Genomic DNA, 57,008 nt, shown 5'->3' on the forward strand with positions numbered 1-57,008 from the left:
CCCCCCACTTCAAGGCATATTCCTACGCGTTACTCACCCGTTCGCCACTCGCCACCAGCCTAGCAAGCTAGACCGTGCTGCCGTTCGACTTGCATGTGTTAAGCATGCCGCCAGCGTTCAATCTGAGCCAGGATCAAACTCTTCAGTTCAATTCCTGTGCTAGCTCAAATACTAGCTTCTTCTACTTCTATACGTCTCAAGCACTCATTCTCATCAAAGTGCCCACACAGTTTGTCTTCTCTCTTCTTAATGAACTCTTGCCCTGCCGGCGTGTTGCGTATTCTACTGATTTCATTCTCCCTGTCAAATGATTTTTACGTTTTTTTTCATTGTTTTTTATTTCCTATTCAAATCAAAATCATGTGGAACTTTGTTAGTCCATATTGATTATTTTTTATAAGGGACTTATCCTTTCATTTGGTTTTTTTTAAGGACGTATTATGTTTAGAATCGCTTTATCGTTTATTCTGATTTTATTATTCAGCCCATTATTTGCTACAACTCACTATCATCAATCCAGTTCTCCTTTTCTCTATGCCTTGCGAACAGGCACTGATACCAATGGTCGACCATTGTATTTATGTCGAGCTAAATTATTTAATAGTATTCAACCCGGTAAAACTTGGCCAGGTTATGGTCGTTGTAATGTGCCTTATGGTGGGAAGGAATACATAGTTAGTGAATTTACTCTACCTACTCAGCAAGAGATCGGACATATCAATTGGGAACCTGCTAATGCTCAACCTTTAGTTATAGGTAGGGACACAAATGGAAATCCCTTGTTTGTTTGTCAAGCTAATTTCAATGGAAGTATCCAACCTGGTAAGACTTGGCCTGGTTACTATCATTGCAATATTTCTTATGGTGGCAGGGAAGTCATTACAGATAATTACAGAGTTCTTAGTGCTCAATCTGAGATAATTGTTCGCTCACCTACAACGGGGCGTCGTAACTCTGGTAATACTCATTATCACGACTAGATACTGTTCTTATCCGAGTGTTCATACAACATGAAAGTAAGATCGTATTTATTTTTCTCATCGTGCTGCCTGAACTCACTTCTCAGGCAGTGCCATTCATCTTCTCTTATCTTAGGAAAAAATGCATCTGCATTGAACAGATGATGTATCTTAGTGATGTACAAACGATTTGCGAAGGTTATTGCCTGTTTATAGATTTTCTCCCCGCCAATGATCATAATTTCAGGCGCATCTTGGAGACAAACTAGGGCTTTATCCAGTGAGTCAATAACCAGAGCTCCTGAAATCTTATTCAGTGTCGTGGATAGAATTATATTTTCTCGGCCAGGTAAAGGCTTTCCTATTGATTCAAAGGTTTTCCTTCCCATAATAATAGGCTTGCCCATAGTCGTGCTTTTAAAATATTGAAGATCCGCAGGTAAATGGCATAACAATTGATTATTAAGCCCAATTCCACCAGCTTCATCCAGTGCAGCAATTAAACTAATTATTGGCATTTAGGGTATTCCTATTTAAAGCCATCATTTGCGCAAGCTTAACAGCTGCAATCATACTTCCACAATTTACAATGCCTTTACCAGCTAGCTCTAATGCAGTTCCATGATCTACGGATGTCCGTATAATGGGTAAACCGAGGGTAACATTGACCGCATCATTAAATCCTGCATATTTAATAACAGGTAAACCTTGATCATGGTACATGGCCACATAGGCATCACAAGTAGTATTTTTTTCATTGATAAACAAGGTATCTGCCGGTAAAGGTCCTTTAACATCGATACCCGATTCTTGTAACTGCCTAAGTGCAGGAGAAATAACTTCAATTTCTTCGCGTCCCAAATAACCTGACTCTCCTGCATGCGGATTCAAGCCTGCTACCAATATATGTGGTTTTTTAATGGCAAATTGCTCCTTAAGAGACTGATGTACTTGTTCAATGACTTTCACTATTAAGGGTTTAGTTATTGCTTTGGGTACAGAACTTAGTGGTAAATGGGTAGTTACTAATGCAACCCTCATCTGCTGGCAAGTTAACATCATGACTACCGTTTCAACACCAAAATACTCAGCGAAGAATTCTGTGTGTCCAGTAAATGGAAAACCGCCCTCATTGATGTTTGCTTTATGTACTGGAGCAGTAACCAAGGCGGAAAACTCTTTTGATGCACACAAGGATGCCCCCTTTTTTAAAAGATCCATAACGTATGGTGCATTTTCACTGTTTAGAATGCCTGCTTTAACGGGTTTAGGGCATGGGATTTGATAAACGTTTAAACAACCAGGTTTAATCTTCTGATGACTTCCATTGAGATAATTGTTGAGCGAAATTGTTTGTTTAAGTGTAGCAGCACGTTCACGCAAAACATCAATATCACCTAGAACTACTATGGGGATAGGTAAGTCTGCTAACGCTAAACAAAGATCTGGACCAACTCCTGCTGGTTCACCACTGCTTACAAGCAGTGGCTTCATGCTAAACTCTTATCTAAAATATTCACATAGGCTTGTGAACGTAGATGCTGTTGCCAGTTTTGAACGGCTTCAACAAATTTGCGTTGCTGTAGAAACTGTCTAACTTGCTGTTTTTTGAATGCCTCAGAATCATCCATTTTCTTTCTTGCGATTACTTCAATTAAATGCCACCCATATTGAGTTTTAACTGGCTTACTCACTTGGTGTAAAGGCAAACCATTCATAACTGTCTCAAATTGTGGAACCAATTCTCCAGGTTTAACCCAGCCTAAATCGCCTCCTTTAATTGCACTAGCACCATCTACTGAATACTGTTTAGCCATAAGCGCAAAATCCTTGCCTGACTTTATTTGCTGACTAATATTTTTCAGCTGTTTCAATGTTTCAGATGAAACCATACTCACGTCTGGTTTGAGAAGAATATGTCGTACGTGAGTTAAAGTAACAACATGATTTTGATTACCACCACTCGTGGCAATTAATTTTATGAGTTGAAATCCATTGCCTGTACGAATTGGGCCGACAACTTGCCCCTCCTTCATGTTCACGACTTCTTTAGCAAAAATTTCAGGTAATTCAGCAAGATGGCGATCGCCTAAATCTCCACCCTCTAATGCAAACTCCCCACTTGACTCCTCAATTGCAAGTCGACTGAAATCATCCCCTTGTTTTATTTTCTTTAATAAAGCTTCCGCTTTGAGCTTTGCTTTCTTAAGTTGTTCAGTAGTAGGTTCTTCATTAAGTGGAATAACAATATTTTGTAGGCGATAAGTTAAATTTTCACCACCAATTCGACCTGAAGTTTTTAAATACTGTTCTACTTGTTCATTGGTAACAACAACGTCTTTACCAACCGCTTTTTGTTGCACTTGCCCAATAATCATTTCTTTCCGGATGTTATTTCTATATTCATCCCAGCTCATTCCTTGCGTGCTAATCGCTTCACGTAGTTGCGTCATGTTTAAATGGTTTGTCTCAGCTATTTTCTCTATTGCCTTATTAATCTCTGAGCTCTCAATATTAATCCCATTTTGCTTAGCTAATTGTAATTGCAAATCCACATCAATTAGATGTTGGAGTACCTGTTTACGTAAAACGGTCTCCTCGGGCATCTGAACATTTTGAGCCATAATCTGCTTCTTCGACAGCTCAACTTGTGCATTCAACTCGCTTGAAGTAATAACGCTTTCATTGACGATAGCAACTACTTTATCTAATAATTGCTTGCCTTCAGCAAAACAAGCTCCTGAAAACAATATTAATGTTAATGCTATTCTCTTCAACATGCCTTAATCCTCATTTACGCGTTGTTGGGCAAATTTAGGCCATTATTTATAAAAATACAAGCAACTTTACTAAAGAAGCAGGTGATTTAGCTTTTAATTAGTGTTAATACCGACGGAATGGATCACGGTATCCTGGCAAATAAGTACCTAGTATACCACTAGGATCACTACTAGCTACAGATCCTAAGCCCTTTAATAATAATTGCAAATAGATATTGGTATTGTATTTGGGTTCAAACTCAGCATTTAAACTTTTAAATGTACGTCCCCCAATTACCCTAACTGCCCAGCAACAATTATCATATTGAACGCCAAGCAAAGACATCATACTGTATTTCTTACTTAGATTGTAACTATATGCTCCGACACTGCTCCATTTTTCAGTGAATGGCCAAGTAGCAGCAACAATTGCTTGATGTAAGGAGTTATTTACATTATTTCCATTTCTTACTTGGGTCATATCTCCATTAACAAGGTAACTGTAGCCTCCATTAATAATGGCATTAGGTTTCACTTGATAATGCAGATTTAAATCAGCATTATTTGTGGCTTTTGTTGCAGGATCCCAAACATAATCACCAGTTGCCCCCCAAACTTGATTAAAGTTATAGACCAACCGAGAAGCAACTGGGGAATAACCATAAACAGAGGATAAATTGGCAAATGTATTTGGCGCATCAAGACAAAAGCCAGTTAAGCTTTGACAAAGTTGCACTCGCCTATTTGAAAAATAGTTAATTTGCCCGATAGAAAAATTCGCTCTTTCCGCACCACTTTCATCATCTAACCATCGAGTTGTTAATGCATAACTTAATTGATTTGCATCACCAATGCGGTCAAATCCTGAAAATCGATTCGTTCGAAATAACTGATCCACATTGAAAATCATAAAACCGGAGTCATAGACAGGAATTGCTGTTTGATTTGTGTATGGAACATTCAAATAAAAGAGTCTCGGTTCTAACGTTTGTACATATTTCGTTCCGTATATGGACAAATCTCTCTCAAATATAACGCCTCCATCAACGCTAAATCGCGGAAGCGTTAAATTGTAATCTTGGTTAAAATTCCAACCACTTAGAGACCTATTCACATTATAATAATTCTCTACAAGTTGAACTGAAGGAGTTAGATAGCCCCATGGCGCTATAAATGGAATAGAGAAAATAGGATTAAAGTGAAATCTTGGCCCCTCAGGAGTGGTATTATCATAGAAACTCCAGTTAGCAGGCCAATGAAATTGATCATATTGTCCTAGAATATTTAATGTGGCATTCATGGGTAACTCGTAATAGTAACCACGCGCCATAATTTGGGGTAAGCGTTCATAAACGGGTGAAATTGGAGTTTCATTGATAGGCTCTAGGGTTTGATAGCTTTGTCCCATTCCTCTAAATGTCCAATTTTCGGTTGTGTAAACCAAATCCGCTTGCCTTAGAAGTTGTCTTTGAGTAATTAGAGCCAGATTTGTTCTAAAGTCTTGTAAGTAGTAATCATCTGATACTTGCTGCACATTCACATTAAATCGAAGGTTAGAGCTAAATCGAGTTGACTCTATAACATCGAATTCCCAACGATTTGCTGATGTACCTTGCAAGCTGGGGTATTGCAACTGGTTCGTTTGGACAAATTTCTTAAAAGCCCTATCATCTGGCAAAAAGCTACCATTAACTACTCCATTGCTGTTTGGAGTTAAAAAGCGATACTGGCCTCCCATCATAAATCCGCGTTTTGAATAATAATGCGGAATCAAAGTCATGTCATGATTGGGTGCCAAATTCCAATAGTATGGGAGTCCTAAATCCATCCCACCCACGTTTGAGTACCCGATAAGAGGCATTAAAAAACCAGATTTTCGTTCACGACTTGTCGGGAAACTCAAATAGGGTGAGTAAAATACCGGCCACTCATGAATTCTCAGAGTCGCATTTCTCGCTACGCCCTTAGCTTTCGCTTGATCTAGACTAATCGTATCGGCTTGTATATCCCAAGCTTTATCGCTTGGAGCACAGGTTGTATAAGTAGCACGACTTAAAAAATAATCTTGATTAGCAAAGCGTTTAATTACTCCAGCTCTACCCCATGCTGGAAGTACTGCATTGCTTTTATTGGTGTTAAAGCGATAGATCACATCCTCTACTTCACCCGACTGATTCTGGGGATTCACGATCGCCTTTCTGGCTATCATCATACGATCAGGCTCCAGAAAACGAACATCACCAAGTAGCTCAATTTTAGTGACTTCATTAGTTTTTGGATCTCTATAAACATAGGCCGTTTGCGCATTAACAATACGTTGTCCTTGTTGAACCATTACATGACCTGACAAGGTAGAACGCTGATCTTTATAAAAGGACACTTGATCAGCCAAAATTTTTACTTCGTCGGGATTTGATAATGGAGTAACAACAATCGGTTGATACTCACCCAAACAAAGAGGGGAATTTTGATCAGAAATCCAACCCAAGCATTGTGCAAATTTGGCCCTTATCGCATCGGTTAACTCAACGTCTCTTGCAATAACGCAAGCTTGTATTGGCTCATTGATAATTGAGACTGATTGGGCAAGCGCATTGTAATTTTCAAATTGAAATACCCATACAATCGTGCCAATAATCAATAAAAGCCATTTTTGGGACAGTAGACGATAAATGAACTTAATGATTTTTTGAGGCATAGAGAAATAGAAAATCCTGCGCAGTAAGGCGCTTCTTAACAAAAAACTAATTAGCTTTTTATAAAACGTCATGTTCACAGCGAATAAAATGCCTTATTATTCGGACAATCTATTTTACTCATAGAATTGCACTCTTGAAATAAAAACAGGAATTATATCATGCATGAACGAGAAAGCGCACTGAAAGAGTGGTTAGCCAATACCATTCAAAGCAAAGACTTTGCTATTTCTCCACTTGCAGGCGATGCAAGTTTTAGACGGTATTATCGTATTCAATACAATGGCTTAACCCAAGTTGTCATGGACGCACCGCCTGAGAAGGAAAACATTGAACCATTTATCCATGTTGCGTCAATGTTATCCAAAAATCACATTGAGATACCTGATGTCCTTGCTATCAATAAAGAAAAGGGATTTTTATTGCTTAGAGATTTGGGGGATCAACTGTTATTGCAAAATTTAACACCTGAGACGGTAAATCAATACTACCACCAAGCTATAAATCTACTGCTCAACATGCAACAAATCTCAACTCAGGATAAGCCTTTGCCTGCCTTTGATAAGGCATTTATGGTAAAAGAAATGAATTTATGCATTGAATGGTTTTTAAAAGCTTACCTTAAACTAGAATTATCCCAGAATGAGCTTAGTTTAGTTAACAAGTCAATCGACTGGATTGCTGATGAAGTTGCAAAACAACCTGTTGTTTTTATTCATAGAGATTATCATTCGCGTAACATTATGCTTGTCAATAATCCTAAAGAGGTGTTAGCAATCATTGATTTTCAAGATGCTATGCAGGGTCCCTTAACCTATGATTTAGTTTCATTACTTAAGGATTGTTATATTTCATGGCCCAGAGAAGAAGTGTTAGAGTGGGTTAATTATTTTTATACTTGTTCTTCTCTTGCAACAACATACCCTCAGAATGAATTCATTAAGACATTTGACCTAAGTGGCATTCAACGTCATTTAAAAGTTTTAGGTGTTTTCAGTCGATTACATTTGCGCGACAAGAAACCTGGTTATCTGAAGGATTTACCCTTAACGTTGAACTATTTGTTAGAGTGCGCTGAAACCTACGAAGAGCTACATCCTCTATTTCAGTTCTTCCAAACAAGAGTGTTTTTACCATGAAAACAGCCATGATCTTAGCCGCAGGTAGAGGAGAACGACTGTTACCACTCACTGAAACTGTTCCTAAATGCTTATGTCTAGTCAAAGGCAAGCCATTAATTGAGCACCACATCATCAATTTAGCTCGTGCTGGATTTGAGCGGTTGATAATTAATCACGCCTACCTTGGTGGAAAAATTCGACAATTTGCAGGAAATGGCGAACAATGGGGCGTAGACATTGTCTATTCCCCAGAACCCCCCGGAGGTCTTGAAACAGGAGGAGGGATAGTCAATGCTTTACCATTATTTGCAAATAGGCCATTTATAACAGTCAATGCTGATATCTATACTGACTACGACTTCCTGCAAATTCCATTTGAAACCGTGAATACAGTCCATTTAGTCTTAATACCTAGAAATCCCAAGTTGCTTCATCACGGTGATTTTGGCCTAGAAAGCAATGGTATAGTCTCCAACTGCAGCAATGAATATACCTTTAGCGGAATCGCGGCATATCATCCGAACATTTTCTCACAATGTATGCAAGGTCGTTATTCAGTTGCCCCATTAATAAGATCATATGTAGATCAACACCTGGCAACTGGTAGTCGACATTATGGATTTTGGTTCGACATAGGCTCTATGGATAGATTAGCGGCTGCCAATGCATACTCCTAGCGCCCCCCCCCTGACTGCTGACTTGATGAAACTGTAGCAGCCTCCTCTTGAGTTGGTTGAGCTTCTGTAGGACCGGCTGCGGACTTCTGCTCTTTCAAAGCTGATTTAATTGTTCGTTCTTGTGTTTCCATTGCAACCAATTTTTCACCACGTTGTTCATATAGGGTAAAATCAACAGGAACTCCAGAGCTTTGACAGAAACTTTTCATTCCGGTCGCTTCATCGTTAATTTTTGCCATTAGCTCGCCCAGCTTATCTGGGTCTATAGGTTTGATTTCATTACGTTGCAAGCTTTTCAAATCAACTATCTGACCGTTATGGAACCCATAGTTATTTTTTGCAAACCAATCTTGCATCATTCCATCCATGCTTGCAGTATCCTCATCACTCATTTTTTTACCATTAGAGGTGAAAGCCCTGGAGATCTTACCTTCTTCGTTAATCGCAATAGACATTTTTACATCATTATCACCAAGTGATTCCTTAAGATTCTGAGCGAAAGAAGCCCCTTTATTAGCGATCATATTTTTAACTGGGTCAGTTTCTCTAGGAGTGCCTAAAGCCCATTTTTGATCTTTAACTTGATGCATAAATTCAACTGAGGCAAGATACTCATTAGCAACTTTTATAAGGGAAGCATTTCCTGATATTTCTTTATCTTTATGATTAACTATTTGATCTCTAACATATCTGGCTGCTTCAACCGAGGTTTCCCCCATCTTCATTGCATTAGTTATTTGGTCAGCCTTTACTCGCATATCATTCACTCACTTAACGGGTTTGTATTGCTCATATAATGATTCTAGTATAACAAACCAACATTCAATAGATGAATGCCAGTTTGTCAATATATGTTAAGACTTTGAAAAAATTAGAACAGTGGTGTACTCATCTTGTTAATCACAGAGTCGAAGTTTTTCTTCTTCATTGACTCATAGGTAAATTCATCGACCAAGATAGCATCCCATCGTGCTTCCTCTGTTGTAAGAAGCTGCTGCATTGCCTCTGCTGACAACTCCCCTTTTTCAACTTTTTCTTGTAATTTATCTTTAAATTTACCAAATTTATATCGTTTCAAATCGGATACTTTCTTTGATAATGGCGCTGTACCAATAATAAGCTGCAAAGCATGCTCCATTCTATCGATAGGTTGACTTGGATCCCCGCTTAAAAAAACCATGTTCTTTAAACGCTCACGGTAATGATTGTTTTCCGTCATTAATCGAGCTAGCTTTTGATCCATTTTATCCGATGGGTAATGCATGGTTTGCCCAAAAGGAAAAGCGAGAACTCTTGCCAAGAATCCAATCAATTTAGAAGGAAAATTGCGACATAAGGCAATCATGGATTTTTGTGCATGATACAAGCAATAAGTAACCGCCCAAATTGCATGCGCTTTCTCATCCGGATGCTCTCCATTTAACTGGGCATTTCTTAATGCAGCCATTGCCATGTAAAGATAAGACATACCGTCCGCTAAGCGTGCAGACAAGCGTTCTCTCCTTTTTAAATCCCCTCCCAAATAGATTAATGACAAATCAGATAGCCAAGAATAAGCATGGCTCAGACGTGCAATTTTTCTATACTCTTTTTTCATAGAGCTGTCTGGGGTAGAAATAAATAAACCACCTGTCCAAGCAGAACAGATAGTCTTAGCAAAATTTTGCATGAAATACTGAATATGCTTCCAAATAATTTCTCTGAATGCCTCTTTATTTTCACCAGCTATCGCATAAAACTCATCTCGAATATAAGGATGGCAGGCCATGGAACCCTGTCCAAATATGAGCAAATTGCGGGACATGATGTTTGCTCCCTCAACAGTAATGGATATTGGAAGACTTTGATAGGCATTGTTTAAATAATTACGGGGTCCAACCACTACTGCCCGTCCAGCATGGACATCCATCGCTGCAGTAACCACTACACGGGCTAATTCTGTATTAAAATACTTCGTTATTGCTGAGGCTACTGAGGGCTTTTTATGCTCATTTACGGCAGCAACGGTTAATAACCTTGTGGAATTTATTAGATAATTTAAACCGGCAATCTCAGCTAATTTTTCAGCTATTCCCTCAAATTGTGCAATCTCAACATTAAACTGTCTACGAATTCGTGCGAAAGCGCCTGTTGTAAGATATGAAATAGTGGATGAGCCCGCGCCTAATGCAGGTAATGAAATTGATCGGCCAATCGATAAGCACTCCACGAGCATTTGCCAACCAGAACCCGCTCGCTTTTGACCTCCAATAATGGTATCAATTGGAACAAATATATCCTTTCCACGTAAAGTACCATTCATAAAAGGCTGATCAACGGGAAGATGTCGGTTTCCTATCTCTAGATTCTCACTGTCCCTTGGGATTAATAAGCAAGTAATTCCTTCCTCGCCCACTCCATTTAGCAACCCATCTGGATCTTTTAAATTAACAGCCAAACCAATTAATGTGGCAACTGGAGCTAGAGTAATCCAACGCTTATCTAAAGTGATGCTCAAGCCCAATACTGATTTTCCTTCAATTTTCCTTTTTACAACGATGGCATCCGATTGAATTGAAGTTGCATCACTGCCAGCACCTGGCTCAGTCAGAGCAAAGCAGGGGATCTCAACTCCCTTAGCTAACCTTGGAAGGTAATACGCTTTTTGTTCATCAGTTCCGTAGTAATTGATAAGCTCACCAGGCCCAAGGGAATTAGGCACCATCACGGTGACAGCGGCTACTCCTGACCGACTTGCTATTTTCATCACCACATCAGAATGCGCGCGAGCGGAAAAACCTTTGCCACCAAATTCCTTTGGAATAACTAAGCCAAAAAAACCATTTTCTTTAATGTAATTCCAAACCTTCGGGGGTAAATCACGCTCTTGAGCGATTTCCCATTCGTCTAACATACTACAAAGTGTATGCGTTTCATTGTCTAAAAAATCTTGCTCTTCCTGAGTTAACTCAGTGGCTACGGAAGCTAATCTATGCCAGTCTGGCTTACCAATGAAGATGTCTTGCTCAAGCCAAGTATCTCCTGCGTTGAGAGCTTCCTCTTCCGTCTTTGATAATTTTGGGATGGATTTACCCGATATTTTATACAAAAAATCACTTATAAAGTTTCGCAAAGGCTCAACTCGAAGCACGGCTATAGCGAAAAGGATAGCAACCCACAGGACAATACCCAAAACCCAGGGAAATCCAAAATAAAAAGTAGCTGGGAACAAATAAACAACGCTACCTACTTCCCAAATCACTGAACTAGCGGCGGTGTATAACACAATTAATGTAAACACCAAATAAACTAAAAAGAACAGGATAGCCATATAAGTATCTTCCTTTGCTATTTTAAAGATCTCTTGCTTGTCCAGTTTATTTTGCTTTAAAAGAAGGTGCAAGGGTTTATAAAAAATGTTAGGTTTGCTCAATGGACCAAAGCAAAAGGTATTTTGAAAGATCATGGCAGAACGCTTGATTTGGAATTTTGAGTTTCTTCAACATAAACAAACTCCTCTAATACCACCAGTAACAGATGAGCTCAATGATCTGAAATGGGAAAACCGTTATTTTTGGTCCGCAGACGAAATCATTCATCTAAACACGATAGATCCTGCCCTACTTGACATAACCCACTATCAACAAAAACATAAAGAGGATCATTATTATTTGTTACCTAACAAAAATTTCAACATTAAGCGCAGAAGAGGTGAACTTCTTTATAAACCCATCATTAAACGCTCCGGGCCTATGTTGGGCTTTGGCCCCAAAATAAACCTTGATGGTATCGAAACTTTACCAAACAATAATGATTCAACTATTGATGCATTAAAAAAGATAGTTAGTGCAGTAAAAGCACAAGGAGTAATGATTTTTGTAAAAAAGGATGCTTTTATTTTTAAATTTCCAACAACGCCAACGATTAAACTTGAACTTGCTCGCCTTGAGGTCAATAATAAAGTCTATTTTAGTGTGTGTGTAGAAGGCAGATCCATGCAGTTGGTTAAAACCATCAGTGCTCTTTTGCTTACAAAGCAAAAATCCTGTGGGTATGTTAGCTTTCTAAAATCAATTATAACATGATGATAAAAACGCTGATCGAACTGATCATTAGCTTTGGGAAAATTGGGATTATTTCTCTCGGTGGCGGAAATTCCATGCTTAAACTATTGGAATATGAGGCCATTAACTATCGCCATTGGATTGGCAAAGAAGAGTTTGTGAGCATGTTAGGCACAAGTTTTCTATTCCCCGGCTTAACTGCTGTTAAATTATCCGCCCTGATAGGATATAAGGCAGGTGGACTCGTAGGGATGGTGCTCGCTGTTCTCTGTCTTAACTTACCTGGCCTCATCATGGCATTATTTGGTTATGTATGGCTAGCTTCACATAATGGCCCAATCACTCGCAAGATTATGATTTCTGTTCAATATGGAGCATTAGCCTTATTAGCTGCAGCAACGTATTCTGTTGCACAAGGTGTAGTTGAGTCTTATTACGCATTGCCTTTAGCTATTTGCAGCGCCTTATTTTTTATTGCTTTAGCTTTTTGGAATTTGTCCCCTTTTTATGGGTTTTTAGGCTTTATTGCTGTGTGCTATTTTCTTATCAAATAAGCAGGGGTTGTTAACAATTCGCGAGCTCAGGCCTTTTGGGGCAAAACAGTAGAAATGTTAACAACCCCAAGTGAAGATGGAGTTACCGATGGATACCAGGTTGGATAATCCAGAATATTATATCAATAGAGAGTTTTCTGCGATTGCATTCAATGAACGCGTGCTTATGTTGGCAAATGATGAGCGTGTTCCTTTGCTTGAACGAATGCGTTTTCTGAGTATTTGTAGTAGTAATCTGGATGAGTTTTTTGAAATACGTGTTGCTGGCCTCAAAGAAAAAATCGCTATGTCCTCTGGGAAACTGACTATCGATGGTTTGCGTCCAGAGGAAGTATTCACTCAGATTAGCCATAAGGCTCATGAACTGACTGATGAACTTTATAGTATTTTTAATAAACAGCTGTTGCCCGCTTTACGAAAAGAAAAGATCTTTTTCCTGGATACTCAACAATGGACAGATGATATTCATTTATGGGCAAAACACTATTTCAAACATGAGATATCTCCTGTCATTAGTCCTATTGCTTTAGACCTTGCCCATCCATTACCCAGACTCATCAATAAAAGCTTGAACTTTATTATTACCCTCAGTGGGAAAGATGCCTTTGATCGGAATATTGATTATGCAGTAGTGCATGCTCCAAGATCCATTCCTCGCATGATTCATTTACCCTCTGAGCTCTGTGGAGATGCCCATTATTTTGTTTATTTGTCATCGATCATCAAAACGCATGTTGAAAGTTTATTTCCTGGAATGGAAATCAGTGGTTGTTACTCTTTTAGGCTTACACGCAATAGCGATCTCTTTTTAAGAGAAGAGGAAATTGATGACTTGGCCAAAGCGGTACAAAGAGAAATTTTTTCACGACATTATGGTCACGTTGTAAGACTAGAAATAGAACACAAATGTCCAGAACACATTGTGGATTTTTTATTGCAAAAATACCATCTACGCCATGAAGATACTTATTATTGCGAAGGTCCCGTCAATATAAAAAGATACATGCAGGCAATAGACAGCATTGACAGACCAGATTTAAACTATCCAGCGTTTATACCTCAGTATCCTCACATACTTAAGACACAGCGAAACCTATTTAACGTTCTTGATGAACAAGACGTATTGTTACACCACCCCTACCAAAGTTTTGATTTGGTCATTGATTTTGTAAGACAAGCAGCCGCTGACCCTAATGTATTAGCTATTAGCCAGACTTTGTATAGAACCCATTCAGAATCGGTCATGGTAGATGCTCTGGTTAATGCGGCGCATTCCGGCAAAGAAGTTACAGCGGTCATCGAGTTACGTGCACGTTTTGATGAAGAGTCTAATTTAAAATTAGCCAACCGCTTACATGCTGCAGGTATCTTGGTTCTTTATGGTGTTGTAGGCTACAAAACTCACGCTAAAATGACCTTAGTCATTAGAAGAACTCACGGCAAACTAAAGCGATATGCTCATCTAAGTACAGGAAATTACCATGAGCAAACCGCTAAACGTTACACAGACATAGGATTACTAACTTGTGAACCTACAATCACCTCTGACGCCCAACTGATTTTTCAACAATTAACTGGCTTAGGGAAAGTGGTCAAACTCAAGGCATTAAGCCATTCTCCTTTTACGTTACAGAAAACCATTCTGGAGCTCATAGAACAATGCTCGGATGCTGCCAAAAAAGGATTAGACTCTGAAATTACACTAAAAGTAAATGGATTAACCGATAAAGTGACCATTCAAGCATTGTATAAAGCATCACAAGCTGGAGTAAAAATCACACTGATGGTAAGAGGTGTCTGCTGCTTAAAACCTGGACTACCTGGGGTTTCAGAAAACATACGTGTCCTATCCTTCGTAGGTCGGTTTCTTGAGCATCACCGCGTATTTTATTTCAAAATCAAAGAGGATGAATTCATTTTCTGTTCCAGCGCTGATTTGATGGAAAGAAATTTATACAATCGAATTGAAATTATGTTTCCCATTTATGATGAAGAATGTAAAAAACGCATTAAAAATGAAATCATAAAAAACTTCCTTAAAGACAATTGTAATGCTTGGGAAATGCAAAGCGATGGTTCCTATAAGCCAAGTAGTCATGGTAATTACTCTGCGCAAGAAAAACTTATTGAACAATTCTCGGCCGAAGACAAGACCATATAGAGCGCAAAATGAGTTTAGATAATAAGCGTTTTACTATGCTTTCCAGATTCTTCACGAACTAGCTTTGGTAATAAATAACCAGGAACAAGCTCTTGCAGTTCTTTATAGATGGCTTTTGCTCGCTCAACAGGCAAATCAAAATGTGCTGCACCTTTTACTTTGTCCAGGAGGTGTAAGTAATAAGGTAGGATCCCATAATTAAATAATTTATAACTCAAGGCCATTAATGCATTGGCATCATCATTGATATCAGCCAATAAAACAGTTTGGTTCAGCAAATAACAACCAACAGCTTTTAGATCCTCACAAGCAGTTAGGACAGTTTCATCAAGCTCTTGTTCGTGATTGCAGTGCAAAACAATTACTTTTTTTAGTTTTGTAGCCGCGAGTAATGATAGAAAATCAGCATCAATCCGCTCAGGAAGAACAATAGGAACGCGAGTATGAACTCTTAGAATTTCAACATGGGGTATTTGCTGCAATTGCTCTATGAGCTCTCTCAGGACAATATCAGCAGCAAGCAATGGATCACCCCCACTTAATATCACTTCCTTAATCGTCTGATCTTTCGCAATATAATCACAAATATCCTGCCAACCTTTGCGTCCAGGATTATTTTCTTGATAAGGGAAATGCCTTCGAAAGCAAAACCTACAATTAACCGCGCAAGTACCGGTCAAAGTTAACAATACTCGTCCATAGTATTTATGCAATAAACCACTTAACGCCGTTGGAACCTCTTTTAAAGGGTCATCAACATAGCCTGTTGTGTCATCCATTTCAGCTTTTGTGGCAAGTACCTGCAGTAATAAAGGATCACAGGGGTTCTTCTTTTGCATGCGCCTTGCAAATCCCAATGGAACACGACTTGGAAACTGTTTTTCAGCCAGTGACTCATCGCATGTTTGAGGCAATTCTAAGAAACTCAGCAAATCACTTGCTGTATTGAAGCCTTGCGCTAATATTTTCTGCCAACTCAATAGGGTATCTCGCAATAATCAGTCAGAATTGATAAACTGTGCGAACTTTAACTAAAATACAGCAAAATCTCAACTGTGGAGCAATAATGGCAAACTATGGCAGTAATGAATTAAAAAATGGCTTAAAAATAATGGTTGATGATGCCCCTTGTAATATTCTCGAGTGTGAATTTGTAAAACCTGGAAAGGGCCAAGCCTTTACACGTATTAAAATACGTAATTTGAAAACAGGTCGCGTTGTAGAAAGAACCCTAAAATCGAACGAAACCCTCCCTTCCGCAGATGTTGCTGATGTGGAAATGCAATATTTATACAGTGATGGAGAGCAGTGGCATTTCATGGTTCCAGAAACTTTTGAGCAATATGCTGTGTCTAAAGCTGTTCTTGCAGACGCGGAGCAATGGCTTAAGGAACAAGACATTTGCATCCTAACCTTATGGAATAATGAACCCATTCAAGTCACACCGCCTACTTTTGTTGTATTAAGTATTACTGAAACTGATCCAGGATTAAAAGGCGACACCTCAGGTGGTGGCGGTAAACCAGCTACTTTAGAGACAGGGGCGGTAGTGCGTGTTCCTTTGTTTGTTCAAACAGGCGAGCTTATCAAAGTAGATACCCGTAAGGGAGAATACGTTTCACGTGCAAAAGAATAATTGATTATACAATAGGTGTTGAGTCTTGATTGGACTCAACACCGCAATAGAAGTAATTTCAATAAGTATCCGTGTCACCGCCCCAATATCCGTAAGGACCAACGTAGGAGGTGCTGTAGTAGTAATTGTTTCCCCAGTATGGCCTATTACCGTAATAGCCTACTGAGTAGACATAGTCATTGCTGTAACCTGAATCATAAACTGTGTCGAACCCAACTACATCAACTCCACATCCAGATAAGAAAAGCGATAGACCGACAAAAAATCCCGCCCCAATTAAACGTCTCACAATAGCTTCCTTGTCAAGTTATTGTAATTAAAGTATATGATATGATTATTGAATACTCAAATTGACAGCATAGAAATCAACAAGTACAGGTAACGACATCCTGTCTCCTGAGCCGCAACTGATTTTCACTACGGAGACTTATGTAGAGCTTTAGGTTTCCTACTCTCTGTAGGCTTACACACCACCCTCCAACACGATCCCCCAAACTGAGATTACTTACTGGTTCAGTCAGGATTAATCGTTACCTATATGTAATAATAATAGACCACCATAACGCATGTTGGCAAATTTTTGCACAAATCGACTTGGCCTATTTGCCCCCCCTGGCCAGATGATTTGCAGAGGCCTGTACAGTTGGCATTACTATCATTTGTTCTATAGTTACATGTTGAGGTCTTGTTAGGCAAAAGAGCACTGCATCTGCAATATCATTAGCCAATAGCGGTTGAAAATCTTTGTAAAAATCCTTTGCTCTTTGCTTATCTTTCCAACGAACTTCGCTAAACTCTGTTTCTACAGCTCCAGGTGCAATTTCGGTCACTCTAACTAAGCTCCCTAACATATCCAATCGCATGGATTTTGAAATTGCATGTACTGCGTGCTTCGTCGCTGAATACACATTTCCATTGGGGTAGCACTCAAGTCCTGCAATAGAACCTATATTTACCACATGCCCCTCGTTTCTTTGGACCATCATTGGAAGGACATAACGACTTACATACAATAATCCCTTTATGTTTGTATCAATCATGGTATCCCAATGTTCTTCGATTCCATTAAACAGCGGTAAAGTATCTAATGCTAATCCTGCATTATTGATTAAGACATCAATTTGTTTTAGTTCATCGGGCAAGGAATCAAGCTGTTGCTTTACTTCAGTTTTGGAGCGAACATCTAGCGGTAAAACATAATGTTGAGAGTTGTGCTCTTTTAATAAGTCCTCTGCTAAGTGGTTTAATTTTTCTTCACGTCGACCAGATATTATCAGTCTGGCCCCATGTTCAGAAAGTAGTTTTGCACAGGCCCAACCAATTCCACTTGAAGCCCCAGTGATTAAAATGATTTTGTTTTTTAATGAATTATTTTGCATTTTTAGCCCATTATTCGAATCTGGAAATATCATACATTAAGGACATCATTAAAGTAAGTGACTACTCCCCATCTACCGTCAACCCATCACGCACAGCTTGACCTTTCTGCAGTTTGCATTTAAAGTTTGCGACTGCTATCAAATGCCCATATCTACAAATGAAAGCTAAAGATCGAGATACTCAAACTACTCCACAGAAAAATCCTACTCCAGATACCAACTCTTTCTTTGCAACTCTACTTGATGACTTTGAGAAGCTGAAAAGACATGCTAATGGAAATGCCGATGAGAATAATAGCAAAAGAACTCCATCTAAGCGAAAAAGCCCTATGGTGTCTGAGCCAACAAATAAATTTGCCGCTTTAGAGGAACAAGAGGCTATCAATGTAAAAACAAAGGCAAAATCAGTCACTGAAAGGTTTGAATTAAATACAGAGCAACAAACTGTTTGGGAATTAATCATAGATGGAATCAAACTGACTGATACAATTCAGTCCTGCGATCTTCCCTCTGATGATCCTCTAAGCAGCACAATGGTAAAAATGGTGCAGGTTCGCGCAGATGAAATACTTTCCGATACTAAAAAGTCTTGGCTCTTCAAAATTCTTGAAATTGCAATACATGCTAAACAAATGTCTTTTGGAAACTGTCAAGAGAAGGCATTTTTCGCCTTTGCTTACATGTTCAATCAACTTACAAAACAAAATGATTTAATCCATACACTTCGGCTAGCAACGTTCAATAACCATTTTATTTTAATTGTGAATGAAGAGTTCGTAATGGATCCATGGCTAAGCTCGGCTTTCCCTTTTGATCCACAAAATTCGATGCTCACTATCAACTTTGTGTTTGAAGGATTTGGTAACCTTATTAATTATTTTTCTGTTGACATGGCGGGTAATTGTATAGCTTTTCGTGTAAGACAAGGCCACGATAAAAGCATTGATTTTCAGTCCAGGAAAGAGTTTGGAGAATGTATATCTTGGCTTAATCGACAGAGTAAGCATTTCGCTGTTGACGAGTTAATTGAGTCTAGCGACAATCCTATGGTTCTTAAAATGCAAAAAGTGGCCCCTGGACAAACAATGATGCGACTGTTCTCTGCTTCAGAGCGTTTTTGGAGACCTGCTTTGCCAGATGAACGCTCTGAGTCGCCTATTGAGGATACAAATAGAACGAATTTACGACCCCCTACAACTAACTGAATTGTATAGATGCTCCTGTTTGTTGTGCATCAGTGTATTTACATTTGTCCATCTCACTCATCCCCCCACATCGATCGAAAGGATTTTTAAAGATACTTTGAGATGGAAGTAAATGACCACGTTTCAACGATATTTTTCTTACAATCTGCACCTTCGGAGTAAGCACTGTAGTGTCTGATTGATTTACTACAGGTTGTTCCTTCGCGGCGGATTCAACCCTTGGAGCAATAATGTGTATGCTCTTAAAGCCACTATCTGGTCCAAAGTAGGCCTCTCTATTTGAGTCTGTCATCGATCCTGTATAAATTTCCATGCATTGCTTTTGTTCGATTGACAACTCATCTAGACTAGATAAACAAGGAAGAAACTCAAATGATGAGGGTTCCGGAAGAAATAATTGAATATCAACCAATGGATAATCGGTGTCATTCTCTTTGTTGAATGCTGGTAAAAATACATTATTGTATTCAATGACTGCATCACAAAGACCATTCACAGACAATCCTTGAGTTAAAATGAGTTGGGTGTAGGGAACATGTTTTATAGCGGCGTTACACAATCTTTTTATGATCTTTTCTTTGACTAGCTTGGAATACTTTTCTTCTGTATCGCCCCGATACGTTAGTATGGTATGTATATCCTCAGAGCTCGAGTGCTTTTGTGTGGCATTATAGAAAGCAGAGAATTCGGAACCAGAGGGGTACACATCGAGAAGAATATCCACATAAGGTCGCCATTTTTGTTGTTCTTTCTGTTCAAGTATTGCCATTTCATCCCAGAACCCTTTGTATACAGGAAAAGTAGGGTATCCACAGGCTCGCATAAATCCGTTAATTAACCCATTAAAAAAATGAAAGGAAGTGAGCCATACTCCGATTCGTATAGCAATTGCATTGACAGAATAGGACTTTATATGTTCTCCTCTTGTAGGGTAATGGGTAATAATCGCTTTTCCTTTAATCTCTTCGGTTATTTTTTTTACTTTATTTATCGACTGTAGCTCCGTACTGCTTGCTACGATTAATGGTCTTTCTATTTGGTAAAGTAAGCCCATCTGAGAAAGCGCCTGTGATGGAGTCTCATCGGTTGTTCTGTTGCCTAAACCAAATGCAAATTTCTCTTTAAGTCTATCTAAAAAATAATCGTGATTTGTATATTCTGGTCTGTGGCCCAGTTCCGCTACTAAATCTTGGCGTGAAATAAAATGAGAGCATATAAAATTAGGATTACCTAGAGCGGCACTACTTGGCTTAAAATTAGGTGAGTTTTGTGAATCTTTTAGTATTTCTAGCTCTTCACCAGTTAGCGACTCCCCTTTTGACAACTTTTCTTTGATTACTCTGATTTTTGCATCAACTACTGCGGCCAATGAACTGACTCTATCATTGACCATTCCATCGTAAAGATGGTTCTGGTCATCTCGAACAAGAGAATAAATTTTATCTTGCGTCGGAATACTATCCCAAGCCTTTTCAACATCAACGCCCCAAGCAGCAAGCCATACTATTGGAGCTAAAATTGCATATACAAGTCCTGCTACAAGAATTCGAGCATACGTTAATGGACTCCACCAGTTAGCAGTTTGTAATTCAGGCACAATAAAACCAAACACGAGAAGAGGTAGCGAGCGAAATGACCGCTCGTTGTTTAGCTTAACTCGCATGGCCATTTTATGGAGTTTTGCTGCTGCTAGAGTTGCAACTGCACCTCCCAAGCACATTCCATCCAAGCAGATGTTTTCAGGTTTTGCTCCCAGAAAAATCAGGCGCTGCACCTGTGCCATGACATCATCAACCATGTTGTTTTCGGTCCAAACCATTCCTCGACTTAAATCAACGCCCCTGTAATTAAAGCTTATGGCTGTTGCACCTAATTTTGTCGCGGTGTAATTCAGATCCTTAATCCAAGAAATAAAATTTTGGTCTCGGGCAATACAGGTGAGAACAAATTTACGCTCAGACATTGGTTTATTGCATTCATCAGGACCATTTACTTGTGCCGAATCCAGCTCTGATCCATCCGCTGTTTTTAAAGTAAAAAACTCAATATTTGTTCTGCGTGGTGTTTGATAGGCTTCAGGGCCATATTTTTCATGCAACTGTTCAAACAGATAACCCCGCATCTTAGTATCTAAAAACTCTAAGCCTTTAAAATGGATGCGAGACCAGTCAAAGGTTTTATTCTTACAATGCTTTTGGGTTGAGTTACCCTTCAAAAGCTCATCGACTTCGTTGAGTAGCCAATCGATGTGTTTTTTATCTCGAGTTTTATCAAACTGCAGTCGACTTCGTAGGTCTGGTGTAATAAAAGGAAGTGCGGTTAAGGTATTGGTCAATTTGATTAAAACATCGTTAAACCATTTGTAGGGTGTCCTTGGTTTAAAATTAATAACAACGATATCTTGTTCTGGATTTGTACTTGTTTTAGTTAAATGGATATCGCGTTGTTGAGGTGCATTGCTTGGATTAAGAGCAATATGGGTGATGTTTCTTGCAAACAAAAACGAAATAATCCACCCTGGAATTTTAATAGGGATGGTGATTGTGTCCCACAAGTGTTCCCAAAATGACTTTTTATCTTTCTCAAGACTGTAGTAATTGTGTTTTATTTTCATTATCAGATCGTCAAAGTAAAAATATAGAAATTAAATCAAATGGATACAAACCAAGATATGAACAAATTTAGCGCATTGTAACATGGCTTAGATCATTTTTCTTCCAGTTTTTATTCGCTAGCAAAAACGAATTGATTCGTGGAAATGAATGCGTGAACTCTCAAATCGTCTGAGAATTTATAACTTTTATACCCTTGCTGTAAAATTCATCTTTAATTGTATTGAGCCTTTCTGAATCTAGTGCACAAGTTGCATTTTCAAGTAAGGTGCAGTTAAAACCTTCAGCAAAAGCATCTATAACCGTGAAATAGACACAAATGTCTGCACAAAGACCACAAAAATAAAGATCTTTTGCTCCCTTTTCATGCAAATACCCTGATAAACCGGTGCTTTTTAGATGAAAATTATCATAAAACCCGCTGTAACTGTCTATGTTAGGATTTGTTCCTTTTCTAAAAATAGCTTCAATTTTATTGGTATTCAATTGCTTATGGAACTCTGCTCCTTGGCTCCCTTGAACACAATGATCAGGCCAAAGTGTTTGCTCGTAGGCACCAACTTGAATAATCTCAAAGGGCTTCTTTCCCGGATGATTCGAGGCAAAACTCACATGATTGTCTGGATGCCAATCCTGCGTCGCCACAACCAAGTCAAAATGCTCTAATGATTCATTCACCACAGGAATAATAGTATCGCCATTCAAAACAGGGAGTGCTCCGTTTGGCATAAAATCATTTTGTAAATCTAAAATAATTAAAGTCTTCATACTTGCGATCTTTTATATTGAATTATCAGTTGGTCTCTTAACTGTTTAAGGTTAGTGCTGATGCCCACTTTATAAAGATGAGGATTCACAAAGCGCTTATATTCCCCAGGTAAATTATCAAAACAACGTTGGCTGAACTCCTTGAGCTCAACTAGAGATTGTCTAGGAAAAAGACGCTTTCCATTGGCCATCACTTTCTGTAATAACGGCTCGGCCTCAAATGATTTGATTGCAAAAGATTTCTCCTCTTCAAATGGATGGTGCATGACGTTAGAGTTCTTTTCAGAAACAAGCGTAATCATATCTGCTCCTTGGTAGGATCCATCCTTCTCCAGGATTCGCAGCACCTGTTTTTGTGATGGGAGTGTGATTTTCGCATACGTATCTGATAACTTAATACGTGGTTTCCCATCCAACAGGGCTAATTTATACACGCCATCCAGTGCACCATCAGGGGAGCCTATCGCTAAATTTGTGCCAACGCCAAATGCGTCAATAGGCGCCTCTTGCTCGATTAAATTTTTGATAACAAATTCATCCAACTGATTCGAGGCAATGATAGATACGTAAGGTAACCCTGCATCATCTAACATTTGTCGAGCTCTCTTGGCTAGCCATGCTAAATCTCCACTATCCAAGCGAATCCCTTTTAATTGGTGACCTCTTTTTTCCATTTGCTTTGCTACTTTTATTGCATTTGGAACCCCGCTAGTTAAAGTGCTGTAAGTATCAACCAACAACACGCAATGCTCAGGCCAACATTCGGCATAATCTTGAAATGCTTGCAGCTCAGACTCATAACTTTGAATGAATGAATGAGCCATAGTTCCTGAAACAGGGATTGCAAAATCTCTACCTGCCCTAACATTACTCGTGGCATTAAATCCTCCAACAATAGAGGCTCTACTTGCATAGTAGCCTCCAGGACCTTGTGCTCTTCGTAGTCCAAAATCGATTAAAGTACGATTTCCTGCAGCATCACGGATCCTTCTGGCTTTTGTTGCAATAAGCGTTTGAAAATTTAAAACGTTTAAGAGAATAGTTTCAATGATTTGTGCTTCAATAAGGTTGGCTTCAACACGAAGAACCGGACAAGTTGGAAATACTACGTTTCCCTCGAGTGTTGAGTAAATAGTTCCTTTAAATTGAAAGTGTTGTAAATAATTTAAAAACTCAGGATGAATCTCTTGTGATTGCAAAAACTCGATATCCTCGGGGTTAAATCGTAGGTTTTCTAAAATATCCAATACATCATCCAAACCAGAAAATACAGCATACCCTCCCTGGTAAGGAAGGGCTCGGAAAAAATAATCAAAAACAGCTGGCTTACGTTGAAACCCCTTCAAAAAGTACACCTGAGCCATAGACAATTGGTATTGATCGGTATACGTTCCAGTGAATTCAATCATGTAGTTCCTTTAAGGATAGCCTTAGCAACCCAATTAGTTTGGTTCACGTTTTTGTGAAACCAAGCACGATTCAAAATATAGGTTGCATAGTAACATAGAAGATTAATTTTGACTGTTGTGTATTTAAATTCAAACAAACTTGTAGTATTCTTATACACTTGTTTCTAAATATAAACCATCGCTCACAACCATTGGGAGATAAAATGCTTGAATTCTTAACTCTGATAACAGCAAGTATTTCTTTTGCTCAACAATCTCTGTTACCAAGCTTCCAATCGGTTAAAACACCCGTTTCAATAGAGAAACAAATTGCACCCACTCCCTCCAAAACAAACTCAGACGGTTTTGCAATTTCTCATAAAAGCATCGTTAATGAGACACTAAACACTATTGTTGCTGACAACATATGGCAAACCCTAAACCATCTAACGTCCTATCCTAATCGATCTGCTACCGAGCAGTCAGGACTTGACGCAGCGAAATGGTTAAAAACGACTTTTGAATCCATGGCTATCGACTATGATCGCAAAGACACTAAAGCATTTTTTGTGAATACTGGCTGGTACAAACAACCATCACTTGTCACTGTGATAGGAAAAGACCTCAAATCCTCTGCAATTATTATTGGCGCGCACATGGACACCCCCGATGGGAAAATGCCTGGTGCAGATGAGGGGAGTGGAGCTGCGATTATCATGGAAGCAGCGAGAGTACTTTTAGAGTCTAAAACGCAATTTAAGCACCCGATTTACATTGTGTGGTACGGAGCGGGAAACAGAGATTTTGCTGGGTCTCAATACGTTGTTCAGTATTTTGAAGACCATCTAATTCCAGTCAAAGCGGTCATTAACCTTGATAAAACAGGTTATCGCACCCACGCTGAAGATGCGACTATGTGGGTATATAATGATTTTACTGATATTAAACTAACAGAGTATATCCGCCAATTAATTAAGACTTATGTTCATGCCCCAGTAGATAGTTCCACTTGCAATTACAAATGCAGTGACCACGCTATTTGGAATGAACAAAAAATTTCTGTGGGATTTTCTAGCGAATCCAGTCTAAAAGAAATAAACCCCTATATCGGGACTTCTTCAGACACAATGGATTATCTGAATCTGGAACATATGACTAATTTTTGTAAATTAGCTTTGGCTTTTGCTATAGAATTAGCTTCCGATTAATTTTTTTACTCGACGGACAAAATTTGGGCCCGGATCCGTTTTGTCAGTTTGATAGTTTGGATCTTTCTCAAGCCATAACTTTGTGTTTTTAAAACGTAAATATTCGTTATGGCCAATCACGTATTTAATGCTGGGGTATTTTTTCTTAAGATAGCAAACAAGAAAAGCATTGGCCCTTGTTTGTTCTTTGGTTAGATCATCTTTACCCTCTACTCCCCCAACATTCTCGATTCCAATAGCATAATGATTTAACCCAATCACATGCCTAGCCATCCAATTATCTGGCATCAGTTGATATATTTTGCCGTCACGATCCACTAAATAATGACTTGAAACATTTAAATCTCCTGGCAGCTCTGTTCTCCTCGGAGAGTTTTTCGGCAAGGCTGCTGGGTAGAAAATTTTAAACGTCAATTTGAAGGACGAAATCATAGTCCAATGCAAAACTATCATTTTAGGTTCGATTTCGATTGAATCTGAGTCAATACCATAATGGGTACTTTGATACTGCTTGGAGAGTTCGATTCGTTTTTTATTGAATTGGATGGGTTTTTGATGAATAACTTGTGAGTCATTGCAAGAAAATGCATGCCCCAAAGTACTCAGGAATAGTAAAATAGCCAGTAGGATCGAATTCATGTTTTGGAGTATATCATAGACAGCAATTATTTCAGAAAAAGTTACATGACTATTTTTCAAAAAAATCAAACACTAAGACAATGGTTCTAAGGATATTCCTTTTTAGCAATAAATCTAACCTTGCCTTCCACTGGAAAAAATGACAGCATAGCGCCTCGTTTTATCTTTAGGAGATTTGTATGAAAAAGATCATGCTCGCAATTGGATTATGCTTCAGTATTATCACTAGTGCTTATGCTAACGATAATTCTCTTGACCAACTAAACTTAGAAGTTAAGAAAATTCTCGCCCAATTTGAAAATAACTTAACCGAAGCCAAATTAACATTCAGCAATATTGAAGTGGATAAGGAGCGGGCTAATAGCGTCGCTTTAAATGCATACTATAAAAAAATCGGTTCACAAAATATATTTGAATTAAAACTAGATAATTTAAGCTATAACTATGGTGATGGAACAGCCCCAACGACCATCATTAAAGCTGGAATTGGCTTTGATTTAACAAAAGTGCTTAGCCAAAGTGAATTGAATCAACTTATCCCTAATGCCTCTGAGTTTATAGAGAACATAGCAAAAGAATACACGGACTTATATGGTGATGCAGCATCCGTTAAGAGCGTTGTAACTTCTACATCAAAAGATGATGAAGATAATTACATAGGTATGACCGCATTAATCTCCGGCAAAATCGATCTCGATAAACTTCCAGAATACATCGAAAGAAACTCCGTATTCGCTACTGAAGCTGGAGTCTCTTTATCCTTTAATCTTAAACAAGGAATTTCTATAGAAGCATTTATTGTAAGCAATCCAGAATACATGGGCTTTGATGAAGATCAAGAAGGTCTGAAAGAGCTGTTGGATAAATTGCTTGCTCAAGATGAAGAGGGGCTTGAATTTATCAACGATTTGGCTACTCAACTTGATGGAATTGCATCTGAACTTGTAGAGTACTCAAATGACCTAAAAGCTAAATTTACCCAGTTCTTATCTAAATAAGTCGTTCTACAAAGGACAGTCCAAGACTGTCCTTTATCTCTTATTAGGTGGAGTGGGTTGATTAAAGAGCTCCACTGCACAATATTCCTGTTTTGTTATTTGGTTTAAATGGTTAAGTAATCACTAAATAAAGGAGTGGACTTCAAGAATTTATATCCAATAGAATACAAACCAAGATTCTTCTTTTCATAAAATTAGGAGCGACATTGAATGGATGCTGCGTATTGGTTGGTGTTTGGTTTTTCTATATGGACTCTGATTCTTTTATTGGGTATTGGGTTAAACCGTTTGATTTTGGTGTATGGATACCACCAAAAAGTCAGCTCTTTCAAAGCATCGTGTGAGGATGGTCCTACGTTCGCTCATCGTTTAGGAAGAGCTCACGCTAATTGTTATGAAAACTTACCCATTCTTTTAGGTGTCGTATTTTTTGCGTACGTAAGCAACCATGTTGCTGTTATAAATTGTGCTGCTTATGCATTCTTAGGACTTAGGATTGCGCAATCTGTCGTGCATCTAATTTCCACTCGCCCAAGAGCTGTGCTAATTCGCTTTCTATTATTTTGTTTTCAAATTGCAATAATGATTTATTGGATAATTCAGCTAATGTGGATAACAACTCATTAATGTTGATTTAGCGAATAACTCTATGAATTTATAAAAATTTTTAACTAAATTTGCATCGATTTGCTACAATAGCCTGCTAATGCTGAAATCCTTAGGTGGATTTCATTGGAGATACAGTAATTTGTTTCTTTCAAGGGGAATGATAAATGAAAAAAGTTATTGTTGTGACAGGTACCTCATCGGGTCTTGGGTTAAGTTTAGTCATTAAATTAGCAAGAGAGGGGCATTGCGTTTATGCAACCATGCGTAATCTAGCGAAACAAGACGCTTTAGCTAGTGCAGCAAGAGAGGCTGCTGTTACGATTCATATTAAACAACTCGACGTTCAATCTACATTAAGTGTTGAAAAATGCATGTCCGAGATTATCAATGAACAGGGAAAAATTGATTGTTTAATTAATAATGCCGGGATGGGTTTTATTAAGACCACCGAACAAGCTACCGAAGAAGAAATTCAGCGCATCATGAACACCAATTTCATGGGGGTTGTGCGTTGTGTCAAATCTGTTTTACCGTATATGCGCAAAGCAAGACAGGGACACATCATTAACGTTTCATCCGTAGGTGGATTGGTAGGTCAACCACTTAATGAAATTTATTGCGCATCGAAATTTGCCATCGAAGGGTATACAGAAAGTATGGCAACATACATTCAACCTACCTTTAATGTTAAATTTACTTTAGTTGAGCCGGGAGGCATCGCATCTGAGTTTGCAAACAACCTTCTAGCAGAATTCGAAGCCACTAAACCAACCGAAGCTGACGAATACACCCCTATTTTGCAAAAGTATCTGCATGGCGCTAAAGAACGTTTAGCATCAGGGCATGTAGGTTCAATTTATCAAAAGTCGAGTGAAGTAGCTGATTGTATAGTGGATGTCGTGAACAGCAAAAAACCTCCTCTACGCATTAGAAGCTCTGATTGGGCCAATGATTTCTGTCACATGAAAACACTTGGCGATCCTGATGGCACACTATTAGCCAAAAAAATACATGATATGTTCTTATAATAATCTACCCCCCTCAACCCCATGTTTTATCTGAAAAAGAGGGGGCCTTACATAAGGTATAAGTTGAAACGATTAGCTACACAGTATTTCGAATTAATCTCTTGTTTATTCCTTTGACATAAAAACCATACTTTGTTAATTTGAGATCCTGATAGATCAAATTAAACTCATTTGATCTCAAATGATTACTCCTGATTTTTAGGGATGAGAATTCTATGACTATATTATCCTTGCACGTAATTCATCTTTATGAGTATCAAAAACCAGAGAGCGACAAATGTCCTGTGGAGAAATTAAAATCTGAGCTGAATCCTTTAGTTCTTTCAACTTGCATGCGACATATTTATATTTTTTCCTCCGAGCAATTAACTGGGAAGGAACAAAAGCTTGAGGAATTATTAAAAGCCATTTCAACTCCACAGCCATATCGCAAAATACCCCATTGCGAACATCTTCAGGGAAATGCAGCCTATCAATTTTTGCTTTATTGGCTTATAGGTGGCAAAAACCCAAAAAAACAGTTTTCAGACGAACGCGTTTTAGGGGAATTCAGAAAAACCTGTGAGTCTTATAAAACCACTAAATCAGAGAATAAAAGAGCCGCTTGGGAAGCAAATAAATATCCAATGCTTGCATTAGAAGCCGATGGAAAGCATTTACTACAGCTTACCAATAGATTGAGCCAATGCATGATTAATGAGAAAATTGCTCTGTTGGAAGACGCATGTAAAAATTGCACTTGGGCGCGTTCTGTTTTAATCATGAACATTACTGCCCCACTGGATTATGAAATGTTTACTTGCTATGAGGAAATGCTGAGGGGTTTCTTGACCTTATTGCAAGCAAAAAAATCAAACATTCACAAAGAGTTAGCCAAGCTGTCTGAGAATGAATCGGAATTTGGATTTTTTTTCTCAGAGAATCCCAAAAAACTCTGCTTGGAGCAAAAACTATCAGATATAGTCCGATACATCCTCTTTATCACTGATGAATTACAACACCATGAAAAACCTATTCAATCGAACACAATAGGAGTAGTTTAACACCCACTTTAACTGGTCGTTCCAACCCAGAATGGAACGACAAGATTTGCTATCTGTTGTATCAATCGCAGATAATAGTCTCATTCTACTCACTTAGTGGGGTTTTACGTAAGTCCTGTAAGTACTTTAACACTAATTTAAGTATAGGTGGAACAAGCCCAATGAACATCTGGATTGACGGAGATGCCTGCCCTAAGGCAATTAAACAAATTTTATTTCGTGCCGCTCAAAAACGCTCTGTAAGCGTAATTATTGTTGCAAATCACTTAGCGACTATCCCTGCATCTCCATTTATTAAAAGAGTTCTGGTTGAACATGGCTTTGATAGTGCTGATAATTACATCGTTTCAAAAGCAGAACGCCAAGATCTGGTGATTACCGCTGATATTATTCTAGCTGATCTCATTATCGCCAAACATGCTATTGCTCTTAGCCCACGAGGTACCCTTTACTCCGCAAACAACATCAAACAAATTTTAACCATGCGAAATCTAAACGAGTCCCTCAGAGAAAGTGGAATGATTCGAGGAGGCCCAGATTCACTCAGTGCTAAAGAAATTCAAACATTCTCCAATCACTTGGATCGCATTATCACCCAGAATCACCGATAGTTTCTTTACCCAAAACAGGCAAAATAAGGTTGATTTACTATCCATCAAATGCTCGTCTTTACAGTCATCCGTTCAGATTAAAAACAACTCAAAAAGAACTCCTATTACTTAAGCACTGCAATAACTCCTCAATTTGGATCAATTATTCCATTAAAAATTTACATGTAAAAAAAATAATTTTATCAATGAAAGCCCCATGATTTAATGCATCCATCGTTAGGTATTGCATGGAAAAAAACCAATATCCTACGAAGATAGCAAGTAATTTTATGGAAATTATCAAGGAGACAATGATGTTAGTATCTATGCTAAAAGCTAAAATCCACCGCGCAACCATTACAGAAGCCAATTTGAATTATATAGGTAGCATTACCATAGATGAAAATTTGCTGCTGGAAAGTGGAATTAGGGAAAACGAGAAAGTTCAAGTTGTAAATATCAACAATGGAAGTCGGTTTGAAACCTATGCCATCAAAGGAAAGAAAGGTGAGGGTCAGATCTGTGTTAATGGTGCAGCAGCTCGCTTAGTCAATGAAGGCGATAAAATCATCATCATTAGCTACTGCCAACTCGAAGAAATCAAAGCAACTTCACACATACCAACAGTCATTTTTATGAATGACAACAATACGATTCATAGCAAGTCCAGCAAGGAAGTTTGCAATGCGGTTTTTATGAATTAGAAACATCAAGTCCAAATCATGAAATGAATCAAAATTGAAAATGAACAAGGAACCTATTATGGAAAATAAAATGGAACAAAAAATCAGTTTAATCTTTGGTGGAACTTCTGCAGAACGAGATCTCTCGTTAAGAACGTTTCATAGTGTCTACTCAGAACTCCAAAAATTCAAAGCAGATAGAAATTTGTACCAGCATATTTATTATATTAATGAAGCCGGACAGGTGATTAAAAAAACGGTGAATTTTGATAAAGGCCCCGATTTCTATATTTCGAGTAAAGGAAAACGATTAAGTATTGGTGAAACAATCCATGAAATTGAGAAAAATGATGAGTTTGTGTTCTCCCTACTCTATGGTCTTTATGGTGAAGATGGACACTATCAAGGCATTGCCAAAACCCTCAATATAAAAAGCTCCTTTGGCTCAGTTTTATCTTGTAGCTTGAGCAAAAGTAAATTTCATTGTTCTAAATACATTGAGTCAAGGTATCCTGAGTTAGAGCCCATTCCCTGTATTGCTATTCGAGCCCAAGATGTTGATTCTTTAGAAGATAAACTAGCCCCATTTTATAACCAAGAGCTTGTCATTAAACCCAATTCATTGGGAACCAGTATGTTTGCTGAGCGAATTTTAATGAATGATGGAACAATACATGCCATTCAAACGCTGATCTTGGATATATTGAAATACGATGAGATTGCCCTTGTGCAAAAATACATCGCAGGTGAAGAATATTCTTGTGGTTGTATTGAAAACTCCGATTCAGTGGAAGTTTTACCACTAATTCTGGTCAGAACTAAAGACGGATTCTTTGGTAGAAAAGAAAAATTAAGCAAAATTGGAGTAAGTGAACGCATCATCCCTGCTCAATACAATAGTTATACAGAGATAATAGCCAGTATTTCTCAGCAAATCTTTTCCGATTTGATGTTTGAGAACATGTGCCGCTTTGATTTTATTGTATCCAATGGCAGGATTTATTTTTTGGAAGCAAACTCCTTACCAGGTCTAAGTAGCGCCAGCTTTTTCCCGAAAATGCTCAAGGAAATTAATATGACCATTAGCGATTTAATTAAATTGACCTATCAAAATAGTTTGAAAAAATGTCCTAGAGAAACCCACATTAACCACCTGAAATGCTTAGGAGGTGCAGCATGAAATGCATCGGATTAGTTGGTGGTGTTAGTTGGGCTTCAACTTTGGAGTACTACAAAAGACTTAATTTAATTATTAATAAAGAAAAAGGTAAAAATCATTCTGCGAAAATCATTCTTTACAGTTTTGATTTTGAAGAAATACTTCAATTTCAGAAAAACAATAATGAAGTTATGGAGTTGAGACTTCTAGAGGAAAAAATCAACTTACTGGACAAAGCAGGATCTGACGTTATTGCGGTTTGTTCAAACACAACCAATAAATTAGTCGAACGTTTGCAAAAATCGTCCTATAAGAAATTAATTAATGTCATTGATGCAACAGGAAACCATGTGAGAAATCAAGGAATTAAGAAAGTGGGTCTTCTTGGCACCAAATACACCATGGAGTTTGATTTTTATAAACGCAAGCTCGCTAAGAAAGGGATAGAGGTCATTACCCCTGATCTACAGGATAGAGACATACTCCAGGGAATAATCTACGAGGAATTATGCAAAGGGATCGTCATGAAATCATCACGAGCCAAGGTTCTAGAAATTATTAATCGGCTTGCGGATATTCATGCTCTGAATAGCATTATTCTCGGATGTACCGAGTTACCTCTGCTCATATCAAAAGAAGATGTGGAATTTCAGCTGTTCGATACAATTGATATTCATATTCAAGCAATCTTAAAAAAGATTAATTTCTCAACGCAGTATCACTAATTAGCCACAGTCATCGTTTCAATCAGTTGAAACGATGACCATCGCAAACTCAAAAATATTAGATTTACGGAGTTTTTCAGCTTGTTTGTAGCAAAAGGAGTTTTAAATGAATATTGAAAACACAGCCCCTATTACTAAAATTGTTTGGTGCTTGCTGATAGGGATTATGTGCACCAACGCAGCACAATTTATTAGCATGCCTTTTTTGGCTTTATTTCTTCTCAAAAAAAAATATTCTCTATGGTTAAGTGGTTTAGTTATTGGTGCCGCACCCTTTTCCTCCATGTTTGGCGGGTTTTTAGGAGGACAATTATCCGATGTTTATGGTCGAATCGCTCTCTTAACATCCTCCCTATTTGCAACAGCATTTATTTTTTGTGCCTTCTACTTTGCCTGTCAGATTGAGGAAAAAACCATCCAACTCGTATGGTTACTCATCATTAACTTTTCCTTTGGCTTATTCTCGTCTTTTTTCCAACCAACAGTAATGGCTCTCTTAAGTGATCTATTGCAACCCCAAAACCGCGAACGGATTTACCAATATCGTTATGCCGCAGTGAATATTGGTGCAGTACTGGGTCCCTTAGCAGGAATTTATTTAGGATTGACTCTTTCCCCTAACTCCTTTATCTATGGTGGGGCTGTTTATTTCATCTATGGAGTTGTCCTACACTTTCTATTAACGCAAAATAAAAGATGCATCATTCAAAGACAACAAAAGTGCATATCTATCCATGCCTCACTGAAAGCACTCTTAAAAGACACACGACTGCTAAATTTTATTTTATTCAATTTGCTCTTCGCAATAAGCTATTCGCAAATAAATTCCACTCTTGCACAATTTATCTCGCAACAAATAGGTAATGGAGCACAAGTCTATGCCATGACCATTGCACTTAATGCGTTGATTGTTTTAATAGGGCAAACACCTGTTTATTTAGTCACTCAATCGATACCAAAAAACAAATCTATATTGTATGGATGCCTGATTTTTTCTCTTGGTTTCTTAGGATTAGCATTTTCTGGTAGCTCTTCGCTAAGTTATTATTTTTCAATAATTATCATAACTTTAGGTGAGTTACTCATCTATCCTCTTGCTTCAAAATTTATAGATGATATCGCCCCAGCTCATTTACGTGGAACGTATTTTGGCGCCCTCACATTTAGGGAATTAGGCTTAGCTTTAGGTCCATTTTTAGGGGGACTAGTTCTGCAATTTATTGGAGGCAAGTTTTTGTTCATCTCAATGGGCATTTTAGCCATTGCCTCTTATTACTACATTGTTTTATGTGAACAAGCCAAACAGCGATTTACATACAACTTGGTAAATATTTAATTTAAAGGAGTAAAAAATAACATGACCAAATCTATCCTATTCGTCAATCTTTCTGACGAAAGTAATTTAATAAAAATAAACACCGCTAAAAAATTAGGCCATCGAATTTTTCTAGTTGCGCCTGAGCTACCCTATTGGGCTGCACCTCAGATAGACAAATTTATACAAGCGGACACGACGAAGTTCTCAGATACGCTAGACAAACTTCATAAAGAATGCAAATACGACCCGTTTCATGGAGTAATCACTATTTTGGATAAAAGCGTGGAGCTAGTTGCCACAATTGCAGAGGAATTCAATTTACCAGGAAGCTCCTTAATTGCTGCAACTACTGTTAAACATAAATACAAAATGAGAGAGGCTCTCCAAAAAAATCAAGTTGCTCACCCCAAGTTTTTGTTTGTTAAAACATTAGAAGACTTGCAAATCGCTGCTGATTATATAGGGTATCCCATGATCTTTAAGCCTGTTGCGGCATCAACCAGTGTTGCTGTGTTTAAACTCAATAATAAAGAAGAGCTTGAGCAAAAATTCCAGGCAATGATCCAGTGTCAACGCACACCATTCTGGCTCTATCCAGATGAATACATTGCTGAAGAATTCATGCAAGGACAAGAAGTAAGTGCCGAAGGAATTATCAATCAAGGAAAAATTCATTTCGCTGGCATTACCAGTAAATTTGTTGATAGCCCCGGATTTACAGAATGGATGCAATGTTTTCCTGCGTCATTAAGCCTAGAACAGAATCAACAAGTGTTCAACGTGGTCGAAAAAGCCATTCATGCAGTCGGAATTGATGATTGTGCATTCCACGTTGAAGTCATGATCACTGCAGACGGACCCAAAATAGTGGAAATCAACTCTCGGATGGCTGGTTCATTTATTGCAAGCCATTTGGTCCCGCTAGCCTCAGGCATTGATCTTGTAAAGCTTAGTATTCAAACGGCTTTGGGTGAACCCATTGAAATGATGCCTTCAAAACTAAAGTTTGCTTGTGAACGAAACCTCTACGCGAAAGAAAACGGTACAATCGCTGATTGGTTAAATACGGAAGGAATTCTTGATCTAGCAGGAGTCAAAGAGTTCAAAGTCCTAAGGGCAGTTAGAGAGTATGTCTCCGTTCCACCTGAAGGCTATAACAACCTGCTTTGTGCAGTGGTTACTGAAGCAGAGAGCTTTGATAGTGCCATTGAACTAGCTAGGGATGCATTGCACAACGTACGGTGTATTATGACTGGGGTTAGTGTTTAGCACTTGGGGGACTGTTTGGGGACGGACCCCACTAGGGTCTGTCCCCAAACAGTCCAAGCAGTCCTACAATTCATCCCTATGATCATCCTCTTCATCATTCATGGCTATTGAAGATTGACTTCCAGGGAGCTTTCGTAACTCATTAGCCCACTCCCCCAGATCAATGAGTTTACATCGACCTGAGCAAAATGGTTTATACTGATTTCCCTTTTGCCATGTATTCTTTTTGCCACAAATTGGGCAGGAAGTTTTTATTTCTTTATTCATCATTGTTTTCTTTATTGAGTTGTGATGGACATAAAATCACTGCATTCAGTGCCCTAGACTATCCTTCTGGTAATTGCCAATTAATAGGCTTCATGCCTTCTTTTTCTAAAATTTTATTAATCGTTGAAAAATGCTTGTTCCCTAAAAATCCTTGGTGAGCAGAAAAAGGCGAGGGATGAGCTGACTTCAAGACATAATGGCGTTTTTCATCAATAATTTGTCCCTTACGTTGTGCATGATTTCCCCACAACACAAAGACAACTGGCTTTTGCCTTGTATTTAGCTTTTGAATGACTTGATCGGTAAAATGTTCCCAGCCCTTGCCTTGATGTGAACCTGCTTTTCCTTGTTCAACTGTTAATACGGTATTTAAAAGCAATACTCCCTGTTTAGCCCAGGGCTCTAAATAACCATGATTAACTGGGTTGATGTTTAGATCTTGTTTAAGCTCTTTATAGATATTCACCAAGGATGGAGGGGCTTTAACTCCTGGCATTACAGAAAAACACAACCCATGGGCTTGGTTGGGTCCATGATAGGGGTCTTGGCCTAAAATAACGACCTTAACCTCATCAAACGGCGTTAAGCTAAATGCATTAAATATTAGGCTTCCTTTAGGATAAATCACTTTTCCAGCTTGCTTTTCTTGCACTAAAAAATCCTTTAACTCCTGCATATAGGGTTTGTCAAACTCTTCAGCTAATTGCTTTTTCCAGCTCGTTTCCATTTTAATATCGGTATCATTCATACTTTTTACCACATGGTTTGTAGGTGTTAACAAAAGCATTGAGGGGATGGACCCCAGTGGGGTCTTAACTAGAGCTTTGAGGGGACGGACCCCAGTGGGGTCCGTCCCCAATTACTTCACCCTCAATTTTATAATTCATGATAAACTTAATACAATACAACTGACAGGTATACTGCCATGAATAGTCTAAAAATTAGAAGCATTTTATTCAGTCTCGCTCTACTTTTTCCGGGTTTTGGTTTAGCTGATACGCATCGTGATAGCGTTACAAAACAAGAAGTCAATGGTACATTTACCATGCATTTTCCTGATCCCTATAAAGATGAGGCCAACACCCTAACAGTGAAAGCCCTCGGAGGAGGAAAGATTAACGTCTCTTTTGAGCTCATTTATCCCTATAAAGTCAATGGAGAGCTTCTGGCTAATACTGGGGAACTATCTGGCGTTGCCAAGATTGAGGGAGATACTGCGGTATATCAATCTTCAGAGTTTGGTGAATGCACCATCACCATTACCTTTGTTAAACCTGGGATGTTAACGGTTAAACAAGATGGCTCTGATGCTGATTGTGGCTTTGGCCATAATGTCACTGCAGACGGCACCTATTATAAATAGGACATAAGAACACGCCCCTCTATCTCCGCTGTTTTTGATTTAAGTTTTATTTGTTGTATTCACTGTTCAAACTCATCTGGCTTCATTGAAGTACTCGCGATCTGTTTTGCGAGCGATTATACACAGTGGAGTTAAGTTAATCATCTGCACTAGGCATGAAGACTATTCCAATTAATGCACATAGACAAAATAGAGTACCTGCTAGATAGGTGTAATGAATAATTTCTGAAGCAATGTCCGCCAGCAGACTCACAAAACCAAGAGCCCAGATCCCCCAGGGCATTTTGGTGTCTTTGCTCGCCTTCTTGCTGTCCATCATGCTCCTTGTAAATACTAAATATTCCTTGAATATGCTTTATGTAGCAAGAGTCGCACAATATCTGAGGTACTTTTGTCATTGAGGGCTGAGGAATCGACTGATTTTTAAAAATGGGGCATGTATACCAAAGGTCGGGTGCTTCGCCGAATGGAGCTGCTTAAGGCAAGCCATTCGTGAAAACGCCAGACCAACGCTGACTGATCTTCAGAGAAAAGATTAGTCGTAGCACTATAATAGGAGTCGATTCCTCCGCATTGAGGGTCAGTCCACTGACCACGAGAAATAAGTCAGGACTTACGAAAAACCCCAATCTCTTTGTTAAAAGAACTTTTTAATTCGGTCATGTAGTCCATCTAAACTCCCTCATTAAACAGTTCTTTTGCCTCGACCTTGGGATTTTTCGTAAGTCCTGTAAGTATTTGCTTCAATCAAAAGTGCTCATACTGCAAGTTGTGCTTCTTGTTGCTTACTCCAACGCAACCTTTTATGATGTGAAGCATTCTCAAAAACCCTAAATACGGACATCCATGCCAAACAAAATCATTTGTATCGGTGGGGCAAATATCGATTTTAAATTAAAGTCACCTAATCCTCTTGTTTTAAATACATCAAATCCAATCCACTCGACCATTTCGTTTGGTGGGGTTGCACGAAATGTTGCTCATAATCTTGCCCAATTGACGTCTGATATTTACTTACAATGCCTTGTAGGAAATGATGCAAACGGACTCGCTCTTTTAACTCACGTGCAATCCTTAGGAGTCAATACCCAGTACTCAAAAATTATTGATGGTCAATCAACTTCTCAGTATTACGCCATATTGAATAACCAGGGTGAATTGTTTATAGGCCTTGCTGATATGGATATTTATAATGTCATTGATGACGAATTTATCACTTCTTCTTGGGATGATTGGAACAGCCAAAGCCTCATTTTCCTTGATACAAACCTACCGTCTTCCCATATTGACCTAATTTTGAAGAAAGCCAATTCTGTAGGGGCAAAATTATGTATTGACCCAGTTTCTGTGGAAAAGGCGAAGAGAATACCTGCTCAATTCGGCTCAATTTATTTGCTCAAACCAGATCGTAAAGAGGCAAGCACCTTAACGGGTATAACTATTGAATCTATAGATGACTGCATTAGAGCCGGCAAACTATTAAAAGACAGGGGTGTCCAAAACGTTGTTATCACACTGGGACAATTAGGATATGTTCTAGTCAATAATTCTGAACAAGTTTACGTGGCTGCGGAGGAAGTGAAACAGTCGATCGATGTGAGTGGTGCTGGAGATGCCTTTGTTGCAGGAATACTCTATGGCATCCAACTAGAAAAAAATATAGCTGAAGCCTGTCAAATTGGAGCTAAGGCAGCAGCACAAACCATTCAGACGTTGCAGACAGTCATTAAAAATCCGTAACTTAATACTCGCAAATGGCTTTTAAGTTTGCAGGCCCTGTGTTAGTAATCCTGGCCTGAGTGACTGCATCAGCTGAGAGGATGACTTGTTGTAAATTAGTCAAGGCTGAGGTCATGAAGTCACCTCTTTTAAAACTAGTGCCGTTGTATACCCCTTTTCCATTTAAAATTGAAATGGACACGTAATGTGTTTGGGTTGAACTTGCTCTTATTTCACAAACCATTTTCAGCGGAAGCCCAGTTGTATTAACCAAGTCGACTGGTTTATTCACTTCAAATATCCTTTCAATTGAAGCGGCAAAACTTGCATGAAATGAAACTGCTCCAATTAAGAAACTGGTGTAAACGAATTTGTTTTTAATGATTTGGTTCATGGTAACTATCTGAGCGTTAATCCGAGGTGGAATAAGCCTAAACCAAGACGACACTAATTTCAATCAAGCTTGTTACTGCTGAATGGAATAGGCTAGATAGAGTCGACATGCTCGCTTCGTAAGTACTCTCCGCCACCATATGCACAACATCAGACCAGTGAGAATTATTATTGTACATTGATTCATTTTCTGGTAACATTGCCCCCGACATTAACTAAAACTAACTGAGGATGTTGAATTATGGCATTACCTAAATTTCTTGAAAAGTATCAAGAAGAGTTTACCTTTGTAACCGATAACAATCTTTTACCTACAAAGAGTTACATTGCGGTTAAACGTTTCACTGAAAAGTATGAAAATACAGGTAAATTTTGGGACGGTATTGGCTCAATTGCGATCGATCCAATTTTTAATGGTTTAACTGCTTGTTATTATGCGCTAAGAGCTGTATGGGCTACCTTACGCGCGGTAGGAAATTTATTGGTTTTAAAACCCGGTGATGCTCTTGATGCTATCAAAGATGCAGGATTCCATTTAACCATGTCGATTTGTTTAGCAGTAATGGCTCCGATTCATGCGTTGACTAATGCTGTTGAACTGTTAACTAGAACCGTTTCTTCATGGTTTAGGAAAAGCTTGCCTGTAGAAAGCGTAGAATCGGCTGAAAACCCAAGTTATCTTGAACAATTCGCAGAGCAAGCCGGTCAATATACTAGAAACATGATTCCATCTGCTAGCTATTTCGGTGCTTCTCGATTCTTTTTACCTTATAAAGATGCCAACAAATGTCTTGCTCAAATGGCATCTCCATTCGTTATGATGGGTCTAACAGGATTCAATTCTTTGTATGAAGCTTATAGTGGCGTTAACTCAGCATTAGAGTGCATTGCTAATTTACTTATCGGCAAGCCTAAAGAAGCCCTTAAAGATCTTAAGGACTTGTCTATCCATTTCACTCTTGCAGTGAGCTTGGCAGTAATGACACCAATTAACTTTTTAGTTGAAGGGATTGCTTTCCTTACTCGAACTGGAAGTACTTGGTATTCTGCTTGCACTCAGCCTAAAGCTAATACTCTTTCGATAAATTCAGACGAAAGAGGAGAGTACATTTATGAGGAAGATACAGAAGGTTATGGTCTTAGCAGTAGTCATTAATTTATCAGAAGTGTAATTCCAATACCTACAAGCTATCATGTAAAGCAGTAACCGACCTTCTTGGTTGCTGCTTTGCATATCACCTCTTAATTAAATCTAGCATTTAATTATCAATTCACTGTGGGTTGATGTATTGCCTACGCAATGACTAAACCTATTCGAAACATGACCAATAATTGTATTTTGAAGCCTATTTGCATACAATTGGTCGATATTAAAACTACGAGGTTGTTATGTATTTTAAAGACTCCAATTTTGAAGAACGATACAATGAATTCTGGAACTCTGGTGCTGTTTATGCCGACAAACAAATAAGCCAATTCATGGAAAAAGGGTTTGGTCTTCTACAACAAGGAGAGTACTTCTCTCTACTCACTAAATACGCAGAAACAGCCAGCACTCTAGTGACAAATTTAAACCGTCAAACTTGGAGTATACCGTTTGATGATCAAGACTATGTCTCTGAATACATTGCTGCAACTTTGCAAACGATGCAAGAAGACTTCCTAAGATACAGATCCAAACTGGCAGCCAATTATGGTGAGAAATCACTGTGTGTCGATTTGATTGACAACTCTTTATCTAATTTATCGCAATTGGCTAATCATGATAAAGTAGAGCCTAATCTTTTTATGTAATGCTCTGGTTTAACCCCTTATTTTTAGGATTAAAAACAAGGGGTTAACAAATGGATATTGCTCAGATAATTACCGCTGTTCCATAGCACAACACTTCTGTGCCTACTTGCCCAATTTCACCTGTATCATAACGCATCGCAATGATGCCATTTGCATTCAGTTTTTGGGCATGTTCAAGCATTAATTGATAGGCCTCTTCCCGTGCATGTTCGCACATTTCTGAATAAGCCCCTATTTTTCCCCCAACTATAGATTTTAACCCACCTAACAGCCCCTGGGTGATTGTAGGAGATCGGACGACAATCCCCCTAACGATGCCTAAGTATTGCTTAATTTCCTTACCTTCTATGTGGCTTCCTGTCGTTATAAGCATGATCATGTCCTTATTTAGGATTTCATTTATCGTTTATTTTATAATTCATACACCTTCTTATTTACTGTCACAAGGTCCCATTTAACTTGAGTAATCTCAGGCAGCTTTTCACAAGGCATTTTTTCGGAATAGCGTAAAAACTCCAATGCATCTCGAATGTACTGTTTTACCTCATTCAAGTGTTTAGTGAGTAAATTATCACCCGCCAATTTAGTATAAAGACCAGCCATATTCAGTTTATAAGTACAAGAGGCGCTCGATTGGTCAGTCTTAAGCTCATACAAATGATTAGAAATTAAATGACATTCAGAAGCTAATGTTTGAACATCAGTAGTATTCCCAATTCCGGGAATACTCATTAGCAAAAACAACATCGGCATTAAAAGCAATGTCCTTAACATCCTTTAACTCCTTTTGGTTATCCCTATCATGATGTGATATATTAGCTCTTCCGTATTGATTTCTTCAAACAAATTTAACTGTACCAGGATGGTTTCTATGAGTATGAAGCAGGACGCACTGAAGTTTGCAATTGTATTTATTTCATTAATCACTCTAAGCTTTGCATCGCTAACCCATGCTGTTGGGAATACTGTCGTTGCTGTTGATGTCGATGGCGTAACTGGACAGTATACCTCCATCGTATTGGACTCACAGGGTTATCCGACCATCAGTTATTACGATGCCTCCGAACAAAAATTAAAAATTGCACATTGTTTTACAAGAACCTGTAGCCGGTTTAACTCGATTGTTACTCCTGATGGCGCAACTAATATTGGTAAATACACGTCAATTGCGCTTGATAACACCGGTTTACCTGTAGTGAGCTATTATGATGAGACAAACTCTGCCTTAAAAGTATTACACTGCGGTAATATCGCTTGCTCTCTAAATAATACCATTGCTACACCTGATATTATGGGTACTGTTGGGATGTATACCTCAATTACAGTGGATAATAATAATTATCCTGTTGTCAGTTATTACGATGCAAGCAACGGTAAACTAAAAATCCTACATTGTGGAAATACCTCCTGCACTTCTGGAAACAGCATCGTTAAACCTGATCTAAGTAGTAGTAATGGAGTACAGAGTTCTATTAAATTGAACTCTGCTGGAAACCCTGTCGTTGCTTACTTTGATTTTACAAATACAGCGCTTAAAATTTTAAGTTGTGGGAATGCCCAATGCAGTTCTGGCAATTCGATCACAACGGTTGACTCAAGCGCTGATGTTGGACGATATCCCTCATTGATGCTTGACAGTGGCCAAAAGCCTGTTGTGAGCTATCTGGATGCAACCAATGGAAAATTAAAAGTATTGCATTGCGGTAATGCACTTTGCACATCGGGGAATTCGCTAGCCTCCATAGCAAGTAACGGCATTGCCGGTTATTACTCATCATTGTCTCTAGATGCGAATAACATACCGACCATCAGCTATTACGATTCAACAAATCAGAATTTAAACGTTGTACGTTGCGGTGATGCTAATTGTGCCAATAACAACCTCATTAGCATACCTGATAATACGGGTAGTGTGGGCTTATATACTTCATTAAAGCTCGATGCCAGCAGCAATCCCGTGGTTAGTTATTACGACAGCAGCAACGCAAACCTAAATGTTTTACGTTGTGGTAGCCCTACATGCGGTCCAAACTCAGTTTATGTTGGTGACATGGCAACGGATGTTGGTCGCTATAGCGCAATTAAACTTGACTCTAATGGTCGACCTGTCGTTAGTTATTGGGATGAAACAAATGGAGATCTTAAGTTATTGCATTGCGGTGATTCCTCTTGCAGTCAAGGAAATTCAATCACCAGCCCCTACACCAGTGGAAACGCAGGATGGGATACTTCCCTTGATATAGATGCAAGTGGCAATCCTGTCATTAGTTTCTATGATTTCTCAGCCCAGGTCATGCGAATTATGCATTGTACCAGTGCCGATTGTAGTGGCGTAAATCCAGTTGCAACTCCAGATATTTTATCCAGACGAGCATCATCCTTAGCCCTAGATCCAGTTGGTAATCCAGTAGTTGCTTCAGCTGGACAATCTGATCAAGGGTTAAGAGTAGTCCATTGTGGTGATGCCAACTGTTCAGCAAACAATAGCATTGCTTCCCCTGATTTTCCCGTATTTCCTGCTAATGCTGACGTTCGAGGTGTGTCTTTAGTTCTTGATGGCTTGGGTTATCCCGTAGTTAGCTTTTTTCGCGCCGACAAAAACCAATTGAAATTGCTCCATTGTGGTGATGTGAATTGCACAGGCCCAAACAATACTATGTCTATTCTTGATCCAGGTGCGCAAGCAGCTGATCATCGAAGTACTTCTGTTACTCTGGATCCAAGTGGTAATCCAGTGATTGCCTATTGGGATACTGCTAATTCCGCACTAAAAGTGATACACTGCGGTAATGCAGCCTGTAGCTCGGGCAATACCATTGCTTCCCCTGCAACCGGACCCAATGTTGGTATACAACCCTCTATCAAAATTGATGGTGAAACAGGTAATCCAATTGTTAGCTATGGAACAAGCAACTCGATGTCGATACTGTATTGTGGAAATACGACCTGTACAGCCGGCAATGTGACAACAGCAGTTGACCCAACCAGTCAGGGGCAAGATAGTGCTCTAGTGCTTGATGCAAATAATAACCCTGTTGCGAGTTACTATGTTACAACGGGCAAACACATTAAAGTGTTACATTGTGCAACGAAGAGCTGTCAATAGATGATTCATCCCCTGCATTTGTTGTACGAGAGGCAATGTATGTATCAGCTCGCTGGCCAGGTGATGTGTTTACTTTCGCTAAGACCTTTAAGGAACCCTGTGCTCTCCCTACACTGCCTTGCTGCTCTCGATTAAGCCGTTTAGCCCATGCAGCTACTGGATTATTGACTGTGTTATGAGTTGCAAGCCAATTGGCTGACACAGGTCGTGAAACGGTTTTTAAGGCTTGCCAATTGGCATCGTAAACAGTGACCGTTATCGCATCAATTTCTGTAACCTTACTGTAAGACACCCAAGCAATTGCTTCACCTTCTCCTGCTGGATAAGCTTGTGAAGGGTTTAGCTTTAGATGTTGCAAAAGTGAATCCCCTAGACTGCTTCCAACAGCTTGAAAACGCAGCGGCTGCTCACTTTTATAATGAATGCGAACATAAAGCACCTCCTCGTTATTTAAAACAGCAGGAGAATTAGGACTTGTATCGACAAGCTCAACGCTCATTGCGACTGTCGTGGTTGAATACGCCAGTATCATGACAATGAAGAGCAGCTTCATCGTTTTACGTTTAAACATAATTACATAGTCCCTTAAAAATGATCCACTCTACAGGTTACCTATAAATTAAAGTTCAAAGAAGCTCGTCTAGCAAATAGTTGCTCAAGAACTTGTATAATATTTAATCTATTGTATGCTTAAATTAAGTCATGACTCCAAAGATCATTCAAATTGTGGAATTTGAAAATAAGGACATGAGTGAAAATGAAAGCTTTTGATTCTTTAGTCATTGAGTTTGACTTAAAACACCATAGCTTCAAAAGAATTGCGCTTGAAGAGTTGAATATAGACCGTAAAGAAGCGCATAAAATATACTGGGTACATAGCGATTTAAATAAACGGAAAGAGTTTAAGCAGATATCCGAAAAACTTCGACTGCCTACTCAGGTATCAAAAATTGGTGCTGAGAAGAAATGTACGTCGCATATGATTGATACCAATGATGCACTTACGCTACAGATACAGCATTTAACCTCCCATGAAATCAATGATAACTATGAAGTCGATTTTGGTAATTTATTGATTCACCTTACCGCTAATTTTTGTTTTACTGCGTCAGCCCATCCCTCACCAGTTCTGTTCGAGTTTTTAAACAACTGCCATCAATCTGTTCATTATGCAAAAACCCCTTGTTTTATTCTATTTTTAATTTTTGAAGGTGTTATTAATGAATACGCAAGCATTTTGTTTGACTATGAAGAAATAACGGATGAACTTGATATTGAAGTGCGAAAAAATGTAAATAACATCTATTCAGAAGTTGTCGAAGCAAAACATCAGGTCATGAAAATGAAACGTTATATGATTGCAATTCGAGAAATCCTAATGCGCATTACATCGAGAAATATTTCTGTTATTTCTGAACAATGTCGCACATCATTGTATAACTTATCGAATCATAGCCATCTGGTAGTGAATGAGATCGATTCAATACGAGATGTGTTTAATAGTTTGTTAGGGCAAATTGATAATGGACTGATGCAAAAGATGAGCGCTGCTATGCGCGTGTTAACCGCTTATGCCGCTATTTTTTTGCCATTAACGTTAATTACTGGAATATATGGTATGAATTTCGAATGGATTCCAGAACTAAAATGGAAATATGGCTATTTTTGGGCGCTTTCACTACTCATTATCTGTGCAGTATTCTTGATTTTATTCTTTAAAAAGAAAAAATGGTTTTAGTACGCTGTACCTAATCTCAAGATTTTCTCGGAAAACAACTCTATAGCTACAACCAGTTGTCTATAATTAATAGACACGGATTAGACACTTTTGCTGAAGCTCCAAACCAATGAAAATTCTGATTTCAATTCAACATAGCGTCTATCTCGAAACCGTATAAATTATAGACAGTCAAAAATGGATAAAGAACAATTAGCGAACTAAAAATTACTTATTGTTGCATGCGCGTCTAGAGCTGCATCAATTTGATGTTCATCAAAGACCAACACACCCTCTTCTTGCAATAAAGCTGCTGTTACACCTGAGCCATCGATTAATTTTTTTGAAAAAGTACCGTCATAAATAAGACCTGAACCACAAGAAGGACTCTTGGCTTTCAATATTGCAACGCGAATATTGTGTTTTTTTACTAAAGCCAATGCATTTTGAGCACCTTGAACAAAAGCTGAAGTTACATCATCGCCATTATTAGCCTGTACTCTAGCATTATGGTTTAACACGTCTAAACCCGTTTTAGCTCCCTGAATTTCTGCAGGCGGTCGAGGAGTTGATAATCCCCCACTGACTTCTGGGCATAGGGTAATAATATTACCTTGTTTAAAATGGGCCTGTAGTCGTCCATGTTGCTGCAAACAATCACCTCCATCATATCTAACTTTATGCCCTAAAAGGCAAGCACTCATCAGTATTTTTGGCATAATCGATCTCTACAGCAATAATTGTTGTAAATTGTATCACATACTCTCATTGAGTGATAAGCTCCAAGGGGATGGAGCAAACTCTGGCTGGGACTAGGGGAATAGCTTTTTGGCAATCTCTGCCACATGGCGTCCTTGCGAGCGCGCTATTTTTTCTCTATTTCTAGAGGCGTACGACTGCCATCAGCACCAGCTATTGTTCCTGCACCATAAGGTGAGCTACCACGCATCTCTGTCAAAACCGTCAAACTTTGCTCGCTATAGGGCATTCCCGCAATCAGCATTCCATGATGCGCCAATGTATGCCAAAAAGAGGTTATGGTTGTCTCATTCCCACCGCCCGTTCCGGTTGAAACAAATACGCTACCCACTTTACCAATCAATTTCCCTTGCACCCATAAACCACCGGTTTGATCCAGAAAGTTTCTCATTTGTGCCGACATGTTACCAAATCGAGTTGGAGTCCCAAAAATAATTGCATCGTAATTTGCAAGCTCAGCAGGCTCTGCTACTGGAGCCTTTTGATTCATTTTTACCCCGGCTTTTTTGGCAATTTCTTCAGGCATGGTTTCAGCGACTCGTTTAACGTCAACGTCCACTCCCTCTACTTCTCGAACACCCTCAGCGACAGCATAAGCCATTGTTTCTACGTGGCCATAACTTGAGTAATACAGAACCAGTACTTTCGTCATTATACTCCCCTACTAAAATGTCTAATCGAATTTAGCATAGCATTCTCTGATAAGGTATAGAATAGGGGAGTTATTTTGCCTTTACTGAATATTACATTCCCCTCATTTGCGCTGAAAACTTCATGGGCTCAAAGGCACTCTTCGATTCCAATATCTCTTTTTGAATTACCAAGATTTTCTCCGCATATATCTTGGCTTTCATCTCTTTTGTCTTGTGACATTGTTCTATTTCAGTTGGTGTAAGTCTTAACATCAGTTGCACGTAATCGTCAGACGCTACTTTTGAATCTTGGGAGTAGGTTTTTCCTAAGCTTCCTTTGTGGATAAGCTCCAGAACATCAAGACGGATAGGGTGCTTTGGAGGGTCAAAAAAGCGTACTCCTGTATTTTTTCTTTGTAGCTCTCCCCTTTTTTTTAGTTCTGTTAGAGAATCTTGCATCATTTGTAGAAAGTTCGTGAAACCAGCAATAGGATCTACTTGACCAAGTGCAACTTGATTAAGAATTTTGATGCTTTTGCCACGACAGTACTCTTCAAGTAAATCATCCAATTCATTCACAAAGTGAGGTAATTCAACCGTTGTATTCAAACTTTCCATAAAATGAGTACCGGTGAGTATGCTGCCTGAATAGCGTTTTCTATTTGTTCCGTCAGAAAATTCATCCAGTAATGAGGGGGTAAGGCTACTGTGGCATGCTTCTGTTAAATTCGTGAAACGATCTAAGGAGCGCCCTCTACCGTGTTGCAAATCAGTGTGACCTAATATTGGATGGAATCCCGTGTTGTAATAGGCAATCATGGTGTAAAAAAACAAATCAACACGACGACTTGCGTGCTCGACAATAAGTTGTTTGGATAAATTAAGTGTTGCCTGGTCGTTTTCATGTTCTTTTTGCAGCTCCCGCCATGAATAAGGCAAAGATAAAGCAGCGCTGTAGTTATCGGTATAGGTGGTTTTTATGCGTTTTCTATGATGTGCTGAGTGAAGCCTTGTTGAAGAACCCAAAAAGGCGTAGTCGCTCGAATGACTTAGCGGCTTAGTGGGGGTAGTTTCAACATCACTTTGCTTATGAACCGGTGTTCTTGTTTCTTGTGCTTTGAGATTTACTCGAATGGATTGGTGAGTTGCAGCAAATGCTGGTAGAAGTCTAGTCTCTCCAGCCAAGTTCTTAGCAATACGATATAGGCGTGCCATGGTTCGCTCCTTAATTTACAACTGGCTGCCACCACTGGGCAACCAACTTTATTCCTATTCAAGGATTCCACTGTCTCAACTTTTCATATCGTTAAATTATTATCCACAACCTCCTTGTCATTTTGGCCTGCCAAGATACACAATTAACATAAATTCTACGAGAATGCAAAAATAAGATCTAAGCGGCCGGACTTAGACCGATTGAGGGAGGTGTAATCAAGGCCTTATTCACTAATTCTAGAAGAGCAGTTGAATAGAAACATGTCCTAAAATAACTTTTTTTTGTCCGAATACACCAAGCAGCCACCCTCAAAAAATGACTACAATCTACACCATTAGTAGAATATATGAATCATTAAGGTGTTGTTTGGATCGGAGTTTTTGTGTTTAAACATTTTAGTTCCCCATCTCTACCGAAAGACTGGAATGACTTAAAGGCTAGGCTTATCAACTTTCCTGCAGAAAGAGAAGCTCTAAAAGCCCATGTCTTAAACAATATCTCAAACATCGTTATTATTGCTGATCTGGTCAATGCCATTGAGTTATTTCCTGAATTAAAAAACAATTTAGTAAGGCATACCGTAAATAATGGCCAATTCGCTAACTCATACGCTCAAAAGCGACTATCCGAAATTTTTAACCGAAGCGCCCAATCTTATAACCAAGTAAGGGTTTCCCTGCCTATAGATACATGGGTTCAATACCTATAAAACATCGCTAATGCAGGCTACGGGGTGATTGTCTTTAAAATAAAACTTACCCTATCCTCAACGTCTAGAAAAGGAACATCAATTAAGGTATATCCCCATTGCTGATAGGCTTCTTTCAGCGCATTATACGTATCTACACTTTCTGCAAAATCTTGCCGCCGTTCACTATCATTTGTGTAAATTGTCTTCCATGGAGGAAACATAAAAACCTTTTGATTATATCTGTATTGAATTACAGCTTGATTCACTTGCTGGTGTTCTTTATGACAAAAAGCCTTTGCATAAGCCGCTAAATCAGGCATTCCTCTGTCAAAAAATACGACATCTTGTTGAGTTTGCATCATTTTGTAATCACTGAGGGAGTGTCTCAACATAAGTTCTAAAAACGCGTCTCTATCCCCTGTATGTAATGCATCCCCACCCATTGAATGTTGTTCTTTAATGATGTCACGAGCAACTTCCGGTACTGTTAGGTAACCTTTTTGGGATAAAGAAGTTAGAACACTTGTTTTTCCAGTACCAGGTCCACCCGTTAAAATAAAAAAATTAGTTTTCATCTCAAGTTTTAATCGTTATAAGAGGAGTGTATTGCTATTCTCTTCAAAATTAGTCACATCACCTACCCAAGCCGATTGTTCGCTTTTATAGTTCATGTATCAATTCATCTCCATGACTAGTTTGGCATAAATGTACTCACCCTTAATTTTCTTGTCAATCTGGAATCCATTCCGGTTAAAATTCTCAATCCCTTGTACTAATTAGCTATTTCAGTAGAACTGGAAAATAATCCTGAAATCCATCCCCTACCATTGCAACTATTTGCTTGTATAATGCACCCTCATACTTACCAATCAGTGGACTTTCATTTGAATCAAGAGAATCAAACACCTTATGAGCGACTCAACCCAGCTGTCATTTTGGATGCAATTGAAAGTATTGGTTTTCTTTGCACAGGTAGCCTACTTGCACTCAATAGTTACGAAAATCGCGTTTATCAAATAGGGATTGAAGGGGCTGAACCCATTATTGCGAAATTTTATAGACCTAATCGTTGGAGTTCAGCTGCTATTCTAGAAGAGCATCAGTTTTCAAGTGAATTGGCTCAGCATGAAATTCCCATTGTTGCTCCTCTAGCATTCAACAATCTGACTTTACACCATTATCATGAGTTCAGATTTGCCCTCTTTCCCAGACGTGGTGGCCATCCTTTAGAATTGGATAACAATGAGCAATTAGAGTGGATGGGCCGTTTTATAGGTCGCCTTCACAGAGTCAGCGCATGCCAGCCATTTAAGCACCGCATCCAATTAAATAGTCAAAACTATGGCTATGAACCCTACCAATTTCTTATTGAGCAAAACTTTATTCCGGATTATTTAAAGCCTAATTTTTGCAACACCGTTGAAACAGCCTTGCAAAAAATTAAACAGATAATGGATTGCATAGGTCAAATTGATCAAATAAGATTACACGGCGATTGTCATGCAGGAAATGTGTTATGGAATGAAGCGGGACCTCAAATTGTGGATTTAGATGATTGTCTCATGGGACCAGCAATACAAGACATTTGGATGTTGCTCTCTGGCGAAGCGAGAGAAATGGAAGGACAGCTTGAGAAAATTCTCAATGGATATTGTGAATTTCATGATTTTAACTTCTGTGAACGCCATTTAATTGAAGTGTTTCGTACATTACGCATGCTGCATTATTCAGGATGGCTCGCAAAACGTTGGGCAGATCCAGCATTTCCTGTGAATTTTCCCTGGTTTAACACGCCGGTGTACTGGCAAAATCAGATAATAAATCTTAATGAGCAGATTGAATTATTAGATAAGATTGAATGCTAAACAGAAGGAGATATCATCTTCCTAATCAAAGTCTATCAATGAGCACTAAATAACCGTTTTATTCTCATAACCAATGAAGAATCAATAACAACGTTTTATAGAGGGTAAGTAATCATGAAAAGTATTAAGAGCAATGCTCCATCTGTTATGGGATTTGTTCTAAGTTTACTAGTAAGCTCCACTTCTATGGCCTGGTATGGGGGCGCTGTAAGCATAGGCTGGGGAGGACCAAATGTTCATTATCATGGAGATGATATCCGAGTCTATAATCCAGGGGGGTATGGCTATGGTGGTTATTATTACAACCCTGCTCCTGTTATTGTCCCTAATGTAGTCATTAATGTTCCTGTGCAGAGATATTATCCGCGTGTTTGTGAGGAAGTTGAGGTTTGTGATAATTACACCGGTGAATGTTGGTTAGATCAACTTTGCCGTTAAACCATGATTTCTTGATACAAGAGCCGTGTTACGGATACACTATTTTTCTGTAGCACGACTTACCTAAATCTTCCCCATAGGATTTGCCCTTCAAACCATATAATATAGACAGCCATATCAGGTCAGAGTAATTGTTCAATCATTCTCTAATTTGATAATCATTGAAATGGAACAGGACTTACGAAAAACCCCAAGGTCGAGGCAAAAGAACTTTTTAATGAGGGAGTTTAGATGGACTAAATGACCGAATTAAAAAGTTCTTTTAACAAAGAGATTGGGGTTTTTCGTAAGTCCTGTGGAATTCTAATTAACAAAAGGAGTTTGTTATGAAGGTAAATTATTTATTGGGGACTTTGTTTTTATCGCCCCTTCTTGCTTTTTCAAGTTCGGATAACATCAAAGATGGTTTTATGTTCTCCTCAATCCCAGAACATAAAAACACTGTTGTAAGGCATTATAGTAATGAACAAAAAATGCCCGATCTTAAGCAGATGTCTCAAAGAAGCATTGATTTTCCAACTCAAATTGTTCGTGTAAATGGGAGTGTTGCGGGTTTGGAACTTAGCTGTGACGAAGTAGAAAATGAAATTGACCATGTATTTTCAGAAAAAATCTTACCCGATCTCTTTACCTACAACATCTATGTTAATTGCGCCTACGATTATAAAAGCCCAGAACAATATGCAGTCAGCTTTTCTATTCAGAGTTATTTTGACCCATTAACTGATGAAGGCATTGAATATTTAAAAACCTATCTGAAAGAGTATAATGGTTATAATTTATTTGATACCACCCCACTACAAATTGAAAATGCCAAAGGCATTATTAGTTCAATAAATCTTAATGCTGGGTTAAAAAGCAACCCTGATAAAACTCCATTGATGCTTTACAGCCAAGATCGCAGCAATATTTATTTTAAAAGTAATTTTGAAATGCGAAAGGAGTTAATTAATGACATTTATCAACGATTTTACACAAACGATCCTGAAGTCATTCTACCCTTTTTAGATAAATGGATTTACCCTTCAGCTGGGACAGTTTATTACTCAATTTTACAAGCATCCAATTATCTTGAATTACAACCAGAAAGAATATTTCTGATGGAAAACGAAGGAGATATCTTCGTATCCAACCTAAAATATTATTTTGCAAGTCTTTGTATGAAAAGATTTCCTAATAAACACTGCTTGTGATAAATTAGTGACGGACCTCATTGAAAATTTCGGTCCGTCCAAAATTACACAAACTGTTCAGATCTAAATGGGGTCCGTCCCGGTCCGTCCCCAATCTAACTTTTTGGGTTATTCTCCTTACTCTTGGGATGGGTCTCCTGGTAAACAGTGAATGACCTCCCTCGCATGGATAAAGTGGCTCTAAGAACATAAAGTTGCGTTGTTGGTGAGATACAACTCCAATCAACATGTATCCACGGTGTGCTTTCATTTTCAATGAGAAGGTGATTTATCACTTCATAAAATAAGGGAATTTCTTCTTGCAAGTGATGATTGCCCAAGAGCCGATTGACTCGTTCGATGTTACTACCTTCCTTTACTTTGCTAGTAATATTTCTTCCAAGATGAGTCAAACTTAGGGTATTGCCGTTAATAAGTGCCTCGCAGCAAGCCTCTATTCCTTGTAAGCGCTTTTTATGAATGAATGGTAGTTCTTTTTGTAGAAAACTATGCAATAATTTTAGCGGTCGCATGATGCCTCTTTATAAATCTTATACTCTTCTTGAACGAATCGTATTTGATCATATAGGCATCTGCGCTTTCAACTAATCCTTTATCGTTAATCCCTTTTTATATTTCAACTCAATCAACCTGTTTCTTTATTTCTCAGTTTTGTGTGGAACGCTCAGGGTCCGTCCCCAATCTAACTCTACTGTTTTAAATAGTTATTAATCCATTCTTTTCTTAAGTGTCGTTCAGAAGGTTGTCTACTTATGGTTGGTCTATTGCATGAGGATTCAAAAGCTTTTTTCATGAGTAGTAAAGATTGATATTCCTGAAATTCTAAGGTTTTGGCATCCTCATCTAAAATGGCACTTAATGAACTGTCTTTCAGTTTATCTAAGTATTCTTTGGCGCCATCCAGGGTTTTAAACTGAATAATGAACTTGCCCTCCGAGGGTTTGTGCTCAATTCTTGCAACTTGTTTAATATTCAAGCCAATATGAGCCATAAAGAATCTTCCATTAAAGGGTGCCATATAGAGTTCTGACTGATGTGCTGCTAATAGAAATTCCTTTCTGTCTTTGTATTGAAGACTAATGCGATTTCCAAATACAGTATGGGGTAAAGGACATTCAAATTTTTCTTTTAAAATTTTAGAGTACTCTAATGCCTTAAACTCAGTAAGAAATAAAATATCAAAATCGCCCCAACTAGAATTAAATTGCGTTTTTAATACAAACGCATTATTTAAATACAAATTTTTGGTTAACCACTCTTGGTCAAACGGTATGTATGACGGTTGAGTCGTCCTATCAAGCTTTAAAAAACTCATTGATAACCTCTAGCTCACATGCTCTACATGAGAGAAATAAAAAGCACTATTATAGTCCATAAATTGAACTATGTAAACATTATATGTATACATTGATCGTTTTTGACTCCGCGCGGGATTGTTGTGCTTGAAGCAATGGGTTAGCACCTATTAAACCTCTGTTTTTAAAGCAGATCGCTGTAGATTAAAATATTGATTATGGATATTGGGGGACCTATTATTAACTGCTATTGGCATGCATTCATCCTAGAAGTTAACTGATTTTCGCAAAAATCACTTTTCAATTGCTCTAGTTTATACATCTGAATCTAAATTTAAATCCATGAAAACTATGAAAATCTGTTCACTAAAAATATCGATCTAATTATCAAAATATCTCTGCTCGGGTTCATAAAACTGATATCATCGATGCGCTTGCGATAAACCCGCATGTTCTATAGTTGCTTGGGTAATATCCATGAAAATTTCTTAGTGAATGAGGCGACATTATTTTGTTTCATTACAATAAATTCAAGTCATGGTTATGAATGAAGAGCCGATGAAGGCATCAACTTGCTATTAAGAAGTGTAATTAGCGGAGAATGTTTTTTGTGAAAAGTATCATTGCACTTTTGGTATTAGTTATCGCAATGCCTGGTTTTGCAGCTGAGCGCGTTATAAATCTTGTTGTTGAATACAAAACTGTTTATTTTGCAGGAAAGCCCATAAGGGCCATTTCAGTGAATAATCAAATTCCAGCCCCTACTTTACGGTTTAAACAAGGAGATCATGTCAGCATTCATGTTCATAATCACCTTAACGAAGAAACCGCCATTCACTGGCATGGAATTATATTACCTTGGCAAATGGATGGGGTTTTAGGCATTACACAAAAAGGAATACCTCCAGGTGGTGTTTTTCATTATCAATTCACTTTAGACCAATCAGGCACTTATTGGTACCATGCCCATGCAGGTCTTCAAGAGCAACAAGGATTGTATGGGGCCTTATTAATCGACCCTAACAAAAAACCGTTATACCACTATACAAAGGATTATGTCATTGTTCTGTCGGATTGGAGTAACACCCATGCCGATCAAATTCTAAAAAACCTCAAAAAACAGGGAGATTATTATGCTCCTAGATTTCCCCTGCAACCCACTCTTGCAAAATTTTTGCATGATTATCAAAAGGCTTCGAAAGAAAAACGAAAACAGCTATTAGACGATTATAAAGGAATGCAACAGTCTCGGATGAGTATATACGATTTGAGTGATGTGGCGTATGACGCATTCCTTTTAAACGGCCATGCCTCAAATCAACCATGGACCGCTCCTGTTAAATTAAATGATGTGGTTCGACTACGATTCATTGGTGCTGGAGGTAGTAGTATCTTCAACGTCAAAATACCTGGTATAAAGATGCAAATGGTGCATGTTGAAGGCAATGACATCAAACCTTACTTTGTTAATAGTTTTGCAATAGCACCCGGTGAAACTTACGATGTTCTGGTGAAAATCAAGGAAAAGAACCCTTATATCATCTATGCTGAGTCACGAGACACATTAGGTGCGGCTGTTGGAGCACTGACCACCTCTCCTGATCAAATTGTTAATTACAAAGCAGTACCCCCTTTTCCTGAGCCAGAAAACGTTTCGCAAGAAATGATGTCCATGATGATGGAAAGCATGAATCATGATATGTCTCAAATGAGTACAAGTCATCATAAAATGGACATGCACCATCACCCTATGGCCAATCACTCCATGAGTATGGCCATGCCTACAGAGCCCAGTATTATTGGCGACCACTTCTCTCCCTCAACACTCTCTTATTCCACATCAATGGGGACTAAATATCAAAATATGGTGGCAGCTATTCCTACGAATGATCCCAATGAACCAGTATCGCAAGTGATTAAAATGGAATTATTTGGCTACATGGAGCGATTTATTTGGTTTGTTAATGGGGTGCCCGAATACAATGCTCATCCTATCGAACTAAAGCCAGGAAAACGATATCGTTTTGTTTTTACCAATAACTCAATGATGCATCATCCCATGCACATCCATGGCCACTGGTTTATCTTGCGTAAAGGCCAGGGCAAGTACGATCCGATGCTTCATACCATTGATATACCACCCGGTGCAACCATCACAGCGGATGTTGACACTGATGCTAGTGGGCAATGGCTTTTTCATTGTCATATGCTGTATCACATGATGACTGGCATGTCTCGTGTGTTTCAATATTCAACCCTCATTGAACTTTCAAAAGGAAAAATCAAACCGCAGAATATCGAAAAACAAACAGTCTATCACAATAGACCAATAGTACGAGTCGATGAAATAAGACCGATTGATAAAGCACTTATAAAACATCCAATGGCCCATCCTACTGGATTCTGGTTTGCATCCTTTTTGGATATAGGTGCTGACCCATTTAATAATGCGCAGCGCCTGTCCTATAGAGGCTTATATGGCCCTGATTATAACAAACTAGAATTGTACACCAACGAAGCTGAGGTATTTAAAGGCAATCTAGAAAATGCAGACATTGATGTTTTTTATTGGCACCTTATTAATCAATTTTGGGCTGTTAAAGGGGGAGCGAATTACTTTAATAAGCCATCTATGACACCCTATTGGCAACCCGGTATCGGGATTGAAGGACTGATGCCTTATTTTATTGATACGAACGCACGCGTTTATTTTTATGGAGGCAGTGTGAAATTGGATTTAGAGCTTTCTCGTGATACTCAACTTTTTAATAATTTTCTAGTTCGTACAAGCCTACGAAGTCTGGTTGCCTCAAAAACGGTACCTAATGCTGTTATTGGCAATGGACTCAACCAAATGCGTTACAGCATAAGGCCTTACTATCGACTTACTCCAGGTTTAAATGTTTATGTGGAATTTGAAAACGAAAAAGACTATGGTGCGTTTAAATCCATTGAAAGGACATTGGGTGAGCAAACAACAGCAAACACAGTGACTTTTGGACTTTCTCTTGTGTTATAAAATTCATGAAGGTCCTTTATTGTATTACTTAAACCATCTCAATGAAGCCATTCATTAATATGTGGTTGACTAATCCAATCAAGAATGAGCTTTTCTTGGATTTATTTACTGGCAGGACTTACGTAAAACCCCAAGGTCGAGGCAAAAATAAATTTCAATGAGGGAGTTTAGATAAGCTAAATGACCGAATTGAAATTTATTTTTAACGAAGAGATTGGGGTTTTGTGTAAGCATTTCAAGCACAAAGTGCTCCGCATCTATAAATAACTTTAAGTATTTTATGTGTACAATTTCGTGCGATGGGATCATGAACA

57 protein-coding genes are annotated in these 57,008 nt (G+C 38.5%); 30 read left to right on the forward strand and 27 right to left on the reverse strand.

Features of this window, described 5'->3' with window-relative positions:
• The first annotated feature begins 440 nt into the window (after positions 1–440).
• Complete coding sequence (locus Lwal_RS07315; protein WP_058480164.1) at positions 441–980, forward strand: DUF3421 domain-containing protein; 540 nt, start codon at positions 441–443, stop codon at positions 978–980.
• Here the strand turns inward: Lwal_RS07315 and Lwal_RS07320 are convergent.
• The 4 genes from Lwal_RS07320 to Lwal_RS07335 form a co-directional block, all read right to left on the reverse strand.
• Positions 977–1,477, reverse strand: coding sequence for a dihydrofolate reductase (locus Lwal_RS07320; protein WP_058480165.1), 501 nt, complete (start codon positions 1,475–1,477; stop codon positions 977–979). The genes Lwal_RS07315 and Lwal_RS07320 overlap by 4 nt on opposite strands.
• Positions 1,464–2,453, reverse strand: coding sequence for a 4-hydroxythreonine-4-phosphate dehydrogenase PdxA (gene pdxA / locus Lwal_RS07325; protein ID WP_058480166.1), 990 nt, complete (start codon positions 2,451–2,453; stop codon positions 1,464–1,466). The genes Lwal_RS07320 and pdxA overlap by 14 nt, the downstream gene beginning before the upstream one ends.
• Positions 2,450–3,739 (reverse strand): peptidylprolyl isomerase, encoded by a 1,290-nt coding sequence (locus Lwal_RS07330; protein ID WP_058480167.1) that lies wholly within the window; start codon positions 3,737–3,739, stop codon positions 2,450–2,452. Before Lwal_RS07330 ends, pdxA begins: the two co-directional genes overlap by 4 nt.
• Positions 3,740–3,842: 103 nt before the next feature.
• A complete protein-coding gene (locus Lwal_RS07335) occupies positions 3,843–6,488 on the reverse strand; it encodes an LPS-assembly protein LptD (RefSeq protein WP_083500056.1) in 2,646 nt (881 codons plus the stop codon).
• A gap of 87 nt (positions 6,489–6,575) precedes the next feature.
• On the opposite strand from Lwal_RS07335, the gene Lwal_RS07340 reads away from it, so the two are divergent.
• Both Lwal_RS07340 and Lwal_RS07345 read left to right on the forward strand, forming a co-directional pair.
• Positions 6,576–7,553: an aminoglycoside phosphotransferase family protein gene (locus Lwal_RS07340; protein WP_058480168.1), complete on the forward strand. Its 978-nt coding sequence runs from the start codon at positions 6,576–6,578 to the stop codon at positions 7,551–7,553.
• Positions 7,550–8,212 (forward strand): nucleotidyltransferase family protein, encoded by a 663-nt coding sequence (locus Lwal_RS07345; protein ID WP_058480169.1) that lies wholly within the window; start codon positions 7,550–7,552, stop codon positions 8,210–8,212. Before Lwal_RS07340 ends, Lwal_RS07345 begins: the two co-directional genes overlap by 4 nt.
• Here the strand turns inward: Lwal_RS07345 and Lwal_RS07350 are convergent.
• Both Lwal_RS07350 and Lwal_RS07355 read right to left on the reverse strand, forming a co-directional pair.
• Positions 8,209–8,970 carry a hypothetical protein gene (locus tag Lwal_RS07350; protein WP_058480170.1) on the reverse strand — a complete coding sequence of 254 codons (762 nt, stop codon included), beginning with the start codon at positions 8,968–8,970 and terminating at the stop codon, positions 8,209–8,211. The genes Lwal_RS07345 and Lwal_RS07350 overlap by 4 nt on opposite strands.
• A 113-nt stretch (positions 8,971–9,083) precedes the next feature.
• Positions 9,084–11,522: an acyl-CoA dehydrogenase gene (locus Lwal_RS07355; protein ID WP_058480222.1), complete on the reverse strand. Its 2,439-nt coding sequence runs from the start codon at positions 11,520–11,522 to the stop codon at positions 9,084–9,086.
• A 133-nt stretch (positions 11,523–11,655) separates the two neighbouring features.
• Here Lwal_RS07355 and Lwal_RS07360 point away from each other — a divergent pair, with 133 nt between their 5' ends.
• The 3 genes from Lwal_RS07360 to ppk1 all read left to right on the forward strand — a co-directional run bounded on the left by Lwal_RS07360 (position 11,656) and on the right by ppk1 (position 14,970).
• Positions 11,656–12,276 carry a hypothetical protein gene (locus Lwal_RS07360; RefSeq protein WP_058480171.1) on the forward strand — a complete coding sequence of 207 codons (621 nt, stop codon included), beginning with the start codon at positions 11,656–11,658 and terminating at the stop codon, positions 12,274–12,276.
• Positions 12,276–12,809 carry a chromate transporter gene (locus Lwal_RS07365; RefSeq protein WP_058480223.1) on the forward strand — a complete coding sequence of 178 codons (534 nt, stop codon included), beginning with the start codon at positions 12,276–12,278 and terminating at the stop codon, positions 12,807–12,809. The genes Lwal_RS07360 and Lwal_RS07365 overlap by 1 nt, the downstream gene beginning before the upstream one ends.
• Positions 12,810–12,897: 88 nt before the next feature.
• On the forward strand, positions 12,898–14,970 hold the full coding sequence (ppk1, locus tag Lwal_RS07370; protein ID WP_193787217.1) for a polyphosphate kinase 1: 2,073 nt from the start codon (positions 12,898–12,900) through the stop codon (positions 14,968–14,970).
• Positions 14,971–14,984: 14 nt separating this feature from the next.
• Here ppk1 and epmB read toward each other — a convergent pair whose 3' ends face one another.
• Positions 14,985–15,965 (reverse strand): EF-P beta-lysylation protein EpmB, encoded by a 981-nt coding sequence (gene epmB / locus Lwal_RS07375; RefSeq protein WP_058480173.1) that lies wholly within the window; start codon positions 15,963–15,965, stop codon positions 14,985–14,987.
• Between the two features lie 71 nt (positions 15,966–16,036).
• Here epmB and efp point away from each other — a divergent pair, with 71 nt between their 5' ends.
• On the forward strand, positions 16,037–16,606 hold the full coding sequence (gene efp, locus Lwal_RS07380; protein WP_058480174.1) for an elongation factor P: 570 nt from the start codon (positions 16,037–16,039) through the stop codon (positions 16,604–16,606).
• A 58-nt stretch (positions 16,607–16,664) separates the two neighbouring features.
• Here the strand turns inward: efp and Lwal_RS17025 are convergent, their stop codons facing one another.
• The gene (locus Lwal_RS17025; protein ID WP_083500057.1) at positions 16,665–16,895 is read right to left on the reverse strand and encodes a hypothetical protein; all 231 of its coding nucleotides are present in this window, start codon (positions 16,893–16,895) and stop codon (positions 16,665–16,667) included.
• Positions 16,896–17,205: 310 nt separating this feature from the next.
• Positions 17,206–17,985, reverse strand: coding sequence for an SDR family NAD(P)-dependent oxidoreductase (locus Lwal_RS07385; protein WP_058480224.1), 780 nt, complete (start codon positions 17,983–17,985; stop codon positions 17,206–17,208).
• 158 nt (positions 17,986–18,143) lie between these two features.
• On the opposite strand from Lwal_RS07385, the gene ceg10 reads away from it, so the two are divergent.
• Positions 18,144–19,190 (forward strand): Ceg14 family Dot/Icm T4SS effector, encoded by a 1,047-nt coding sequence (ceg10, locus tag Lwal_RS07390; RefSeq protein WP_058480175.1) that lies wholly within the window; start codon positions 18,144–18,146, stop codon positions 19,188–19,190.
• On the opposite strand, the gene Lwal_RS07395 is transcribed toward ceg10, so the two are convergent.
• From Lwal_RS07395 to Lwal_RS07405, 3 genes are all read right to left on the reverse strand, one after another.
• Entirely contained in the window at positions 19,183–21,804 is a 2,622-nt protein-coding gene (locus tag Lwal_RS07395; protein WP_058480176.1) for an alpha/beta hydrolase family protein, read from the reverse strand. The two genes, ceg10 and Lwal_RS07395, sit on opposite strands and share 8 nt — an antisense overlap.
• A gap of 160 nt (positions 21,805–21,964) precedes the next feature.
• On the reverse strand, positions 21,965–22,570 hold the full coding sequence (gene pncA, locus Lwal_RS07400; protein ID WP_058480177.1) for a bifunctional nicotinamidase/pyrazinamidase: 606 nt from the start codon (positions 22,568–22,570) through the stop codon (positions 21,965–21,967).
• Entirely contained in the window at positions 22,567–23,979 is a 1,413-nt protein-coding gene (locus Lwal_RS07405) for a nicotinate phosphoribosyltransferase (RefSeq protein WP_058480178.1), read from the reverse strand. Before Lwal_RS07405 ends, pncA begins: the two co-directional genes overlap by 4 nt.
• 203 nt (positions 23,980–24,182) lie before the next feature.
• On the opposite strand from Lwal_RS07405, the gene Lwal_RS07410 reads away from it, so the two are divergent.
• Positions 24,183–25,166 (forward strand): M28 family peptidase, encoded by a 984-nt coding sequence (locus Lwal_RS07410; protein ID WP_058480179.1) that lies wholly within the window; start codon positions 24,183–24,185, stop codon positions 25,164–25,166.
• On the opposite strand, the gene Lwal_RS07415 is transcribed toward Lwal_RS07410, so the two are convergent.
• Positions 25,152–25,805, reverse strand: coding sequence for an N-acetylmuramoyl-L-alanine amidase (locus Lwal_RS07415; RefSeq protein WP_058480225.1), 654 nt, complete (start codon positions 25,803–25,805; stop codon positions 25,152–25,154). The two genes, Lwal_RS07410 and Lwal_RS07415, sit on opposite strands and share 15 nt — an antisense overlap.
• A gap of 179 nt (positions 25,806–25,984) precedes the next feature.
• Between Lwal_RS07415 and Lwal_RS07420 the strand changes: the two genes are divergently transcribed.
• The 10 genes from Lwal_RS07420 to Lwal_RS07465 all read left to right on the forward strand — a co-directional run bounded on the left by Lwal_RS07420 (position 25,985) and on the right by Lwal_RS07465 (position 35,227).
• A complete protein-coding gene (locus Lwal_RS07420) occupies positions 25,985–26,803 on the forward strand; it encodes a hypothetical protein (RefSeq protein ID WP_058480180.1) in 819 nt (272 codons plus the stop codon).
• 210 nt (positions 26,804–27,013) lie between these two features.
• Positions 27,014–27,430, forward strand: a complete 417-nt coding sequence (locus tag Lwal_RS07425) for an MAPEG family protein (protein WP_058480181.1) — start codon at positions 27,014–27,016, stop codon at positions 27,428–27,430.
• Between the two features lie 146 nt (positions 27,431–27,576).
• On the forward strand, positions 27,577–28,440 hold the full coding sequence (locus Lwal_RS07430) for an SDR family oxidoreductase (RefSeq protein WP_058480182.1): 864 nt from the start codon (positions 27,577–27,579) through the stop codon (positions 28,438–28,440).
• A gap of 215 nt (positions 28,441–28,655) precedes the next feature.
• The gene (locus Lwal_RS07435; RefSeq protein ID WP_058480183.1) at positions 28,656–29,483 is read left to right on the forward strand and encodes a hypothetical protein; all 828 of its coding nucleotides are present in this window, start codon (positions 28,656–28,658) and stop codon (positions 29,481–29,483) included.
• 161 nt (positions 29,484–29,644) lie between these two features.
• On the forward strand, positions 29,645–30,094 hold the full coding sequence (locus Lwal_RS07440) for a YaiI/YqxD family protein (protein WP_058480184.1): 450 nt from the start codon (positions 29,645–29,647) through the stop codon (positions 30,092–30,094).
• 293 nt (positions 30,095–30,387) lie between these two features.
• A complete protein-coding gene (gene panD / locus Lwal_RS07445) occupies positions 30,388–30,777 on the forward strand; it encodes an aspartate 1-decarboxylase (protein WP_058480185.1) in 390 nt (129 codons plus the stop codon).
• 58 nt (positions 30,778–30,835) lie between these two features.
• Positions 30,836–31,936 (forward strand): D-alanine--D-alanine ligase family protein, encoded by a 1,101-nt coding sequence (locus tag Lwal_RS07450; protein ID WP_058480186.1) that lies wholly within the window; start codon positions 30,836–30,838, stop codon positions 31,934–31,936.
• A complete protein-coding gene (locus Lwal_RS07455; RefSeq protein WP_058480187.1) occupies positions 31,933–32,640 on the forward strand; it encodes an aspartate/glutamate racemase family protein in 708 nt (235 codons plus the stop codon). The genes Lwal_RS07450 and Lwal_RS07455 overlap by 4 nt, the downstream gene beginning before the upstream one ends.
• Before the next feature lie 106 nt (positions 32,641–32,746).
• Positions 32,747–33,976: an MFS transporter gene (locus Lwal_RS07460; RefSeq protein ID WP_058480188.1), complete on the forward strand. Its 1,230-nt coding sequence runs from the start codon at positions 32,747–32,749 to the stop codon at positions 33,974–33,976.
• Positions 33,977–33,997: 21 nt separating this feature from the next.
• A complete protein-coding gene (locus Lwal_RS07465; protein ID WP_058480189.1) occupies positions 33,998–35,227 on the forward strand; it encodes an ATP-grasp domain-containing protein in 1,230 nt (409 codons plus the stop codon).
• A gap of 63 nt (positions 35,228–35,290) precedes the next feature.
• On the opposite strand, the gene Lwal_RS07470 is transcribed toward Lwal_RS07465, so the two are convergent.
• Positions 35,291–35,494 (reverse strand): DNA gyrase inhibitor YacG, encoded by a 204-nt coding sequence (locus Lwal_RS07470; RefSeq protein ID WP_058480190.1) that lies wholly within the window; start codon positions 35,492–35,494, stop codon positions 35,291–35,293.
• 58 nt (positions 35,495–35,552) lie between these two features.
• Entirely contained in the window at positions 35,553–36,242 is a 690-nt protein-coding gene (gene ung, locus Lwal_RS07475) for a uracil-DNA glycosylase (RefSeq protein WP_058480226.1), read from the reverse strand.
• A gap of 177 nt (positions 36,243–36,419) precedes the next feature.
• Between ung and Lwal_RS07480 the strand changes: the two genes are divergently transcribed.
• Positions 36,420–36,857, forward strand: a complete 438-nt coding sequence (locus Lwal_RS07480; RefSeq protein WP_231951009.1) for a hypothetical protein — start codon at positions 36,420–36,422, stop codon at positions 36,855–36,857.
• A 136-nt stretch (positions 36,858–36,993) separates the two neighbouring features.
• Here Lwal_RS07480 and Lwal_RS07485 read toward each other — a convergent pair whose 3' ends face one another.
• Positions 36,994–37,173: a hypothetical protein gene (locus tag Lwal_RS07485; protein WP_058480191.1), complete on the reverse strand. Its 180-nt coding sequence runs from the start codon at positions 37,171–37,173 to the stop codon at positions 36,994–36,996.
• A 530-nt stretch (positions 37,174–37,703) separates the two neighbouring features.
• Here Lwal_RS07485 and Lwal_RS07490 point away from each other — a divergent pair.
• Complete coding sequence (locus tag Lwal_RS07490) at positions 37,704–38,597, forward strand: carbohydrate kinase family protein (RefSeq protein ID WP_058480192.1); 894 nt, start codon at positions 37,704–37,706, stop codon at positions 38,595–38,597.
• 1 nt (position 38,598) lies between these two features.
• Here Lwal_RS07490 and Lwal_RS07495 read toward each other — a convergent pair whose 3' ends face one another.
• Complete coding sequence (locus tag Lwal_RS07495; RefSeq protein WP_058480193.1) at positions 38,599–38,970, reverse strand: hypothetical protein; 372 nt, start codon at positions 38,968–38,970, stop codon at positions 38,599–38,601.
• Between the two features lie 240 nt (positions 38,971–39,210).
• Here Lwal_RS07495 and Lwal_RS07500 point away from each other — a divergent pair, with 240 nt between their 5' ends.
• Together Lwal_RS07500 and Lwal_RS07505 are read left to right on the forward strand one after the other, a co-directional pair.
• Positions 39,211–40,125 carry a hypothetical protein gene (locus Lwal_RS07500; protein ID WP_065235656.1) on the forward strand — a complete coding sequence of 305 codons (915 nt, stop codon included), beginning with the start codon at positions 39,211–39,213 and terminating at the stop codon, positions 40,123–40,125.
• Between the two features lie 233 nt (positions 40,126–40,358).
• Positions 40,359–40,763, forward strand: coding sequence for a hypothetical protein (locus tag Lwal_RS07505; protein WP_058480194.1), 405 nt, complete (start codon positions 40,359–40,361; stop codon positions 40,761–40,763).
• Positions 40,764–40,824: 61 nt separating this feature from the next.
• On the opposite strand, the gene Lwal_RS07510 is transcribed toward Lwal_RS07505, so the two are convergent.
• On the reverse strand, positions 40,825–41,142 hold the full coding sequence (locus tag Lwal_RS07510) for a YbjQ family protein (RefSeq protein ID WP_058480195.1): 318 nt from the start codon (positions 41,140–41,142) through the stop codon (positions 40,825–40,827).
• A gap of 32 nt (positions 41,143–41,174) precedes the next feature.
• Entirely contained in the window at positions 41,175–41,537 is a 363-nt protein-coding gene (locus Lwal_RS07515; RefSeq protein ID WP_058480196.1) for a hypothetical protein, read from the reverse strand.
• Positions 41,538–41,634: 97 nt separating this feature from the next.
• Here Lwal_RS07515 and Lwal_RS07520 point away from each other — a divergent pair, with 97 nt between their 5' ends.
• Positions 41,635–43,869 carry a hypothetical protein gene (locus Lwal_RS07520; protein WP_058480197.1) on the forward strand — a complete coding sequence of 745 codons (2,235 nt, stop codon included), beginning with the start codon at positions 41,635–41,637 and terminating at the stop codon, positions 43,867–43,869.
• On the opposite strand, the gene Lwal_RS07525 is transcribed toward Lwal_RS07520, so the two are convergent.
• Positions 43,832–44,440 carry a hypothetical protein gene (locus Lwal_RS07525; protein ID WP_058480198.1) on the reverse strand — a complete coding sequence of 203 codons (609 nt, stop codon included), beginning with the start codon at positions 44,438–44,440 and terminating at the stop codon, positions 43,832–43,834. The genes Lwal_RS07520 and Lwal_RS07525 overlap by 38 nt on opposite strands.
• A 186-nt stretch (positions 44,441–44,626) precedes the next feature.
• Here Lwal_RS07525 and Lwal_RS07530 point away from each other — a divergent pair, with 186 nt between their 5' ends.
• Positions 44,627–45,607 (forward strand): magnesium transporter CorA family protein, encoded by a 981-nt coding sequence (locus tag Lwal_RS07530; protein ID WP_058480199.1) that lies wholly within the window; start codon positions 44,627–44,629, stop codon positions 45,605–45,607.
• A 200-nt stretch (positions 45,608–45,807) separates the two neighbouring features.
• Here Lwal_RS07530 and Lwal_RS07535 read toward each other — a convergent pair whose 3' ends face one another.
• The 3 genes from Lwal_RS07535 to Lwal_RS07545 form a co-directional block, all read right to left on the reverse strand.
• The gene (locus Lwal_RS07535; protein ID WP_058480200.1) at positions 45,808–46,305 is read right to left on the reverse strand and encodes a 2-thiouracil desulfurase family protein; all 498 of its coding nucleotides are present in this window, start codon (positions 46,303–46,305) and stop codon (positions 45,808–45,810) included.
• A 146-nt stretch (positions 46,306–46,451) separates the two neighbouring features.
• Positions 46,452–46,997, reverse strand: coding sequence for an NAD(P)H:quinone oxidoreductase (gene wrbA, locus Lwal_RS07540; RefSeq protein WP_331712950.1), 546 nt, complete (start codon positions 46,995–46,997; stop codon positions 46,452–46,454).
• A 91-nt stretch (positions 46,998–47,088) separates the two neighbouring features.
• Complete coding sequence (locus tag Lwal_RS07545) at positions 47,089–48,192, reverse strand: hypothetical protein (RefSeq protein WP_058480201.1); 1,104 nt, start codon at positions 48,190–48,192, stop codon at positions 47,089–47,091.
• A 383-nt stretch (positions 48,193–48,575) separates the two neighbouring features.
• Between Lwal_RS07545 and Lwal_RS07550 the strand changes: the two genes are divergently transcribed.
• Positions 48,576–48,902, forward strand: a complete 327-nt coding sequence (locus tag Lwal_RS07550) for a hypothetical protein (protein ID WP_058480202.1) — start codon at positions 48,576–48,578, stop codon at positions 48,900–48,902.
• 17 nt (positions 48,903–48,919) lie between these two features.
• Here the strand turns inward: Lwal_RS07550 and Lwal_RS07555 are convergent, their stop codons facing one another.
• Positions 48,920–49,459, reverse strand: a complete 540-nt coding sequence (locus Lwal_RS07555) for an AAA family ATPase (RefSeq protein ID WP_058480203.1) — start codon at positions 49,457–49,459, stop codon at positions 48,920–48,922.
• Positions 49,460–49,768: 309 nt separating this feature from the next.
• Between Lwal_RS07555 and Lwal_RS07560 the strand changes: the two genes are divergently transcribed.
• From Lwal_RS07560 to Lwal_RS07570, 3 genes are all read left to right on the forward strand, one after another.
• A complete protein-coding gene (locus Lwal_RS07560; protein WP_058480228.1) occupies positions 49,769–50,749 on the forward strand; it encodes a serine/threonine protein kinase in 981 nt (326 codons plus the stop codon).
• A 114-nt stretch (positions 50,750–50,863) separates the two neighbouring features.
• Complete coding sequence (locus Lwal_RS07565) at positions 50,864–51,187, forward strand: hypothetical protein (protein ID WP_058480204.1); 324 nt, start codon at positions 50,864–50,866, stop codon at positions 51,185–51,187.
• Positions 51,188–51,513: 326 nt separating this feature from the next.
• On the forward strand, positions 51,514–52,380 hold the full coding sequence (locus Lwal_RS07570; RefSeq protein WP_058480205.1) for an Lpg0189 family type II secretion system effector: 867 nt from the start codon (positions 51,514–51,516) through the stop codon (positions 52,378–52,380).
• A 95-nt stretch (positions 52,381–52,475) separates the two neighbouring features.
• On the opposite strand, the gene Lwal_RS07575 is transcribed toward Lwal_RS07570, so the two are convergent.
• Both Lwal_RS07575 and Lwal_RS07580 read right to left on the reverse strand, forming a co-directional pair.
• On the reverse strand, positions 52,476–52,892 hold the full coding sequence (locus Lwal_RS07575) for a hypothetical protein (RefSeq protein WP_058480206.1): 417 nt from the start codon (positions 52,890–52,892) through the stop codon (positions 52,476–52,478).
• A gap of 176 nt (positions 52,893–53,068) precedes the next feature.
• Positions 53,069–53,695 (reverse strand): hypothetical protein, encoded by a 627-nt coding sequence (locus Lwal_RS07580; RefSeq protein WP_058480207.1) that lies wholly within the window; start codon positions 53,693–53,695, stop codon positions 53,069–53,071.
• A 581-nt stretch (positions 53,696–54,276) separates the two neighbouring features.
• Between Lwal_RS07580 and Lwal_RS07585 the strand changes: the two genes are divergently transcribed.
• Entirely contained in the window at positions 54,277–56,694 is a 2,418-nt protein-coding gene (locus Lwal_RS07585) for a multicopper oxidase domain-containing protein (protein WP_058480208.1), read from the forward strand.
• A 105-nt stretch (positions 56,695–56,799) separates the two neighbouring features.
• Here the strand turns inward: Lwal_RS07585 and Lwal_RS17895 are convergent.
• On the reverse strand, positions 56,800–57,008 hold a 209-nt coding region (locus tag Lwal_RS17895; RefSeq protein WP_238584284.1), incomplete at its 5' end, for a hypothetical protein.

Source organism: Legionella waltersii (genome assembly GCF_001468085.1).
Taxonomy (GTDB): Bacteria; Pseudomonadota; Gammaproteobacteria; order Legionellales; family Legionellaceae; genus Legionella; species Legionella waltersii.

Coding starts and splice junctions, on each gene's coding strand:
- Lwal_RS07315 (WP_058480164.1), top strand. CDS start 441: ATGTTTAGAATCGCTTTATCGTTTATTCTGATTTTATTATTCAGCCCA.
- Lwal_RS07320 (WP_058480165.1), bottom strand. CDS start 1,477: ATGCCAATAATTAGTTTAATTGCTGCACTGGATGAAGCTGGTGGAATT.
- pdxA (WP_058480166.1), bottom strand. CDS start 2,453: ATGAAGCCACTGCTTGTAAGCAGTGGTGAACCAGCAGGAGTTGGTCCA.
- Lwal_RS07330 (WP_058480167.1), bottom strand. CDS start 3,739: ATGTTGAAGAGAATAGCATTAACATTAATATTGTTTTCAGGAGCTTGT.
- Lwal_RS07335 (WP_083500056.1), bottom strand. CDS start 6,488: ATGACGTTTTATAAAAAGCTAATTAGTTTTTTGTTAAGAAGCGCCTTA.
- Lwal_RS07340 (WP_058480168.1), top strand. CDS start 6,576: ATGCATGAACGAGAAAGCGCACTGAAAGAGTGGTTAGCCAATACCATT.
- Lwal_RS07345 (WP_058480169.1), top strand. CDS start 7,550: ATGAAAACAGCCATGATCTTAGCCGCAGGTAGAGGAGAACGACTGTTA.
- Lwal_RS07350 (WP_058480170.1), bottom strand. CDS start 8,970: ATGCGAGTAAAGGCTGACCAAATAACTAATGCAATGAAGATGGGGGAA.
- Lwal_RS07355 (WP_058480222.1), bottom strand. CDS start 11,522: ATGGCTATCCTGTTCTTTTTAGTTTATTTGGTGTTTACATTAATTGTG.
- Lwal_RS07360 (WP_058480171.1), top strand. CDS start 11,656: ATGGCAGAACGCTTGATTTGGAATTTTGAGTTTCTTCAACATAAACAA.
- Lwal_RS07365 (WP_058480223.1), top strand. CDS start 12,276: ATGATAAAAACGCTGATCGAACTGATCATTAGCTTTGGGAAAATTGGG.
- ppk1 (WP_193787217.1), top strand. CDS start 12,898: ATGGATACCAGGTTGGATAATCCAGAATATTATATCAATAGAGAGTTT.
- efp (WP_058480174.1), top strand. CDS start 16,037: ATGGCAAACTATGGCAGTAATGAATTAAAAAATGGCTTAAAAATAATG.
- Lwal_RS07385 (WP_058480224.1), bottom strand. CDS start 17,985: ATGCAAAATAATTCATTAAAAAACAAAATCATTTTAATCACTGGGGCT.
- ceg10 (WP_058480175.1), top strand. CDS start 18,144: ATGAAAGCTAAAGATCGAGATACTCAAACTACTCCACAGAAAAATCCT.
- Lwal_RS07395 (WP_058480176.1), bottom strand. CDS start 21,804: ATGAAAATAAAACACAATTACTACAGTCTTGAGAAAGATAAAAAGTCA.
- pncA (WP_058480177.1), bottom strand. CDS start 22,570: ATGAAGACTTTAATTATTTTAGATTTACAAAATGATTTTATGCCAAAC.
- Lwal_RS07405 (WP_058480178.1), bottom strand. CDS start 23,979: ATGATTGAATTCACTGGAACGTATACCGATCAATACCAATTGTCTATG.
- Lwal_RS07410 (WP_058480179.1), top strand. CDS start 24,183: ATGCTTGAATTCTTAACTCTGATAACAGCAAGTATTTCTTTTGCTCAA.
- Lwal_RS07415 (WP_058480225.1), bottom strand. CDS start 25,805: ATGAATTCGATCCTACTGGCTATTTTACTATTCCTGAGTACTTTGGGG.
- Lwal_RS07420 (WP_058480180.1), top strand. CDS start 25,985: ATGAAAAAGATCATGCTCGCAATTGGATTATGCTTCAGTATTATCACT.
- Lwal_RS07425 (WP_058480181.1), top strand. CDS start 27,014: ATGGATGCTGCGTATTGGTTGGTGTTTGGTTTTTCTATATGGACTCTG.
- Lwal_RS07430 (WP_058480182.1), top strand. CDS start 27,577: ATGAAAAAAGTTATTGTTGTGACAGGTACCTCATCGGGTCTTGGGTTA.
- Lwal_RS07435 (WP_058480183.1), top strand. CDS start 28,656: ATGACTATATTATCCTTGCACGTAATTCATCTTTATGAGTATCAAAAA.
- Lwal_RS07440 (WP_058480184.1), top strand. CDS start 29,645: ATGAACATCTGGATTGACGGAGATGCCTGCCCTAAGGCAATTAAACAA.
- panD (WP_058480185.1), top strand. CDS start 30,388: ATGTTAGTATCTATGCTAAAAGCTAAAATCCACCGCGCAACCATTACA.
- Lwal_RS07450 (WP_058480186.1), top strand. CDS start 30,836: ATGGAAAATAAAATGGAACAAAAAATCAGTTTAATCTTTGGTGGAACT.
- Lwal_RS07455 (WP_058480187.1), top strand. CDS start 31,933: ATGAAATGCATCGGATTAGTTGGTGGTGTTAGTTGGGCTTCAACTTTG.
- Lwal_RS07460 (WP_058480188.1), top strand. CDS start 32,747: ATGAATATTGAAAACACAGCCCCTATTACTAAAATTGTTTGGTGCTTG.
- Lwal_RS07465 (WP_058480189.1), top strand. CDS start 33,998: ATGACCAAATCTATCCTATTCGTCAATCTTTCTGACGAAAGTAATTTA.
- Lwal_RS07470 (WP_058480190.1), bottom strand. CDS start 35,494: ATGAATAAAGAAATAAAAACTTCCTGCCCAATTTGTGGCAAAAAGAAT.
- ung (WP_058480226.1), bottom strand. CDS start 36,242: ATGAATGATACCGATATTAAAATGGAAACGAGCTGGAAAAAGCAATTA.
- Lwal_RS07480 (WP_231951009.1), top strand. CDS start 36,420: ATGAATAGTCTAAAAATTAGAAGCATTTTATTCAGTCTCGCTCTACTT.
- Lwal_RS07485 (WP_058480191.1), bottom strand. CDS start 37,173: ATGGACAGCAAGAAGGCGAGCAAAGACACCAAAATGCCCTGGGGGATC.
- Lwal_RS07490 (WP_058480192.1), top strand. CDS start 37,704: ATGCCAAACAAAATCATTTGTATCGGTGGGGCAAATATCGATTTTAAA.
- Lwal_RS07495 (WP_058480193.1), bottom strand. CDS start 38,970: ATGAACCAAATCATTAAAAACAAATTCGTTTACACCAGTTTCTTAATT.
- Lwal_RS07500 (WP_065235656.1), top strand. CDS start 39,211: ATGGCATTACCTAAATTTCTTGAAAAGTATCAAGAAGAGTTTACCTTT.
- Lwal_RS07505 (WP_058480194.1), top strand. CDS start 40,359: ATGTATTTTAAAGACTCCAATTTTGAAGAACGATACAATGAATTCTGG.
- Lwal_RS07510 (WP_058480195.1), bottom strand. CDS start 41,142: ATGATCATGCTTATAACGACAGGAAGCCACATAGAAGGTAAGGAAATT.
- Lwal_RS07515 (WP_058480196.1), bottom strand. CDS start 41,537: ATGTTAAGGACATTGCTTTTAATGCCGATGTTGTTTTTGCTAATGAGT.
- Lwal_RS07520 (WP_058480197.1), top strand. CDS start 41,635: ATGAGTATGAAGCAGGACGCACTGAAGTTTGCAATTGTATTTATTTCA.
- Lwal_RS07525 (WP_058480198.1), bottom strand. CDS start 44,440: ATGTTTAAACGTAAAACGATGAAGCTGCTCTTCATTGTCATGATACTG.
- Lwal_RS07530 (WP_058480199.1), top strand. CDS start 44,627: ATGAAAGCTTTTGATTCTTTAGTCATTGAGTTTGACTTAAAACACCAT.
- Lwal_RS07535 (WP_058480200.1), bottom strand. CDS start 46,305: ATGCCAAAAATACTGATGAGTGCTTGCCTTTTAGGGCATAAAGTTAGA.
- wrbA (WP_331712950.1), bottom strand. CDS start 46,997: ATGACGAAAGTACTGGTTCTGTATTACTCAAGTTATGGCCACGTAGAA.
- Lwal_RS07545 (WP_058480201.1), bottom strand. CDS start 48,192: ATGGCACGCCTATATCGTATTGCTAAGAACTTGGCTGGAGAGACTAGA.
- Lwal_RS07555 (WP_058480203.1), bottom strand. CDS start 49,459: ATGAAAACTAATTTTTTTATTTTAACGGGTGGACCTGGTACTGGAAAA.
- Lwal_RS07565 (WP_058480204.1), top strand. CDS start 50,864: ATGAAAAGTATTAAGAGCAATGCTCCATCTGTTATGGGATTTGTTCTA.
- Lwal_RS07570 (WP_058480205.1), top strand. CDS start 51,514: ATGAAGGTAAATTATTTATTGGGGACTTTGTTTTTATCGCCCCTTCTT.
- Lwal_RS07575 (WP_058480206.1), bottom strand. CDS start 52,892: ATGCGACCGCTAAAATTATTGCATAGTTTTCTACAAAAAGAACTACCA.
- Lwal_RS07580 (WP_058480207.1), bottom strand. CDS start 53,695: ATGAGTTTTTTAAAGCTTGATAGGACGACTCAACCGTCATACATACCG.
- Lwal_RS07585 (WP_058480208.1), top strand. CDS start 54,277: ATGTTTTTTGTGAAAAGTATCATTGCACTTTTGGTATTAGTTATCGCA.